The organism is Actinophytocola sp. NPDC049390, from assembly GCF_044466355.1.
In the GTDB taxonomy this organism is placed as follows: domain Bacteria; phylum Actinomycetota; class Actinomycetes; order Mycobacteriales; family Pseudonocardiaceae; genus Actinophytocola.
On the sequence record NZ_JBITMQ010000003.1, the window covers coordinates 263,605 to 320,572 of the forward strand.

Sequence of the window (56,968 nt, forward strand, 5' to 3'; positions counted from 1 at the left end):
CCCGCCCCGCCCCCCCCCCCTCTCCCGGGGGGGGGGGGGGGCGCCGCCCCCCCCCCCCGCGCCCCCCCCCCCCCCCCCCACAACTCGATGTGCCCGAGAACGCGACTCGCGGTGTCTGTGAGCGCGACTCGCGGGGTTAGCGGGTGGCTACCGCTGCTTCTGCTGCTGCCAGCCACTCGCGCCACTGGGCGGCCTGGGCCTCGGCCTGCTCGGCGCGGCGCTTGTCGCCTGCCGCGCGGGCCTTGGCGGCCTGGGCCTCGAACTGCTCGACCCGCTCGCGGAACTGCGCGGCGCGTGCCTCCGCCTCCGGGTCGGTGCGTCGCCACTGGGCGTCCGCGGCCTGCCGGACCTTCTCCTCGATCGAGCGCAGGCGGCCCTCCAGCTCACGGATTCGGTCGCGGGGGACCTTGCCGATCTCCTCCCACTTCTCCTGGATCCGGTGCAGCTGCGACCGGGCGGCGTCGAGGTCGGCGGACGGGTTGATCTTCTCCGCCTCGACCAGCAGCGCCTCCTTGCGCTTGCCGTTCTCCACCAGCTCGGCGTCGCGCTCGTCGAAGACCGCCGACCGCCGGGAGAAGAACCTGTCCTGCGCGGCGCGGAACTGCTGCCACAGCGAGTCGTCGGCTTCCTTGGGCGCGCGGCCCGCGGCCTTCCACTCGGTCATCAGCTCGCGGTAGCGCGCCGCCGTGCCGCCCCAGTCGTCGGAGTCGGACAGCTCCTCGGCGAGCTTCACCAGCTCCTGCTTGCGCTCCTTGGCCCCCGCCCGCTGCCGGTCCAGCTCGGCGAAGTGCGACCCGCGCCTGCGGTTGAACGTGTCGCGTGCCTTCGAGAACCGCTTCCACAGCGTGTCGTCGGTCTTGCGGTCGACGCCCTTGACCGTCTTCCACTCGTCGAGGATCGCGCGCAGCCGGTCGCCCGCGGCCTTCCACTGCGTGGACGACTCGGCGATCTTCTCGACCTCCTCGACCAGCGCCTGCTTGCGGGCGACCGCGGCCTGCCGGGCCTCGTCGCGCGCGTGCTTGACCGACTCGACGGCCTCCTGCGCCTTGGCCAGCACGTAGTCGACCCGCGCGGTCAGGGCGTTCAGGTCACCGACGAGCGCCGCGTCCTTCAGGCTGTCCTTGATGTGCTTGGCGCTGGTCAGGCTGTGCTTGGGGTCGCCGGAACCCGCCTTCAGCCGTGCCTCGAGCAGCTCCACCTCGGTGCGCACGTCGTCGAACCGGCGCGCGTAGTGCGCGAGGCCCTCGGCGGGCTCACCCGCCTGCCACGAGCCGATCGCGCGGTCGCCGTCCTCGGTCTTCACGTACACCGTGCCGTCGGCGTCCACCCGGCCCCACTTCTCCGGGTGCGCCGACGCGGCGGCGACCGTCGGCGCCGAGGGAGCGGGTGCGGAGGGCGCTGGTGCGGCAGGCGCCGCGGCCGGCTCCTCGGTGCTCGTGGTGGTGCTCGTGTCCGCGCTGATGTCCCTGTCCGTCATGGCCCGTTCCTCCCGCTCGCGTGCCCGCTGACGGTCTTCCCGTCGCGGACGCCCCGCTTTCGCGGGGCCTGGCAGTGTTCGGTGCCGGACGCGTCGAATCGCACAGCACCCGCGCGCATTCAAACAGGTCACGCCGCGCCTCGGTACTCCACGGCCGACACAGAGTGCGACGGACAGCGCAGGGTGACGTCGTGAGCCCGGAGAGTTCACCTTCCTCACCCGATAGGTAGCCTCGGTTCCCGTGATCGTCCGTGCCGCCGTCGTCCCGCACCCGCCGCTCCTCGTGCCGGAGCTCGTCGCGGGCACCGACGCCGACGTGACCGCCGTCCGCGCCGCCTGTCTGGCGGTCGCGACCCGGCTGACCAGCGCCGCACCGCGCTGGCTCGCGGTGGGCTCCGGCCCGGTCGGGGTGCTCGGCCCGGACGCGGTCGGTACGTTCGCCGGTTTCGGCGTGGACGTGGTGGCACGCATGAGCGACGCCGCCGCGCGCCCACCGGACCCCGCGATGCCGCTGTCCGCGCTGGTCACGGCCTGGCTGCGGGCACAGGTGGGTGCACGGGACGTCACCGTGCACCTCGTGCCCCCCGATCTGTCCCCGGACGACTGCCACGCGCTGGGCGAACAACTCGCGGCCACGGCCGAACCGGTCGGCCTGCTGATCGCGGGCGATGGTTCCCACCGGCACGGCGACCGCGCCCCCGGCCGACCGGACGACCGGGCGGGACCGTTCGACGACGCCGTCCACGACGCCCTCGCGAGCGCCGACGCGAAGGCCCTCATGGCGCTCGATCCCGTCGTCGCCGACGAACTGGGCGCGGCGGGACGCGCGCCGTGGCAGGTCCTCGCCGGTGCCATGGGCCAGGCCGAGTGGACCTCGGACGCGCGGATGACGATCCCGTTCGGGGTCGCCTACCACTTCGCGGTGCTGGACCCGGTCTCATGAGGGCGGTGGCGATCGTCGGCCCGACCGCGACCGGCAAGTCCGCACTCGCGATCGCGCTCGCCCAGGAGCTGGGCGGGGAGGTGGTCAACGCCGACGCCATGCAGCTCTACCGCGGTATGGACATCGGCACCGCGAAGGTCACCGAGGAGGAACGCGAGGGCGTCCCGCACCACCTGCTCGACGTCCTCGACGTCACCGACACCGCGTCCGTCGCCGCCTACCAGCGCGATGCCCGCGCGATCGTCGAGGACCTCCTCGACGCGGGCCGCGTGCCGATCCTCACCGGTGGCTCCGGCCTGTACGTGCGCGCGGTCCTCGACGACCTGGACTTCCCCGGCACCGACCCGGACATCCGCGCCCGCCTCGAACAGGAGCTGACCGAGACCGGCACCCACCACCTGCACGCCCGGCTGGCGAAGCTCGACCCGGTCGCCGCGGCCGCGATCCTGCCCAGCAACGGCCGCCGCGTGGTCCGCGCGCTGGAGGTCATCGAGCTGACGGGCCGCCCGTTCTCCGCGACCATGCCGCGCCCCGGCCCGGCCCGCTACGACACGCTGCAGCTCGGCCTCGACCTCGCCACCGGCGAGCTCGACCGCCGCGTCGACCGGCGCGTGGACCTGATGTTCGCCCACGGCCTGGTCGACGAGGTCCGTGAGCTGGAGAAACAGGGGTTGCGGGTCGGTCGCACCGCGTCCCGGGCGCTGGGCTACCAGCAGGTCCTCGACCAGTTCGACGCCGACCACGACATGGCCGCGGCCGCCGCGGCGACCGCGCAGGCCACCCGCCGCTTCGTCCGCCGCCAGCGCTCGTGGTTCCGCCGCGACCAGCGCATCCACTGGCTCGACGCGGGCGAGGAGAACCTGCCAGGCGCCGCGCTCGCCCGGTGTCTAGCCTGACCACGTGGGCATTTCCTTCCTGAAGGGCCACGGCACCGAGAACGACTTCGTGCTGTTGCCCGACCCCGGCGGCACGCTCGACCTGACCACGGCGCGGGTCCGCGTGCTCTGTGACCGCCGTGCGGGCGTCGGCGCGGACGGCGTGCTGCGGGTGGTGCCCGCCAAGTCGGTCGACGACCGGCCCTCGGACGTGCCCGACGACGTGTGGTTCATGGACTACCGCAACGGCGACGGCTCGATCGCCGAGATGTGCGGCAACGGGGTGCGCGTGTTCGCCCGCTACCTCGTCGACGCGGGCCTGGTCAGCGAACGCGAGTTCGCCATCGGCACCCGCGCCGGTGTCCGGACGGTCACCGTCGACGAGCAGGTCACCGTCGGCATGGGGCGGGCCCGGGTGACGGGATCGTCGCTGGCCACGGTGGGGGGCGCGTCGGTCGCCGGGGTCGCCGTGAACGTCGGCAACCCGCACCTGGTGTGCGTGCTGGAGGACGCCGACAAGCTCGCGTCACTGGACCTCAGCGTGCCGCCCGTGTACGACCCGGACGTGTTCCCGGATGGGGTGAACATCGAGTTCGTGGTGGTCGAGGCCCCGGACCGGCTCCGCATGCGAGTCCACGAACGCGGGGTCGGAGAAACCCGATCGTGTGGCACCGGAACCGTCGCGGCGGTCACCGGAGTGCTTTACGGACGCGGTGAACACAGCGGCGCGGCCACGGTCGACATTCCGGGTGGCCGTGTGCGGGTGACCGTCGACCCCGAGCGGTCGACCCTGTCCGGACCAGCGGTTTTCGTGGCTCGCGGCGAGCTGGACCAGGCCTGGTGGGACGGTATCGGGGAATAACCCGGTCGATCCGGACGCTGAAACATGGGACTATTCATGGGACAGCGAAACCGGAAAGACGGAGGCGTTCACCACGTGACAGAGAATCTCAATCATCAGCAAGCCGACGACGGGTTGACTGACCTGGCTGAGTTCTCTGTCGGTGAACTCGAGCTCTCCGACCGCGCCGCGCTGCGGCGTGTGGCCGGGCTGTCGACCGAACTCTCGGACATCACCGAGGTCGAGTACCGGCAGCTGCGGCTGGAACGGGTCATCCTCGTCGGCGTCTGGACCGAGGGCAGTGCCGCTCAGTCCGACGCGTCGCTGGCGGAACTCGCCCGGCTCGCGGAGACCGCCGGTTCCGAGGTCCTCGAAGGGCTCGTGCAGCGGCGGGACCGGCCCGACCCGGCCACCTACATCGGCTCCGGCAAGGTCAACGAGCTGTCCGGCGTGGTCGCGGCGACCGGCGCCGACACGGTGATCTGCGACGGTGAGCTCTCGCCGTCCCAGCTGCGCCAGCTGGAGGCGAAGCTCAAGGTCAAGGTCATTGACCGCACCGCGCTGATCCTGGACATCTTCGCGCAGCACGCGCGGTCCAGGGAGGGCAAGGCGCAGGTCGAGCTGGCACAGCTGCAGTACTTCCTGCCACGCCTGCGTGGCTGGGGTGACGCGCTGTCCCGCCAGGCCGGTGGTCGTGCCGGCGGCGGCAACGGCGGCGTGGGTCTGCGCGGTCCCGGTGAGACCAAGCTCGAGACCGACCGGCGCCGCATCCGGCACAAGATCTCCAAGCTGCGCAAGGACATCGCCGCGATGGGCACCGTGCGTGACACGATGCGCAGCCAGCGGCGGGCCAACCTCGTGCCGAGCGTCGCGATCGCCGGGTACACCAACGCGGGCAAGTCGAGCCTGCTCAACGCGCTGACCGGCGCGGGCGCTCTGGTGGAGGACGCGCTGTTCGCCACCCTGGACGCCACCACGCGCCGGACCACCACGCCGGAGGGGCACGTCTACACGCTGACCGACACCGTCGGGTTCGTGCGGCATCTGCCGCACCAGCTGGTCGAGGCGTTCCGCTCCACGCTCGACGAGGTCGCCGACTCCGACCTCATCCTGCACGTGGTGGACGGCTCCGACCCGAACCCGGAGTGGCAGGTCGAGGCCGTGCGCGAGGTGCTCGGCGAGATCTCCGACCGGCGCGACGAGGCGCTGCCCACCGAGCTGGTCGTGGTCAACAAGACCGACGCGATGGACCAGCTGTCGCTCACCAGGCTGCGACACCTGCTGCCCGGCGCGGTGTTCGTGTCCGCGCACTCCGGGATCGGGATCCCGGAGCTGCGGGAGCGGGTCGCCGAGCTGCTGCCGCGGCCGCACATCGAGGTCGACGTGCTCGTGCCGTACACGCGGGGTGAGCTCGTGGCCCGCGTGCACCGCGAGGGCGAGGTGCTCTCCGAGCGCCACACCGAGCACGGCACCGAGCTGTCCGCCAAGGTCAAGCCCGACCTGGCGGGGGCACTGGAGTCCTATCTCGTCAACGGCACGTCCGCCTGACGGGCGCCCCCTGGGCCGCTACCGTGGGTTTCGTCCACGGGGCCAGGGGGAGGAGTGCCGGTGCGGTCGGTGACGCTTGCGTTCTTGGTGCCGCTGGGGTTGCTCGTGGCGACCCCGGCGGCACTCGCGGCACAGGTGCCCACGCCCGTCGCGGCGTGCACCGTCACCGATCCCGAGCTGGGTGAACTGTCCGGGTTGGCGGCCGACGACGGCCACTGGTACGCGACCAACGACGGCGGCACCGCGGCCACCGTGTTCGTGCTGGGCAAGGACTGCCAGGTCGAGGACGTGGTCACCGGCGCGATCGATCCGTACGACGTCGAGGACATGGCCCGCGCGAAGGACGGCACGTTCTGGCTGTCCGACACCGGCGACAACGACAACGACCGCGAGACCGTCGCCCTCATCTCCCTCACCCCCGGCGGCGAGTCGACGCTGTACCGGCTCACGTACCCGGACGGCAAGCACGACGCCGAGGCGCTGCTGCTCGACCCGGCGGGCACCCCGTTCATCGTCACGAAGAGCGCGCTCGGTACCGCGGACGTCTACCGACCCGCCGGCCCGCTCACCTCACCCGGCCCGACACCGCTTCGGCATGTTCTGGCGGTACGGCTGAACAGCACCGACACGCCGGGCGGCCCGGTGCCGGGCGTTGTCGGTTCGGTGACCGTGACCGGCGCGGCGACCAGCCCCGACGGTACGGCGATCGCGTTGCGGACCTACACCGACGCGTACCTGTTCCCGATGGAGGACGGCGACGTCGTGGGTGCCCTGTCCGCGAAGCCGGTGCGGATACCGCTGCCGAACGAGGTGCAGGGCGAGGCGATCGCGTTCCAGCCGGACGGGTCGCTGCTGTCGGCGTCGGAAGGCGTCGGCGAGCCGGTCAACGTGGTCGCGGGCGCGGCGCGGTTGGTCGCACCGGAACCGGCGCCGGAAAAGCCGGAACCGGCGTCGGCATCGGACAGTACGGAATCGTCACCCGCCACGGAGGGGCTACCGGCAATACCGGCGACCGTTGTGACGGTAGTCGTGGTCGCGGGTGTGTATTTGCTGTTCCGTGCGCTGCGTCGCCGTAAGGCGTATTGACGAAAAAACCGCGGCGATCGTGCGGGAGGCTGCTGCCACGATCGCCGCGGGTTGGTGCTTTTCGTTCGTCGGCGTGCGGCGCGCCGACGACCCTTTTCTCTTTCTAGAGCCTGCGCATCACGGCGACGACCTTGCCGAGAATGGTGGCGTCGTCACCGGGAATGGGTTCGTAGGCCTCGTTGTGCGGCAACAGCCAGGCGTGCCCGTCCTTGCGCTTGAACGTCTTGACCGTCGCCTCGCCCTCGATCATCGCGGCGACGATCTCCCCGTTGTCGGCGGTGGGCTGCTGGCGCACCACCACCCAGTCCCCGTCGGTGATCGCCGCGTCGACCATCGAGTCACCGGCGACCCGCAGCAGGAACAGCGAACCCTCGCCGACGATCTCCTTGGGCAGCGGGAACACGTCCTCGACGGCCTCTTCGGCGAGGATGGGTCCACCAGCGGCGATACGCCCCAGCACGGGCACGTACGCGGCGGTCGGCGTGGCGATCGCGACCTCCGCGGTGGTCGCCTCGGTGGGCGTCGCCTCGGCCGTGGCCGCGCGCACGGTGGCCGGGTCGACGTCCGCCGGGAGGACCCCGATCGCACGCGGCCGGTTCGGGTCCCGCCGCAGGTAGCCCTTCTGTTCCAGCGCCCGCAGCTGGTAGGCGACGGACGAGGTCGAGGTCAGCCCCACCGCCTCGCCGATCTCGCGGACGCTCGGGGGGTAACCGAACCGCTCCACCCACGTCCGGATGACGTCGAGGACCTCTCGCTGCCGGACGGGAAGCTCCTCACCGTCGGCCTGGTCCACGTCGGGGAAACTGCGTAGGTTGCCCCGCAACGGCTTCCTCTTCGGGACGCCCTTCGGTATTCCTCCTGGTTTGCGTGGCACTGCATGCCTCCCTGCGCGCCGGGTGCCCACGTGGCGCCCGGAATGTTCGTGTGCGTCTTCGACGTTATCCGTAGGCCACCTGGAGATCAAACACCTGTTCGACGACACGCCGGGCGGGTCTCGTTTTTTGCCGGTGCCCCGTGGTACAAAATCGCACGAAGGTTCGATCGAACGACTGTTCGAGCTTCGAGCAGGTGTTCGAGAGTGGTCAGGAGACGGTCATGAGGGTGACGGCGCACAGGTCGAAGGTGGAAGCGCAGGTCCCGGCCCCGCGGGTGGAGCGGCCGACGCCCGTGCGCGTCGTGCGGCGCGCACCGGTTCACCGGCCGCCGACCCGTCGGCGCGCACCCGCGGCGGGTGCGCCCAGGGTGGTCGCCTCGTGCGCGCCGCGCAGGCCCCGGTTGTCCGCCGTCTGGGTGACGGCGGTGGCCTCGATGGCGGCCGCCGCCGTCTACGGGCTGGGGGCGCTGTCGAGTGCCGTCGAGCCGTCGGTCCCCTCGGAGACGACCGTCGTCCGGGTCAAGCCGGGGGAGAACCTGTGGGAGCTCGCCGGGCGGGTCGCGCCCGGCTCGGACGCCTCGGCTGTCGTGGACCGGATCCGCGAGTTGAACGGCGTGGACGGTGCCGTGCGGCCCGGTCAGCCGTTGACCGTGCCGTTCGAGGGCTGAGGCCGGCTCTTCGAACGTTCTCCCCGCGTCGTCTGTTCGCGGACCGCCGGATTCGGCGGTCGCGCTTAGCGCACCCGCCTTCGTTCGCTGCCCAGTACCCCTCCTCCGTGTCGCCTCCGCGCTGTGGCAATCTCGCGCCCCGACGAGGCCCTCGACACGCGACGCTCCGGGCGTCTCCGTCGTGGCGTCACCCTCCCGGTGACCGCTTCGAACCGGACAGCTACCCGCGGTGGCATTCCTCACGGCATGTCCCCGGACCGCGTGTCGCCCCTCGTGTCGACTTGCATCATGTGGCGTCTAGGCATACCGTCGACCCCAACATCTAGTAGTTACAACGCTGTAGTTAGTCCACAGGTTGGGGTGGACTTGCCCACAGGTTGTCCACATGTCGATCACCAGATGGGGGTGACCCATGCGTTGTCCGTTCTGCAGACACTCGGACTCCCGGGTGGTCGACTCACGTGAGGTGGACGAGGGACAGGTCATCCGGCGCAGGCGGTCCTGCGCCAAGTGCAGCCGACGGTTCACCACCGTCGAGGAGGCCGTCCTGGCCGTGGTGAAGCGCTCGGGCGTCACCGAGCCCTTCAGCCGCGAGAAGGTGGTCAACGGGGTGCGGCGCGCCTGCCAGGGTCGCCCGGTCGACGAGGACGCCCTGCAGCAGATGGCGCAGAAGGTCGAGGAGTCGATCCGGTCGACCGGCGCCGCCGAGGTGCCGAGCAACGAGGTCGGCCTCGCGATCCTCGGCCCGCTCCGGGAGCTCGACGAGGTCGCCTACCTGCGCTTCGCCAGCGTCTACCGCAGTTTTTCGTCCATTGAGGACTTCGAGAAGGAGATCGCCGGGCTGCGGCGTGCGGTCGAGCCGGGCGATGTGCTCGACGGTTCGCTCCGCAAGCTCCGCGAACAAAGCAAATGAGCAAGAGCCGTACACGACGGCGTAACGGGGTTGGCAAACGATCACGGCGGACGGTGGGTCCGTACACGGGAGCGAACGTGCCCACGCCACAACGTGCGAGTAACGAGGGAGAGGTCATGACGGAGACGGTGGGGACCGACAAGGAGGCCGCGACACCGCAGCGGCTGACCGTGCGGCGCGTGTACACGACCGAGGGCGTGCACCCGTACGACGAGGTCACCTGGGAGCACCGCGACGTGGTGATGACCAACTGGCGCGACGGCACGGTGAACTTCGAGCAGCGCGGCGTCGAGTTCCCCGAGTTCTGGTCGGTCAACGCCACGAACATCGTCACCAGCAAGTACTTCCGCGGCGCGGTCGGCACCCCGCAGCGCGAGCACTCCCTGCGCCAGCTCATCGACCGGGTCGTGAAGACCTACGTGGACGCCGGCATCGAGCACGGCTACTTCGCCACGCAGGACGACGCCACGATCTTCGAGCACGAGCTGGTCTGGATGCTGCTGCACCAGGTGTTCAGCTTCAACTCGCCGGTCTGGTTCAACGTCGGCACGTCGTCGCCGCAGCAGGTGTCCGCCTGTTTCATCCTCGCGGTCGACGACACCATGGACTCGATCCTGAACTGGTACCGCGAGGAAGGCCTGATCTTCAAGGGTGGTTCCGGCGCGGGCCTCAACCTCTCCCGCATCCGCTCCTCCAAGGAGCTGCTGTCCTCCGGCGGCACCGCCTCCGGCCCGGTCTCCTTCATGCGCGGCGCCGACGCGTCCGCGGGCACCATCAAGTCCGGTGGCGCCACCCGCCGCGCCGCGAAGATGGTCGTGCTCGACGTCGACCACCCCGACGTCGAGGAGTTCATCGAGACCAAGGCCAAGGAAGAGGAGAAGATCCGCGTCCTGCGCGACGCGGGCTTCGACATGGACCTCGGCGGCGCCGACATCACCTCGGTGCAGTACCAGAACGCCAACAACTCGATCCGCGTGTCCGACGAGTTCATGCACGCCGTCGAGTCGAACGGCCAGTTCGGCCTGCGTTCCCGCACGACCGGTGAGGTCATCGAGGAGGTCGACGGCAAGGCGCTGTTCCGCAAGATGGCGCAGGCCGCGTGGGAGTGCGCCGACCCGGGCATCCAGTACGACAGCACGATCAACGACTGGCACACGTGCCCTGAGTCGGGCCGCATCACCGCGTCGAACCCGTGCAGCGAGTACATGCACCTGGACAACTCCAGCTGCAACCTCGCGTCGCTGAACCTGATGAAGTTCCTGCGCGAGGACGGCACGTTCGACGCGGAGCGCTTCGCCCAGTCGGTCGAGCTGATCATCACCGCGATGGACATCTCGATCTGCTTCGCGGACTTCCCGACCGAGCCGATCGCCGACACCACCCGCAAGTTCCGCCAGCTGGGCATCGGCTACGCCAACCTGGGCGCGCTGCTCATGGCGACCGGCCACGCGTACGACTCCGAGGGCGGCCGCGCCCTGGCGGCGAGCATCACGTCGCTGATGACCGGCACCGCCTACCGTCGCTCGGCGGAGCTGGCCGGCGTGGTCGGCCCGTACGAGGGCTACGCCCGCAACGCCGAGGCGCACCAGAAGGTCATGCGCAAGCACGCCGCGGCCAACGACCTGATCCGCACCTACCACCACAACGACGTGACCGTGCAGCGGCTGGCGACGCAGGAGTGGCAGCGCGGCATGCAGATCGGCGCCGCCAACGGGTGGCGCAACGCGCAGGCCTCGGTGCTGGCGCCCACGGGCACGATCGGCCTGATGATGGACTGCGACACCACCGGCATCGAGCCGGACCTGGCGCTCGTCAAGTTCAAGAAGCTGGTCGGCGGCGGCTCCATGCAGATCGTCAACCAGACCGTGCCGCGTGCGCTGAAGGCCCTGGGCTACCAGGACGAGCAGATCGAGGCGGTCGTCGAGTACGTCGCCGAGCACGGCCACGTCATCGACGCCCCCGGCCTGCGCAGGGAGCACTACGAGGTGTTCGACTGCGCCATGGGTGAGCGGTCCATCGCCCCCATGGGTCACGTGCGCATGATGGCCGCGGTCCAGCCGTTCATCTCGGGCGCCATCTCCAAGACGGTCAACATGCCGGAGGCGGCGACCGTCGAGGACGTCGAGGAGATCTACTTCCAGGGCTGGAAGCTGGGCCTGAAGGCCCTGGCCATCTACCGCGACAACTGCAAGGTCGGCCAGCCGCTGTCCGCGGGCAAGGGCGCCAAGGCGGACGCCGAGCCGGAGAAGGTCGTCGAGTACCGCCCCGTCCGCAAGCGCCTGCCGAAGAAGCGCCCGTCCCAGACGGTGTCGTTCACGGTCGGTGGCGCCGAGGGCTACCTGCACGCGGGCAGCTACCCCGACGACGGCCTCGGCGAGATCTTCGTCAAGCTGGGCAAGCAGGGCTCCACGCTCGCGGGTGTCATGGACGCGTTCAGCATGTCGATCTCGGTCGGCCTCCAGTACGGCATCCCGCTGGAGTTCTACGTCTCGAAGTTCCAGAACCTGCGCTTCGAGCCGGCCGGCATGACCGACGACCCGGACGTCCGCATCGCCACGAGCGTCCTGGACTACCTGTTCCGCAGGCTCGCGCTGGACTACCTGCCGTACGAGAAGCGCGCGCAGCTGGGCATCTTCACGGCGGACGAGCGCTCGGCCCAGCTGAACAACGACTACAGCCCGTCGGGCGACATGGACATCGAGGCCATGCGCAGCACGGTCGACGCCAGCCCGGCCCGCCCGGCCGTGGAGGCGTCGAAGCCGGAGGTCAAGGAAGCCCACAGCTCCACCGAGCTGCTGGAACTCCACCTCGGCAAGGCCGCCGACGCCCCGCTGTGCATGACGTGCGGCACGAAGATGCGCCCCGCGGGTTCGTGCTACGTCTGCGAAGGCTGCGGTTCGACGTCCGGCTGCAGCTGACCTGACGAACGGAAGCGGGGGAGTCGCCATCCGGCGGCTCCCCCGCTTCCGTGTGAACCGGTTGCTACGACCGCGTCGACGCCGTCGTGATCTGCCTGCGCCGCGCGACCAGTGCCACTCCCGCCAGCACGGCGAGGGCCAGCAGCAGCCACGCGTCCGACCCACGACCACCCTCGGCGCGATCGAGGTAGTGGTTCGCGGCGTGGAAGAGGTTCGTGAAGCCGAACCCGACGAGCGCCACCGTCAGCACGTCACGTGACCACAGCGCGGCCAGCATCATGAGCCCGATGGCGATCTGGAACACGCCCGCGTCGTGCAGGAAGTGGTCGTGGTCCGGCCAGTTCGCCCACTCCGCGAAGCCGGCCGGATCGAGCCGGCACCACAACCCGATACCGACCATCATCGCGGCGCCCAGCAGTGTCACGCCCCAGACCAGGTGTTTCATGCCGGTAGGACGGGGACACGGCCGGGAACGTGACAGTCCATTACCCAACCAGAACCTTGTTCTAGAACTTTGTTCTGGTTAAGCTTCGTCGTCATGCGGACCGCGGTGGTGACGGGTGGCAATCGGGGCATCGGTTACGCCGTGTGCGAAGCCTTGGTGGGCAAGGGTTTCCGCACTGTCGCGGTGGTCCGGAACGGCGGCGCGCCACCCGGTGTCGAGGTCGTGCGCGGTGACCTGGCGAACAGGCGCACGGTCGACACGCTGGCATCGGCGCTGCGTGACACGTGCGACGCCATCGACGTCCTCGTGCACAACGCGGGCATCTGGCCGACCCGCCTGCGGCACAACGACGACGGCATCGAGGAGTCCTTCGCCGTCAACCACCTGGCGCCGTTCCAGCTGAACCTGGCGCTGGCGGACCGTGTCCGTCGCGTCGTGCAGGTCAGCGCGGGCCTGTACGTGAAAGGCCGCGTCGACCTCGAACGCACCCCGTACGGCAGGGACTTCCACCGCATGCGCACGTACTGCGACACGAAACGCGCGAACCTGCTGCTCGTGCCGCTGTTCGCGCGGCGGTGGCAGGATGCGGGCGTGACCATCGACGCCGTGCACCCCGGCGTGATCCGCACCGACCTCGGCGACCCGGGCGGCGTGCTGGGCGCCGTGCTGCGCGTGGTGAAACGCCGCTGGGCGTCCCCTGCCGAGGGTGCCGTGCCGATCGTCCGCCTCGCCGACGACACGGGCAGTGGCCGCTACTTCGACGTCGACACCGAGGGCGCGCTGCCGGACGGCCCCGCGCAGGCCCTGTGGGACCAGGCTCGGGAACTGACCGGTGCCGGTTAAGCAGCGGCGCGGTGAGGAGACGAAGCAACGTCTCCTGGACGCGGCGCTGGCCGTCCACGCGTCCGGTGGCGTGGAAGGCTTCACCGTGCACGCGGTCGTCGCGGAAAGCGGGTGCAGCCTCGGCAGCCTGTACCACCACTTCGGCAGCTTCGACGGTCTCGCCGCCGCCCTCTACAGCCGCTGCATGGCGGGGCTGCTCGACGACATCGTCGCCGCGCTGACCAGGGCACGCACGCCACGATCCGGAGTCCGTGCGGTGGTCACGGCGTACCTGGGGCACGTCGCCGAGCACGCGGACGGCGCGCGGTTCATCCACGCCTCGGCGTACGCGGCCTACCTGCCCGCGCACGCCGAGATGATCGCCGCGATGAAGGCGCCCCGCATGGCCCGCATGGCGGAGTGGCTCGCGCCTCACATCGCGGCGGGCGCGGTGGTCGACCTGCCGGACCCGCTCATCGAGATGCTGCTCATCGGCCCGGTCGCGGAGCTGTCCCGCCGCTGGCTGAACGGCGCCGACGTCGACCTGGCCCGTGCGGCGAAGCTCCTGCCGGACCGGATCTGGGCGTCGCTTCAGGCGTAGATCCCGGCGCGTGCCGCGTGCGCGACGGCCGCCGCCGACTGGTCCGCCAGCTCCGTCGTCGCCAGTTCGCCCGCGATCACCACCCGGAAGAAGAACGGTGCGACGGCTGCCTTCACCACCGCGCCCGCGTCCGTTCCGGCGGGTACCTCGCCGCGGGCGACCGCCCGCGTGACCACCTCCTCGGCCCGCCTGTGCCGCTCGGCGTAGAAGGCGTGCAGGGCGGCCGCCGCGCGCTCCGACTGGAACGCCGCCGCGACGAACGCCGTCTGCGCGGCCGCGAAGGTCCGCACCACCTCCCGGGCCAGTTCCCGCAGGTCGCCGTCGAGTGAGCCGGTGTCCGGCGGTGCCCAGTCGTCCTCGTCCGCGAGTGCCAGTGCGTCGACGACCAGCCCGTCCACGCCGCCCCAGCGCCGGTACACGGTCGTCTTGTGCACGCCCGACCGCGTCGCGACCGCCTCCACGGTCAGCCCGGCGTAGCCGTGTTCGGCCAGCTCGGCGAGGGTCGCGTCCCGCACCGCCGCCCGGTTCCGGGCGGTCCGGCCGCCCGGCCGGGAACTCGGTTGCACCCCTGAAGCGTTCATGGCACGATACTAATGCAACTGAAGTCGCATTAAGGAGCGAGCGCCATGGACTTTCTGAGGTCTGTCCACCACCCGGCACGAACCTCAGGAGGCCTGTTTGTCCACCCAGTTGACCCTGCGCGAGGTCCGCAAGTCCTTCGGTGAGCGCCTGCTCCTCGACGCCGCCACCCTGACGGTCCGCCCCGGCGAACGCGTCGGCGTCGTCGGCGAGAACGGCGCGGGCAAGTCCACGTTGCTCCGCCTGCTGGCCGGACGGGAGACCGTCGACGACGGCGAGGTCATCGTCACGGCCGAGAGCATCGGCTACGTCGGGCAGACGCCCGAGCTGCCACCCGACCGCACGGTCGGCGACGCCATCGACGCCGCGCTGCGCGACCTGCGGGACATGGAGCGCCGTCTCCGCGAGCTGGAGTCCGGCCTGGACGAGTCGACGCTGCGCGAGTACGGCGACCTGCTCACCCGGTTCGAGCTGCGAGACGGCTACCAGGCGGACGCCCGCGTCGACAAGGCACGCCACGCCCTCGGCCTGGCCGACATCGACAGAGACCGCCGTCTCGGCACCCTGTCCGGTGGTGAACAGGCGCGGCTCGGGCTCGCCTGTCTGATCGCGGCCGCGCCGGAGGTGGTGCTGCTCGACGAGCCGACCAACCACCTCGACGCCGCCGCGCTCACCTGGCTGGAGGACCACCTGCGCACGCACCGCGGCACCGTCGTGGCCGTCTCACACGACCGGGTGTTCCTCGAACGGGTCGCGACGGCGATCGTGGAGGTCGACGGTGACCGCCGGACCGTCTCCCGTTACGGCGACGGCTACGCCGGCTACCTGGCGGCCAAACAGAACGCGCGCCGCAGGTGGGAGCTGGCGTACGAACGGTGGACCACCGAGATCGCGGAGCTGACCGAGTTCGCGGCCACGACCGCGCACCAGGTCGCGCCCGGCCGCGTGATGAAGGACCGCAACAAGGTGAGCTACGACCGGCACGGCGGCCGCGTGCAGGCGTCGGAGTCGAGCCGGGTGCGCAACGCACGCGAACGTCTCCGCAGGTTGCGGGAGGACCCCGTGCCGCGCCCACCGGATCCGCTGCGGTTCACCGGCCGCCTGACCGCGGGCGAGCGGCCGGACACGGTCGTCACGCTGCACGGCGTGCGGGTCGCGGACCGGCTGCGCGTACCCGACCTGACGATCACGGGTCGGCAGCGGCTCCTCGTCCACGGCCCCAACGGCGCGGGCAAGACGACGTTGTTGCGTGTTCTTGCCGGCGCCGTGAACCCGGACGAGGGCACCGTCGTACGGCACGGCCGCGTGGGTTACCTGGCGCAGGAGATCCCGGTGGACCACCCGCGCCGCAGCCTGTTCGCCGCGTACGCCGAGGGCAGGCCGGGGCCGCCGGAGGAACAGGCGGAGCAACTGCTGTCGCTCGGCCTGTTCCGTCCGGCGGACCTGCGGGTGCCCGTCGGCGCGCTGTCGGCGGGGCAGCGCCGCAGGCTCGCTCTCGCCCGGCTGCTCACCGGCGAGGTCGACCTGCTGCTGCTCGACGAACCGTCCAACCACCTGTCGCTCACGCTGGTGGAGGAACTGGAGGAGGCCATGTCCGCGTTCACCGGCGCACTGGTCGTGGTGTCCCACGACCGCGCACTGCGCCGCCGCTTCTCGGGCGACGAGGTGGCGCTAGCCGACGGAAGGCTCGTCGCCTAGCGTCCGCCACAGGAACTCGTATTCGAGTCCTCGTTTGAACGCCAGCTGCTCGTTGTCCGCGGCGCCGCCGTGCCCGCCCTCGATGTTCTCGTAGTACCGGACGTCGTAGCCCAGCTCCGCGAGCCGCGCCACCATCTTGCGTGCGTGGCCGGGGTGGACGCGATCGTCCCGGGTGGACGTGAGGATGATCGTGGGCGGGTACGGGCGCTCCGCGGCGATGTTCTGGTACGGCGAGTACTCCTTGAGGTACTCCCATTCCTCGGGCTCGTCGGGGTCGCCGTACTCGGCCATCCAGGACGCGCCCGCCAGCAGCTTGTGGTAGCGCCGCATGTCCAGCAACGGCACCTGGCACACGACCGCGCCGAACAGCTCCGGGTACCGGGTCAGCATGACACCCATCAGCAGGCCGCCGTTCGACCCGCCCTGGATGCCGAGCCGCTCCCTGGTGGTGATGCCGCGCGCCACCAGGTCCTTGGCGACGGCCGCGAAGTCCTCGTACACGCGCAGCCGGTTCTCCTTGAGCACGGACTGGTGCCATTCCGGTCCGTACTCGCCACCGCCGCGGATGTTCGCGACGACGTAGGTGCCGCCGCGTGCCAGCCAGCCACGGCCGATCACGCCGCTGTAGCCGGGGGTGAGCGACACCTCGAACCCGCCGTAGCCGTACAGGAGCGTCGGTCCGTCGTTCTCGTGCCCCACCACGAAGTACGGGATCCGCGTGCCGTCGTCGGAGGTCGCGAAGTACTGCCGCGTCGACAGCCCGTCGGCGGGGAAGAACGCGGGTGCCCGCTTCAGGACCTCGGGGGCGCCACCGATCTCACCGCGGTACAGCGTGGCCGGTTGCGTGTACCCGCTCGCGTTGAGGAAGTACTCGTCGTCGACGTCCGGGTTCGTGTCGATGACATCGGCCGAACCGGCTTCCGGTGCCCCGGCGAGGGGAGCACGTGCCCATCCGTCTGCCGGGGTGAGCACCTCGAAGCGGCTCTTCACGTCCGCCAGAGAAGCCACGATCAGGTGGTTCTTCGTCCACAGGAAGTACTGCAGCGACGTGTGTTCATCCGGCTCGAACAGAACGGTGAGATCTCGTCCCCCTGCCAGGTAGTCGTCGAAGCGGGCGGCGAGCAGGGCGCCCGCCGGGTAGGTGGTGCCTTCGACGGTCCACGGCGTCCTGGTGCTGATCAGCAGCCACTCGCGGTGCGCGGAGGTTTCGGCGTCCTCCGGCACGTCCACCTTCACCAGGTCGCCGTCCGGCTGCCGCAGGTACTTCTCCATGCGGTAGAAGTCCAGGTTGCGGTAGACGAAGTCGCGTTCGAAACCCTCGGTCGGGTCGTGGTAGGCGCCCGCCGACACGTCCTCCGGCTTGCCCTCGTACACCGTGACCGCCTCGGACAGCGGCGTGCCGCGCCGCCACACCTTCGCGATCCTCGGGTAGCCGGACGTGGTCAGGGAGCCCTCACCGAAGTCGGTGCCGACGTAGATGCGGTCCTCGTCGATCCACCCGACGCGGGTCTTGGCCTCGGGCAGCGTGAACCCGTCGACGACGAACGTCCTGGTGTCCAGGTCGAACTCCCGCACCACGGTCGCGTCGGCCCCGCCGCGGGACAGCTCGACGAGCGCACGCCGGTAGCCGGGGCGGAGCACGGCGGCGCCCTGCCAGACCCAGCTCTCGTCCTCGGCCTTGGCGAGTGCGTCGACGTCGAGCACCAGCTCCCACTCGGGGTTCGCCGTCCGGTAGCTCTCGAGCGTGGTGCGCCGCCACAGGCCACGCGGGTTCGCGGCGTCCTGCCAGAAGTTGTAGAGGTACTCGGCGCGCCTGCGCACGTAGGGGATCCGGTCGTCGGCGTCGAGCACTTCGCGGGTCTCGTCCCGCAGCGCGGTGAACCGCTCGCCGCCGGTCAGCTCCGCGACGGTCTCGGCGTTGCGTGCCCGCACCCAGTCCAGGGCGGTGTCGCCGGTGACCTCTTCGAGCCAGAGGTACGGGTCGTCTGTCATGCCACGAGTCTGCCCGTCAACCGCCCCACCGCGTCGAGGAGGTCGTCAGCCGAGCACCTCGTCGTCGGCGTGCGCGGCGTACTCGGCCGACCGGACCTCGGCGGCCTCCCGGTAGCGGGTGACCCGGTCGGTCCACGCGGTGCGCACACCGAACGCGGCGTCGGCGAAGCCCACACCCGCGATCGCCGCGGCCAGCTCGTCGGGCCGGTCCGGCCCGAACACCTCGACCGGGTCCCCGACCGCCGTCGTGTGCGGCGGCACGAAGAACTCGCCCGGCAGTACCGTCCGCGCGTGCACGAGCGCGCCGACCGCGACACACGCACCGGCACCGATCGCCGCCCGACTGCAGCACGGTCGCGTTGGCCGCGAGGTATGCGCAGCGGTCCACCCGCGCCCCGAGCACTGTCGCGTGGGGACCGACGAACACGTGGTCCGCGAGCACGACGGGTGCGTCGGTGACCGCTGTCGCCCGCAGCACGGCGTGTTCGGACACGATCGTGTGCGCCCCGATCTCAACCCGCGACCCCTCGGCGTCCAGGACCGCGCCGTACATCACGCGCGCGTGCGCCCCCACCCGGACGTGCCCGACGAGCGTGGCGTTGGGCGCCACATACGCAGTCGGGTCCACCTGCGGTTCCGCGCCGCGATGCCGTATCAACATGTCGTCGATGTTCGTCCGGAAGCCGCGAGATCGCTGGCCGGAATCGGACCTGGCGTTACACTGTGAGCGCTTCTTCGTCGTCGATGGCCCGGGCGTGCCGCGAAACGCCCTTCCTCATGGCCGAAAGGACCTCCCAGGGCGCCCGATGAGCGCCCGTCCGATGTGGGTGCGCACCAGGGCGGAGCTGCGCGGACAGCGGCACCGGCGCGCCCATTCCTGTTGGGACCACCTGATCGTCGCGCCGCTCTGGCCCAAGTACGGCGTCAACCTGGGCACCCTGTTGCGAACCTGCGACGCGGTCGGCGCCTGCATGGCCGTGCCGCACCGGCCGTGGATTCGTGAGGCGCTCGCCAAGGGCAACACCCTGCGCAGGCCGTCGTGCGTGCACTGGGTGAACGACCCACTCGGGTGGCTGGCGGCACAGCGCGGGGACAGCGACGTGGTCGGCGTGGAGCTGACCGACGAGTCGATCCGCCTCGTCGAACTACGCCCGGCCCGCCGCCGCACGGTCGTCGTGCTGGGCCACGAATCCGACGGCATCCCGGAGGACGCGACCACGTTGCTGGACACGGCCGTCGAGATCCCCATGCTCGGCACCGGCCTGTCGCTCAACGTGGCCGTAGCCGGTTCACTGGTCGCCTACCGACTCGCCGGGCTCGTGTAGTCCTGTTCCGCCTCGTCGATCTCGGCCAGCAGCGCCGCCTTCCGGTCGTACGCTATGCGAACACGTGCATAGAGCTTGCTGCGCCTGTGGTCTTGCCCGAGTCTGTACCCATGCGACTACTCAGGGTCTCAGGCTGCGACAACGGGACGTGTCCGGCCGTGTACATCTCGGACCGGGGAACGGCCGTGGTTCAGGGGACTCCGGTAGGGGCGCATGTTGAAGGGTTGGCACTCGGAAAGGGTGAAGCGGCTGTCGAGTTGCCCTCTGAGGTCGTACTCGGCGCGGTTGCCGCACTTGTGCGGTCGGACATCTCACGGGCCGCGGTGCAGCGACTCTACGCGGAACTCGGGGAGGTTCTGACGTGCTCCTAGATGGTGAGCAGTTCGCCAGGCACCTCACCGGATACGAACGGTCCGCGTGGCGGTTCGAGACCCAGCCGAGCTACACCATGGCCGGAGAACAGGAAAGTCTCAGCCGTTGGCGCTCCGGGGAGCGCAAACCAGACGAGCACAACGCGGGGTGGCACGAGACGGTTCGCGCCGCCATATCGGCGGGCAAGGACATCGGACGCGTTCGCGTGGTCAGGTATCCGCTGACGGAATACCAGCGGTACCAGTTCGATTGGGGGATCCCCGGCAACATAGAAGCGGGGGAGGACATCCGAGTCCTTGACCTGACCGATGTGGAACTGGACCTTCCTGTGTATGACTTCTGGTTGTTCGACGATTCGCTGGTAGTCGATCTGAACTTCAATCCCGACGGCACACTTCTCAACGTGGATCAGCGAGAGAATGCCGATCTTGAGATGTACCGACGTTGGCAATGCACAGCATTGGCGCATGCGGTGCCGTTCGGCGAATATGATCGAACCTGACGATCGGCAGGACCGGAGAAATCTCGCTGAGACCCTGCGAGACCTGCGCAAGGCGGCTGGCCTGTCCGGGGAAAGGCTGGCCGCCCGCGTCGCCATGTCCCAATCCAAGATCAGTCGTATCGAGTCCGGCCGGGTCCTTCCCTCGGTCGCGGACGTGGAGCGGATGCTGAGGGGACTTGAGTCCGTCTCTTCGGACGTGGCTGAGCGCGTGCTGTCGTTGGCGCGCGTGGCCAACGTCGAACACGCCTCCTGGCGCTCCGTCGCCCGCTCCGGCATGTGGCGGAAGCAAGTCGAAATCAAGGCGCTGACGGAGTCGTCGGCTGAGGTCCGACACTTCCTGCCCATTGTTCCGTCGGGACTGCTGCAAACGCCGGAGTATGCGCGGTATGCCCTCACGCCGGTGATCGAGGGAAACCCTGCCCGTGATGTCGATCGTGCGGTCAGGGCGCGTCTGGACAGCCAGGACGCTCTGAACGACACGTCTCGCCGGTTCCATTTCCTGCTCACAGAACAGGCTGTCAGGCTGAAGCGGGCGCCATCCCCTGTGATGGCTGGGCAGTTGCGGCACATGGTCGAGGTGGCCGAACGATCGAACGTCGAGTTTGCGGTCCTACCTGGTTCGGTTCAGGTCGGTGCCAGCCCACTGAATGTCTTCGTTGCCTATGACGACCGGCTGGTGATCGTGGAACTGTTCTCCGGTGAGGTAGCCCTCCGGGATTATCGAGACGTGTCGTATCACCTCCGTGTGTTCGAGTACTTTCGTCGAAGGGCGGTGATCGGGGAAGATGCTCGGGGTATCCTCGAATCGGTCGCCGATGATTTCATGCGCGTTCGCGACTGAAATTAGAAAATGTTGCGGTTGCGACGTACCGTTCATTTATGGCGACGCTGGTTGACGGCGATTCGGGACGGCGGGGTGTCCATGTGGACGGACACGACGGAAACTGGCTGGTCTGCCCTGCCGGAGGTCGCGAGTGCGCCAAGGTCAGTGTGGATCAGGTCGGCGAAGAATGGGCTCGTGACACGATCATCCGCCATGTCGAGCTACGTCATCGGCCGTGGACAGGCTCCGGACTGGGTTAGTCCTGTTCCGCCTCGTCGATCTCGGCCAGCAGCGCCGCCTTCCGGTCGTCGTCGCAGAACGCGGCGCGTGCTCCTGCTCGTGCGAGGTCGGCGAGGTCGCCCCGGCTCAGCCCGAAGTGCTCGTGCACCAGCAGGTACTCGCGGTTGAGGTCGGTGTGGAACATGCCGGGGTCGTCCGTGGCCAGCGTGACCGCGACCCCCGCGTCGAGCAGCCGCGGGAACGGGTGCTCGGCGAGGGTGGTGACGGCACGGGTGCGGAGGTTGGAACTGGGGCACACCTCGACGGGGATGCCTTCACCGGCCAGGTGTGCCAGCAGGTTCGGGTCGCGGACCGCGCTCGTGCCGTGCCCGATCCGTTCCGCGCGCAGGTGAGTGAGTGCGGACCAGATCGTCTCCGGCCCGGTGGTCTCACCAGCGTGCGGTACCAGGTGCAGCCCGCCGTCGAGGGCCAGGTCGAACGGCACCCGGTACCGCTCGCGGGGCACACCGACCTCGTGTCCGCCGAGGCCGAAGCCGACCGTGCCCGCCGGCCGGTGCCGCAGGGCCCACTCGGCGGTCGCCATGCCCGCGTCGATGCCGAGCGAGCCCGCGATGTCGAACACCCAGGCGAGCGCGACACCGTGCTGTCGCAGCGCGAGCGCACGGCCCTCCGTGAGCGCTTCGGCGAGTTCGTCGGGTTCGATGCCCATCATGATGTGCGGCACCGGCGTCACCGTGACCTCGGCGTAGCGCACCTGGTTCGCGGCGAGGTCACGCGCGAGCCCGACGACGAGCGCGGTCACGTCCACACCGGTGACCACGAGCTGGTTGACCTTCACGTACACGTCGATGAAGTGCGCGAAGTCGGTGAACTCGTAGAAGGCGCGCAACCGCTCCCGGTCCGTCGGCACCGCCTTGCCCGGGTGGCGCCGCGCCAGTTCGAGGACGGTGTCCAGCGAGGCGGAACCCACGAGGTGGACGTGAAGTTCCGCCTTGGGCAGGCGGTCGATGAAGTCACGCACGCCGCCATGATGCCCGAGGGCGTCGCCAGTTTCGCGCGAACGACCAGCCGCCGCCTACCACACCGCACCGACAGTTGCGGTCCGCCACCTCCCGTTTCCACCCGAGCTGTCCACAGCCCACCCACTTGTCCACATTCGAGGCGCCTCGCACCCCGCTTCGTCGCCCGCGGCCGCACAGTGGACGCATGACGACTTCGCTCCCACACACCGACATCACCCGCCGTGACCTGTCAGCTCTGACCGCTGGCATCCCGTACGTGATCGGCTTCCCGCCGAGGGACTCACTGGTCCTGTTCACGTTCAACCGCGTTCCGGCGCTCACGCTCGGCACGACGATGAGAGCCGACCTTCCCGCACCGGAGCACGCAGAGGCGGCCGCCGAACACCTGGTGGCCGCCGCGAAGAGGAACGGAGCGGTCGCGGCGCTGGCCGTGGTCGTGGGTGGCACCGTGGACGCGCACCGCCGCCTGGTGAACGCACTCCGGCAAGGCTTCGACGACAACGACATCCTGCTCGTGCACGCCAGCTGGGTGGCCGCCATCCGCCCCGGCGAACGGTGGCGGTGCTATCTGGATCCACAGTGCACGGGCGAGGTCCCCGACCCGCAGACGACCACCTGGGCGGCGGCCATCGCGCTCGCAGGCGACCCGACGTACCGCAGCCGTGAGGAAATGGCGGAACAACTGGCGCCGGATCCGGCGGAAACCCTTGTGAGAAGGGAAGAACTGCTGGACGCCCACCTGCGCACACCGCAAAACCCGTACACAGAAGACGATCTGGCCGCGGACCTGTCCCTGATCACCAGAACCCTGGCCGACGCGGAGAAAACTCCGGACCTGCCGGTCCTCAACGATCGCCACCTGGTGCGCCTGGCACGAGCACTGTCCCACCAGGAAGTGAAGGACGAGTGCCTCGCGGCGGCGCTGACCCCGAACCCTCAGGCGGCGGAACGCCTGTGGACGGTGCTCGTGCGCGCACTACCGGCGCCGGAACGCGCGGAACCGGCCACGCTGCTGGCGATGTCGGCCTACCTGCGGGGAGCGGGCACGCTGGCGGTGCTGGCGGTGAGAACCGCGCTCGACGCCAACCCGGCCCACTCACTGGCGCAACTGCTGTACATCGCCCTGACCCAGGCCGTGCTGCCCCCGGACCACCTGCGAACCCTGCTGATGAGAAGCATCCTCAAGAACGAAGGGTTCCCGGACGACCTCCTGCCCGCAGCGCAGCCCTGCACTCCACACACACGCCCCGTTGTCGACGTCGTCAACGGCGAACTGAACACACGCACGGCAGCCACCCTGGGCCTGCTCACCCCGGCTCGCGCCACTCTGGACCCACTGACGTCGTTCCTGCCTCCACACGCGGGAACGGAGATCAGAGCGCGGAACGGCCCCGGGTGAACTCCCAGGCGTCCCGAACGATGACGTCCAGGTCCACGTGCTCGGGCTTCCAGCCCAGCTCCTCGCGCGCACGTTCACTGGACGCGACCAGAGCGGGCGGGTCCCCGGCGCGGCGATCCTTGACCTCGGCGGGAATCGGGTGCCCGGTGACCGTGCGGCAGGTCTCGACGACCTCACGCACGGAGAACCCGGTGCCGCTGCCCAGGTTGTAGATGTCGTGCCGGCCGGGTGTGGCGTGGTCGAGCGCCAGCAGGTGCGCCTCGGCGAGGTCGGCGACGTGGATGTAGTCGCGGACGCAGGTGCCGTCGGCCGTCGGGTAGTCCTCGCCGTAGACGTGGATCGCCTCGCGTTGGCCGAGGGCCACCTGCAGGACCAGCGGGATGAGGTGGGTTTCCGTGGTGTGGCGTTCGCCGTAGCCGCCCCACGCGCCCGCGACGTTGAAGTACCGCAGGCTCACGGCACCGAGCCCGTGCGCCTGCGCGTAGGAGGTGATGGCGTGGTCGATGGCGAGCTTGGTGGCGCCGTAGGTGTTGGTGGGGCGCGTCGGCGCGGTCTCGACGATCGGGATCACCTCGGCCTGCCCGTAGACCGCGGCCGTGGACGAGAACACCAGCCGTGGCGTCCCCGAGACGCGTACGGCTTCGAGCAGACGAAGAGAGGTGAGCACGTTGCCGTCCCAGTACTTCTTGGGATCCTGCATCGACTCGGCGACCAGTGACTTGGCGGCGAAGTGGAGGACACCGTCGAAGCCCTCGGCGAGCAGGTCGTCCGCGGCCTCGGCCAGGTCCGCCTGGACGAACCGGCAGCCCGCCGGCACCGCGTCAGCGTGGCCGGTCGACAGGTCGTCCAGCACGACGACCTCGTGGCCCGCCTTCAGCAGGCGTGCCGCGCACACGCTTCCGACGTACCCCGCCCCGCCCGTCACGAGCAGCTTCACCACGATCTCCGTTTCGTCTACGAGAAGTTGTCGCGACCGGCGCCCGGGGAGGGCGCCGCCGTGAACAGGCCCGGCGCGGTCAGGTCGCGCTCGGCGAACGCCGCGAGCACCTGCTTGCCGACCGACTCCACGGCGTCGGCGGCGACCAGGGCGATCGCCGACCCGCCGAAACCGCCGCCGGTCATCCTGGCACCCAGCGCGTCCGCCGCGAGCGCGGTGTCCACCGCGAGGTCCAGTTCGAGGCAGGAGATGCGGTAGTCGTCGCGCATGCTGGTGTGGGACGCGGTCAGCAGGTCGCCTATGTCGGCGATCCGGCCCGCGCGCAGGTGCTCGACCGTCCGTTCCACGCGGGCGTTCTCGGTGACCACGTGGCGGACGAGCGGGCGCAGTTCTTCGGGCAGCCGGGCGAGCGCCTCGTCGAGGCCGGCCTCGGTGACGTCCCGCAGGGCGGGAATGCCCAGTAGTTCCGCGGCGCGCTCACAGCCCGTGCGGCGTTCGCGGTACCCCGAGTCGTTGTGCGAGTGCTTCGCCTTGGTGTCGATCACGAGCACGGCAAGACCAGCAGAGGAGGCATCGAACGGAACCTGCTCCATCTCCCCGGAGCGCACGTCGAGGAACAGCACGTGGTCCGCGACACACGAGAGGGACGCGGTCTGGTCGAGCAGGCCGGTCGGGACGCCGACGTAGTCGTTCTCCGACCGCTGCACCCACCTGGCGATCGTCGCGCGGCTCGGTGCGTCCGGTTCGTCCAGTTCCACACCGGCCAGGCCGAGTAGGGCCAGCGCGGTCGCGCACTGCAACGCATGAGAGGAGGACAGCCCGGCACCGGCAGGGACGTCGCCCGCGATGACGAGGTCGGCGCCGCCGCCGAAGCCCTCGTCGCGCAGCACCCACGTGACACCCGACGGGTACGCCGCCCAGCCATCGACCGACCCGGGCGCCAGGTCGGCGACGGGCACGGGCGGGGCCTGCTGGGGGCGGCCGTCGTCACCGACGGTGGTGACGGCGAGGACGCCGTCGTCGCGGGGGGACGCGGCCACCGCGATGCGGTACGGCAACGCGAACGGCAGCACGAAACCGTCGTTGTAGTCGGTGTGCTCGCCGATCAGGTTGACCCGGCCCGGCGCGGACCACACGCCCGTGGGCGGACGGCCGAGCAGGTCTCGGAAGTGCGCGGCGGCGCGGGCTGGCACGGTGTGGGTGGCCGCGCCGAGCACGGACGCGCCGGAGCCGGTGCGGGTGCCGGAGGGGTGCCTGGGCGTGTTGTCCTGCGCGTCGGCGGTGCCGCGCTCGTTGGTGGTGGTCACGTGGCCGGGGTCGCCTACTTCGCGCGGGCGAGCACGGCGTGCAGGACGGTGGGCGCGACCTGCGCCGAGCTGTGCTCGCCGCTGACCTCGATCGTGTTGCCGTCCCCCTTCGACGGGCCGACCTGCACGGTCTGGCCGGGCACGACGCCGACCTCCTTGAGCTCCGCCATGAGGTCGGGGTCGAGCTGGACGTGTTCGGCGATGCGGCGGACCTCGACCTTGCCGCCACCGCGGCGCGCGACGTCGTCCATGCGGACCAGGTCGGCCTCGACCGGCGGCGCGGGCTCACCGGAGCCCAGCTTGTCCAGGCCGGGGATCGGGTTGCCGTAGGGCGACGTGGTGGGGTTGCCGAGCAGCTTCACCAGCTTGCGCTCGACGGCCTCGCTCATCACGTGCTCCCAGCGGCACGCCTCGGAGTGGACGTGCTCCCACTCCAGGCCGATCACGTCGACCAGGAGGCGCTCGGCGAGGCGGTGCTTGCGCATGACCGTGACGGCGAGCGCGCGACCGTGGTCGGTCAGCTCGAGGTGCCGGTCACCCGCGACGACGACCAGACCGTCCCGTTCCATGCGGCCGACGGTCTGACTCACGGTCGGACCGCTCTGGCCGAGACGCTCGGCGAGCCTGGCGCGCAGCGGGACGACGCCCTCCTCCTCGAGCTCGTAGATCGTCTTGAGGTACATCTCGGTGGTGTCGATGAGCTCGTTCACGCCGTTCCCCTTCGTCGTCATCCATGCTAGTCGCTCCGCCAGGTGGAGCAGTGAGGCGGTCACGGGCAGTGAGCGGGCGCCCGCTGCGGGACACGGCACGGCAGGTCGGGTGAGTGGAGAATAGCCCGGTGACTTCTCCACTCGTGTCGTGCACCGACCTCGCCGTGTCGTTGACCACCGCCGCGCCGCCGACGCTCATCGACGTGCGCTGGCGCCTCGGCGGGCCGCCCGGGCGCGCGGACTACGACCGCGGGCACGTGCCTGGCGCGGTGTACCTCGACCTCGATGCCGACCTCGCGGCCTCGCCGGGGCCGGGCGGTCGGCACCCGCTGCCCGTGCCCGAGGACCTCCAGCGGGTGCTGCGGGCCGCCGGGGTGCGCGCCGGGCACCCGGTGGTGGTCTACGACGCGGACAACGGGTCGATCGCGGCGCGCCTGTGGTGGCTGCTGCGCTGGGTGGGCCACGACCAGGTCCGGGTGCTCGACGGCGGGTTCGCCGCGTGGGAGTCGGAGGGGCGACCCGTGACGGCCGACGTGCCCGCGCCGGAGCCGGGCGACATCACCGTCCGGCCGGGGCAGCGGCCGGTGGTCGACGCCGGCGGGGCGGCCGAGCTGGCGCGGGCGGGTCTGCTGCTCGACGCCCGCGCGCCGGAGCGCTACCGGGGTGACGTCGAACCGATCGACCCCAGGGCCGGGCACGTGCCGGGGGCGGTCAACGCGCCGTTCGCCGCCCACGTCGGGGCGGACGGGCGCTGGCGCGCGCCCGGGGAACTGGCCGGGCACTTCGCCGAGCTGGGCGTCGACGGGAACCGTCCGGTCGGGGCCTACTGCGGGTCCGGGGTGACCGCCGCTTCGGTGCTGCTCGCGCTCGAGGTGGCCGGGGTGACGGACCGGGCCGCGCTGTACGCGGGGTCGTGGTCTAACTGGAGCGCGGACCCGGAGCGGCCGGTGGCCACCGGCGACGCGCCAGGCTGACCAACCTGTATACAGAATACAGTGGGCTCTGGCGACGGGCTGGGGCCACCTCGTCTCGATTAGGGTTGCGTCGTGAGCGGAGCTCGCGGAGCGAACCAGAAAACACAGGGCGACCGCGAGCGGCCGCTCGGAGCCTGCGAGGAGCGGTAGTGAGTGTGCCTGGTTCGGTCGTGTGGGACTCCGCCTTGCTCGGGTACGACCTGGGCGGTGAGCATCCGCTGCACCCGGTGAGGCTCGAGCTGACCATGCGGCTGGCCAGTGCGCTCGGCGTGCTCGACGGGGTCGACCTGCTCGTCCCGCAGGAGGCCACCGACGAGGAGATCGAGCGGATCCACGACGCCGGGTACCTCGCCGCCGTGCGGGAGGCGCCGATGGCCGGATGGGACGTCGGGCACGGGCTGGGCACCCCGGACAACCCCGTGTTCGACAACATGCACGAGGCGTCCGCCCGGGTCGTCGGGTCCTCGCTGCTCGCGGCTCGGCAGATCGCGAACGGGACCACCAAGCGGGCGGTCGGCATCGCGGGTGGGCTGCACCACGCCATGCGCGACCACGCGCACGGCTTCTGCGTCTACAACGACCTCGCCGTCGCCATCTCGTGGTTGCTGGACAACGGGTACGAGCGCATCGCGTACGTCGACACCGACGTCCACCACGGCGACGGGGTGCAGGCCGCCTTCTACGACGACCCCCGCGTGCTCACGATCTCCCTGCACCAGAACCCGCTCACGCTCTTCCCCGGCACCGGGTTCGCCGACGAGACCGGCGGGCCCAACGCGCCCGGCAGCGCGGTCAACGTCCCGTTGCCGCCGAACACCGGTGACCGTGCGTGGCTGCGGGCGTTCCACGCGATCGTGCCGTCGCTGCTGGCCGAGTTCCAGCCGCAGCTGCTGGTCAGCCAGTGCGGTGTGGACACCCACCACGAGGACCCGCTCGCCTCGCTGTCACTGTCCGTCGACGGGCACCGCACGATCTACCGGACCGTCCGCGCGCTCGCGGACCAGTACGCGGACGGCAACTGGCTTGCCGCGGGCGGTGGCGGCTACGCGCTGCTGCGGGTCGTGCCGCGGTCCTGGACCCACCTGATCGCGACCGTGCTCGACCGGGACGTCTCCGCCGACACGATGCTGCCCAGCGAGTGGACCCGCTTCGTCGACAAGATCGCGCCCACCGCCGAGCTGCCGCTGACCATGAGCGACGGCAAGAGCACCGACTTCGAGCCGTGGGACGGCGAGGACGGCGAACGGGTCGACAGCATCATCAAGGAGGTCCGGCGCGCCGTCTTCCCGCTACACGGCCTCGACCCCGACGATCCGAGAGACTGATCCCATGCCCGCCGAGGAGCAGGACCCGTTCGACTATCCCAGGGACTGGGAGGCCGACGTGGTGCTGTCCGACGGCGGCACCGTGCACCTGCGGCCCATCGTGCCCAGCGACGCCGACGCGTTGCTCGCCTTCCACGGCCGCATGTCCGAACGCACTCGCTACCTGCGCTACTTCGGCGCCTACCCGCAGATCCCGCCGAAGGACCTGAAACGGTTCACGACCGTCGACCACCACGACCGGGTCGCGTTCGTCGCCCTGCTCGGCGACGACATCGTCGCGGTCGCCCGGTACGAGCGGATCGACGGCGGGCCGTCCGCCGAGGTCGCGTTCGTCGTCGAGGACCGGCACCAGAGCCGCGGCCTCGGGCCGATCTTCCTCGAGCACCTCGCCGCCGCGGCCCGCGAGGTCGGCATCGAGCGGTTCACCGCCGAGGTGCTCGCCGAGAACTCCGCCATGCTGGGCGTGTTCCGCGCGGCCGGCTACCAGGTCGCCCGCGAGATGGAGGAGGGCGTCTTCCACCTGGAGTTCGCCATCGACCCGACCGAGGAGTCCGTCGCCGTCGCGCGGTCGCGGGAGCAGGCGGCCGAGGCCCGCAGCGTGCACAACCTGCTCCACCCGCGCTCGGTCGCGTTGATCGGTGCCTCCACCGACCCGGACAAGATCGGCTACGCGGTGCTCGGGAACCTGCTGCGCGCGGGCTTCGCCGGGCCCGTCTTCCCGGTGAACGCCGAGCACCGGTCGGTGCGGGGCGTGCGTGCCTACGCGAGCGTGCTGGACATCCCCGACCCCGTCGACCTCGCGGTGGTCGCCGTGCCCGCCGAGCACATGGACGACGTCATGGACGCCTGTCTCGCCAAGGGCGTCAAGGCGCTCGTGGTGATCTCGTCCGGCTTCAGCGACGCCGGGCCCGACGGCGAGGGCGCCGAACGCAGGCTGGTCGCCGAGGCCAGGGCACATGGCATGCGCGTGGTCGGCCCCAACGCGCTCGGCGTGGTCAACACCGACCCGGCCGTGCGCCTCAACGCGACGCTCGCGCCGAAGCTGCCCGGCCGGGGCCGCACCGGGTTCTTCAGCCAGTCCGGCGCCCTCGGCACCGCGATCCTGGCCGACGCGGCCGCCCGCGGGCTCGGGCTGTCGACGTTCGTGTCCGCGGGCAACCGCGCCGACGTGTCCGGCAACGACCTGCTGCAGTACTGGGAGACCGACCCGGCGACCGACGTCGTGCTGCTGTACCTGGAGTCGTTCGGCAACCCACGCAAGTTCGCGCGGCTCGCGCGCAGGCTCGGCCGGGTCAAGCCGATCGTCGCGGTGAAGTCCGGGCGCAACGCGGTGCTGCCCGCGTTGGCCGCGACGTCGGTGGACGTCGACGAGGCCAGCGTGGCCGCCCTGTTCGAGCAGGCCGGTGTCATCCGCGTCGAGTCGATCGCACAGCTCTTCGACACCGCGTTGCTGCTCGCGCACCAGCCGCTGCCGCGCGGCGGGCGGGTCGCGGTCGTCGGCAACTCGTCCGCGATCGGGGTGCTGGCCGCGGACGCCGCGCTGGGCCAGGGCCTAGAACTCGCGGGCGCCCCGGTGGACGTTGGCGTGTCGGCAGGGCCCGGCGCGCTCGCCGCGGCGGTCCGCGAGCAGTTGCGCGGCGACCACGTCGACGCGCTGGTCGTGGTGTTCGTGCCGCCGCTGTCGACGCCCGGCGCCGAGTACGCGCGGGCGTTGCGCGACGCGGCCGACGAGGAGGGCGGCGCCAAACCGATCGTGTCGACCTTCCTCGCCACGGAAGGGATTCCGGCCGAGCTGGCGGTGCGGAGCGGGGACGGCGCACCCGCCCGCGGTTCCATCCCGTCGTACCCGAGCCCGGAACGTGCCGTGCTCGCGCTGGCCCGCGCGACCAGGTACGCGGCGTGGCGGTCCGCGCCGCAGGGGCAGCTGGTGCGGCCCGACGACGTGGACGTCGACACCGCCCGCGACCTGGTCCAGACCCGCCTGTCCGATGTGGACGAGGACCTGGTCGAGCTGACCGACGCCGAGGCCGTTCACCTGCTTTCCTGCTACGGCATCGAGATCGCCCCGCACCAGGCGGTCACGTCGGGCGACGAGGCGGTGGCCGCGGCCGACGAACTCGGTTACCCGGTGGCGGTGAAGGCCACCGGTGAGCGGTGGTGGCGGCGCCCCGACCTGGAGGGCGTGCGCCTCGACCTGGCGACGGCCGAGGCCGTGCGCGCCGCGTACGCCGACCTCGTGGCACTGACCGAGGTCGCCGACATATATGTGCAACGCATGGCACGCAAGGGGATCGGCTGCTCCATCGGGCTGCGCGACGACCCGTCGTTCGGCACGCTCGTCTCGTTCGGACTGTCCGGTGTGGTCTCCGACCTGCTCGGCGACCGGGCGTACCGCGCCGTCCCGCTCACCGACGTGGACGCCGCCGCGCTGGTCCGCGCCCCGAAGGCGGCGCCGCTGCTGACCGGCTACCGCGGCACCGAACCGGCCGACCTGGACGCGCTGGCGGACCTGGTGTTGCGGGTCGCGGCACTCGCCGAGGACGTGCCGCAGGTGCGGTGGCTCGCGCTGGAGCCGATCCTGGCGGCTCCCACGGGCGCGCAGGCCGTCGGGGCACGGGTGAAGGTCGGGCCGCCGCCGTCGCGGCAGGACAGCGGCCCGCGCAGGCTGCGGTCGCTCACTTTCCGCCGAACGGAGCTTGCGGAGTGAGCATTCGCACGAACGGAGCTTGCGGAGTGAGCATTCGCACGAACGGAGCTTGCGGAGTGAGCTTTCCTACGAAAGTAGGGTTTGCCGGCCGGTGTGCAACCGGCCGTGCGGCGCGGTTCGTCCTTCGGACATGAAACGCCTAGGAACCGTTGTTGGCGCCGGCGTTCTGCTCTTGCTCGCGAGCGCGTGCGCCAACCCGCAGGAGAGCCAGGAGCCGGGCACCGGCTCGACCACGACGGCGGAGTCGACGGCGGAGTCGACGGCGCCATCGACCACACCCGATCGTCAGCCCGCGCGGACGCCGCCCAGCGGCGGCGCCAAGGTGCCCACGGCCCAGATCGACGACTCTTCGTTGCCGAAGGGTTACCCACAGTTGGTGTGGACCGAGGACGAGGGCACGTCGATCGGCGTGGTCGCCCAGGAGGGCGGCTGCGGGAAGGCCAGTGTCGAGATCCCGGAACAGAGCGACAAGCAGGTCGTGGTGCTCATGGTGGAGACCATCCCCGCCAAGCCGCAGGCATGCACGATGGACCTGCGTTACCCGAAGATCACCTCCGAGCTGGACGCGCCGCTGGGGGACCGCACGGTGGTGCTGAAGTCCGAGCAACGCAAGGCCTGACAGTCCCTCACCCCCTGATGCCCGGCCGCGTGCGCCCCCACGCGGCCGGGCATCGTCTCGTGCAACCGTCGCGGGTGCGGCTACCGTCCTTTCCCCATGAGGGCATTGCTGACCACCGCCACCGCCGCGCTCGCACTGGGTGTGCTGGCCGGGTGCGGGGACGCGTCCACCCCTGCCGCGTCCGACCAGACCACCACCACGACGACGACCTCGACGACCTCGGCGCCGCCGTCGAAGACACCGCCCGAGACGCCGACCCCGTCCGATGTGCCGCCGACACAGCCGGAGCCGTCGGCGGGCAAGCCGCAGAACCCGTCGAGTGGCACACCGCGGATCACCATCGACCAGGGCGAGATCGTGGTCCCACCCGGCCTGACCCAGGTGCCCGCTGCGCAGGTCGACGCGTCGGCCGTGCCCGACTACTACGGCGAGCACCGCGGCAAGGTCTGGCTGCACGCGGACGGGTTCACGCTGGAGACGATCGCCTACGCGAGCAGCGGCTGCACCAGTGCGGAGGCCGTGGTCGTCGACCAGGCCGCCAACGCGGTGAAGATCATCCTGCGGCCGCTGGACCAGCCGCCGGGCGGCAAGCCGGACGACTCGATCTGCGCGACAGTCATGACGCCGCTGCCGGTGACGGTCACCCTCGACCAGCCGTTGCAGGACCGGAAGATCCTGCTGTCGGCCGGTCGCTGATCAGCGGCGGAACGCGATCTGCAGGGTCGGCTGCGAGGTGCCGGCGAAGAAGTCGTTGCCCTTGTCGTCGACCACGATGAACGCCGGGAAGTCCTCGACCTCGATCTTCCACACGGCTTCCATGCCGAGCTCGGGGTACTCGAGGACGTCGACCTTCTTGATGCAGTCCTGTGCGAGCCGGGCCGCGGGCCCACCGATGGAGCCGAGGTAGAAGCCGCCGTGTGCCTGGCAGGCGTCCGTGACCTGCCGGGACCGGTTGCCCTTGGCGAGCATGACGAGTGACCCGCCCGCGGCCTGGAACTGCTCGACGTAGGAGTCCATGCGCCCGGCCGTGGTGGGCCCGAAGGAGCCGGAGGCGTAACCGTCCGGGGTCTTGGCGGGTCCCGCGTAGTAGACGGGGTGGTTGCGCATGTACTCCGGCATCGGCTCGCCCGCGTCGAGACGCTCCTTGATCTTGGCGTGCGCGATGTCACGGGCCACGACCAGCGGGCCGGTCAACGACAGCCGCGTCTTCACCGGCAGCGACGACAGGGTGGCGCGGATCTCGTCCATGGGCCGGGTGAGGTCGATCTTCACGACCTCGTCGGTCAGCTCGTCGTCGGTGGTGTCGGGCAGGAACCGGGCGGGGTCGCGCTCGAGCTGCTCGATGAACACACCGTCGGCGGTGATCTTCGCCTTGGCCTGCCGGTCCGCGGAGCAGGACACGGCGATGCCGACCGGGCAGGACGCGCCGTGCCGGGGGAGGCGGATGACGCGGACGTCGTGGCAGAAGTACTTGCCGCCGAACTGCGCGCCGATGCCGAACTGGCGGGTCATCTCGAGGACCTGCTGTTCGAGGTCGGTGTCCCGGAACGCGTGCCCGCCCATGGAGCCTTCGCGGGGGAGGTTGTCGAGGTAGCGCGCGGAGGCGAGCTTGGCGACCTTGAGCGTGTTCTCGGCGGAGGTGCCGCCGACGACGATCGCGAGGTGGTAGGGCGGGCAGGCGGCGGTGCCGAGGCTGCGGAGCTTCTCGTCGAGGAAGCTCGCGAGGCGCTTCGGGTTCAGCAGGGCCTTCGTTTCCTGGTAGAGGAAGGTCTTGTTGGCGCTGCCGCCGCCCTTGGCCATGAAGAGGAACTCGTACTCGGGCTTGTCGGTGCCGTTGTGGTAGTCCTTGTGGTACAGCTCCAGCTGGGCGGGGAGGTTGGTGCCGGTGTTCTTCTCGTCCCAGAAGGTCAGCGGGGCGAGCTGCGAGTAGCGCAGGTTCAGCTCCTGGTAGGCCTCGAAGACGCCCTTGGAGAGGGCCGCTTCGTCGGCGCCGCCGGTGAGGACGTTTTCCGTGCGCTTGCCGATGACGATCGCGGTGCCGGTGTCCTGGCACATGGGGAGGACCCCGCCCGCGGAGATGCACGCGTTGCGCAACAGGTCCATGGCGACGAACCGGTCGTTGCCGCTGGCTTCGGGGTCGTCGACGATGGCGCGCAGCTGGGCGAGGTGGCCCGACCGCAGCAGGTGCTGGATGTCCCGGACGGCTTCTTTGGCGAGTGCGGTGAGCGCTTCTGGGGCGACTTCGAGGAACGTGCGGCCCGCGGCTTCGATGACCTTGACCCCGTCGGCGGTGACCAGCCGGTATTCGGTGGTGGTGTCGGGGGCGAGCGGGAGGGCTTCGCTGTACTCGAAGGACGCGGTCACCTTGGGGACTCCTGTGTCAGTGGCGGGATTCCCTGACGTTACCGCGCTGGCTGCGTGGGGCGGAGTGTGGTGTTCCTCGCTGCGTGGGGGCTGAGGGGCTGTCCGGTTCGGGCGTGTTGTGGTTTGGCATGGATGGGGTGCCCTCCGGGGGTCCTCGCCGGACGGGCAAGTCTCGGGGAGGGGGCCTCACGATTTGGGCGTGTTGTGGTTTGGCATGGATGGGGTCTGCCCTCCGGGGGGTCCTCGCCGGACGGGCTGATCTCGGGGAGGGGGCCTCACGATTCGGGCTTGTTGAGATTTGGCATGGATGGGTCTGCCTGCCCTCCCGTCGACCTCCCTCCGGGCTATCACACCGCGTCAAGGGGCCGGTGTTTCGTGTACGGGGTGTTTCGGGTTGGCCCCTTGACACGGTGTGATCGGGCTTCGCCAGGTCGACGGGAGGGCAGGCAGGCCGTCTTTGTGGGCTGCGCCCGGCTTGTGCACGGGGTGCTGGCCCGCGCAGCGGGCCGCCTTGTGCATGGCCGAGCTTGATCAAAGCGTCCTTCGGGCGCTGGGGTGGGCGTAACCACGCTGGGTCGGGAACCGTCCGCACCGTGGGGGGTTTGGGGGGCTCGGCCCCCCAGCATTACACCTCGAGGCCACCGGGAAGCGCGGCCCCGCGCGCGAACAGGGGGGCCTAGCCGAGAGGCCGCGGCAGCCCCCGGCTGCCGCGACCTCCCGTTGGTAGGCGATCACGGATGGTGATGAAGCATCCGCATCGCGTAGTCCAGTGCCTAGACCGTGCCGTGGTGTGCGTCACGTGTCAATGGGTTCTCGCTTGCTGGACGTACTCGATGCGGAATTGGTTGCTCAGCTTGCGTAGGCCCGTAGCTTCTCGGCGCGTTCGCCCTGGCGGAGCTTGCTCATGACCTCGCGTTCGATCTGGCGGACGCGTTCGCGGGAGAGGCCGAAGCGCTTGCCGATCTGGTCGAGCGTGTGGGGCTGTCCGTCGTCGAGGCCGTAGCGGAGGCGGATCACCGACTGCTCGCGGTCGTCGAGGGTGGCCAGGACCCTGCGGAGGTCGTCCTGCAGGAGGCCGGAGATGACCGCGCTCTCGGCGTCCGTGGCCTCGCCGTCCTCGATGAAGTCGCCGAGGGGGGCGTCTTCCTCGGAGCCGACGGGCATGTCGAGGCTCACCGGGTCGCGGGCGTGGTCGAGGAGGTCCGCCACCTTCTCCGGGGTGAGGCCCACCTCGTTCGCCAGTTCCTCGTTGGTGGCCTCGCGGCCCAGCTGCTGGTGCAGGTCACGCTTGATGCGGGCCAGCTTGTTGACCTGCTCCACCAGGTGGACGGGGAGCCGGATGGTGCGGCTCTGGTCGGCCATGCCCCTGGTGATCGCCTGGCGGATCCACCACGTGGCGTACGTGGAGAACTTGAAACCCTTGGTGTAGTCGAACTTCTCGACCGCGCGGATGAGGCCGAGGTTGCCTTCCTGGATGAGGTCCAGGAGCGGCATGCCACGCCCGGTGTAGCGCTTGGCGAGCGACACGACCAGCCGGAGGTTCGCCTCCAGCAGGTGGTTCTTCGCCAGGTGCCCGTCGTTGACGAGCTGGCGCAGTTCGGCGCGGCGGGTACTGTCGAGCTTGTCAGCGCTGTCGAGCATGTGTTGCGCGAACACACCCGCCTCGATGCGCTTGGCGAGCTCGACCTCCTGAGCCGCGGTCAACAGCGCGGTCCGGCCGATGCCGTTGAGGTACACGCGGACCAGGTCGGCCGCGGGGCCCTGGGCATCGAGGTCGATCTCGCTGGGCTCCGGCTCGCGTTGCTGTGGGACCGTCATGCTCTCCCTCCCCCTTTCGCGGGCTGGTGTGTCCTGTGTCACACACCGGCCGTGTGTCCGGTGAGCCGCCTGGCGGTGGGTCGCCCTCGGTGGCTGGACACTCTGGAAAACGCCGTTGGGTCTCGATTCGTTCCCGAGATCTCAACTGGATGACGTCAGCCCCGCCACACCGGTTGCTCTACCAACCCTGAGGTTTTCCTGAGAGGCCGACGGGCTCAAACCTCGACGATGACGGTGAAAGGTCCGTCGTTCTCCGAGGCGACCGTCATCGCCGCGCGGAAACGGCCGGTCTCCACGTGTGCGCCGCGCGTGCGCAGCGCCGCGACGACCGCGTCGACGAGTGGCTCGGCGATCTCCGGGCGGGCGGCTTGTGTCCACGAGGGACGGCGGCCCTTGCGGGTGTCGCCGTACAACGTGAACTGGCTCACGACGAGCAAGGGGGCGCCCGTCGTGGCGCACGACTGTTCGTCGCGAAGTATGCGCAGTTCGTGCAGTTTGCGTGCCATCGTGTCGGCCTGGGCGATCGTGTCGGTGCCGGTGATGCCCAGCAGCACCAGCAGACCCGGCTCCTTGATCTCGCCGACCACGGAACCGTCGACCGTCACGCTCGCCGACAACACCCTCGCCACCACAGCACGCACGCCGGTGATGGTGTCAGGCTCACTCGCGCTCGTGGATCTCGACCCGGCTGACTCGGAGGGCGTGCCCTCGGTCCGCAGCCGTTCGATGCGTGACCGTCAGCGGCGGGCGATCAGGTGGTAGTAGCGCGCGGTGAGCAGGTGCGGCATGCGGTCGGCCAGCGCCAGCTCGAGCCGTTCCAGGTCGGCCATGAACGCCGGGTCGGCCGCGTCCTCCGCCGGGACCAGGTCGCTGACGCACCGCACGCCGTAACGCACGATCTCCGTCATACCCAGCTCGGCGAGCGTCGCCACGACCTCGCCGACCGTGCCCGGCGTGGACCACTCGTCGTCCACGCCGTCCAGGCCGCGCAGGGCCCGTGCGGGTGAGCGGTCCCGCAGCACGGCCTGAGCCGGGCCGAAGTCCTCGTTCGGGCCGAGCACCGACAGCAGACCCTCCGGGCGCAGCGGTGTGGTGATCGCCGCCAGCACGGCCTTCCGCTCCTCCGGCGACTCCGCGTAGTGCAGGAGGTTGTGGCACAGCACGAGGTCGAAGTCGTGGCCGGTGAACACCTCGGGCGCGTCGTGTGCGGCGGCCTGGACGACGTGCAGCCGGTCGGCCACCTCGTGTGCCTCGGCGGCGTGGATCGCGGCGTGCAGCATGGCGCCCGCCGGGTCCAGGACGGTGACCTCGTGGCCCTGTGCCGCGAGGCGGACCGCGGCCATGCCGTTGCCACCGGCCACGTCGAGGATCCGCACGGGCTCCGGATACAGGTGCCGCGCGAGGTTGGCCTCGGTGATCGTGTGCCGCAGGCGTTCCAGCGGGCTCTGGGGCCAATGCTGGAGGTGATCCAGTTGGGTCGCCAACCCGCTCAAGGTCATGAAACCTTCTTACCTGCTCGGGCCCCGCCGACCACGGACTTGTACCCGGATGGCGCAATCCCGGGCCAAAGGTGCGACCATAGAGAAGGAGGTGGTGTCGTGAAGTCCGAGCGGGACGACACCCCGGTTCTCATCACCGAGGCAGCGCCGTCGTACGAAGACGAGTACGCCGCGCGCAAACGCAAGTACCTGACGATGATGCTGCTGCGCCTGCCGTGTCTGATACTGGCGGGCGTCTTCTACCAGACGTGGTGGCTCGCGCTGGGGTTCGTGGTCCTGTCGATCCCGCTGCCGTGGATCGCGGTGCTGATCGCCAACGACCGGCCACCGCGCAAGGCGGAGCAGGTCAACCGCTACGAGCAGACACCGAGGACGCTGGAGAACCGGGACCACCCGGTCATCGACGGCTGACGGGGGCGGGCTGCGCGCCCACTCTGCCCACCGCCATGGCGCCCAGGCGCACGCCTGCCCGCAGACACTCCTGCGGCGTCCTGCCGTCGAGCAGCGCCGCCAGCAGTCCCGCGTCGAACGCGTCGCCCGCACCCGTGGAGTCCACGCAGTCGCCGGGCGCCGCGGGCACCGACACGATGCCCTCCTTGTCCACCCAGCTCGCCCCCGCCGGGCCGGTGGTGACCGCGACCGCGCCGACCCGGTCCAGCAGCGCCGTCGCGCTCGCCGGGTCCCGGGAACCGGTGAGCACCGCCAGCTCGTCCATGTTCGGCAGCAGCACGTCCACGTTCCGCAGTTCCTCCAGGAACAGCTCCGGGTCGGTGATCAGCGCCGCCGCCTGCGGGTCCACGGACGTGGTCAGGCCCGCCCCGTGCGCGGCCGCCAGCATCGCGAGGCCCGCCTCGCGGGTCTCCTCGTCGAGCAGCACGTAGCCGGACAGGTGCAGGTGCCGCGCGTCCTTCAGGAGCGCGGGGTCGAGGTCGGTCGCGGCCAGGTTCTTGCCCGCGCCGCGGTCGGGCAGCATGCTGCGCTGCCCGTCGTCGTCGACCAGGACAACCACACAGCAGGTCGCGGCGTCAGGATCAATTGTGAATGCGCACCGCACCCCGGTGGTGGTTAGCTCCTCGGATGCGCGCCGCCCTGCCACGTCGTCGCCCACCCGAGCCACCAGCGCCGTGTCGACCCCGCTGTACGCGAGCCACGCGGCCGTGTTCGCGCCGGCCCCACCGGTCGTGAGCGCGATCTTCGCCCTGGCGTCGCCGCCGTGCACGATCGAACCGGAATGAGAGGCGACCACGTCCAACGCGACGTCGCCAACGACCACGATGCCCACGCCGCTCCCATCACCACGTACCAGGACGACAAACGAGACGATCCCGATGCTCACTCCGCAAGCTCCGTTCGGAGGCTAACCCGCGTGCCGTCGACCAGTGGCGTCCGGGTACTCGCCGCGCTCGCGGGAGCCGAGTTCCGGCGTTACGCCACCTACCGCCAGGCGACCTTCGCCGGCGCGTTCACCAACACCGTCTTCGGCTTCGTCCGCTGCTACACGCTGCTGTCGGTGGCGGCCGTGACCGGGACGATGGCGGGCTACGACGCGGCCCAGCTGGTCACGTTCGTGTGGGTGGGGCAGGGGCTGCTCGCGGTCGTCAACTACTGGGGTCAGCAGGAGCTGCCGGAGCGGGTGCGGACCGGGCAGGTGGTGACCGACCTGCTGCGGCCGGTGGACCTGATGGCCGCGTTCGTCGCCGCCGACGTCGGCCGCGCCTGCCACGCGATGCTGACCCGGTTCGTGGTCCCCGTGGTGGTCGGGCTGCTGGCGTTCGACTTCTACCTGCCGGCGCACGCGTGGACGTACCTGCTGTTCGCGGTGTCGGTGCTGCTGGCGGTGCTGTTGTGTTCCGCGTGCCGGTACCTGGTGGCGCTGACGGGCTTCTGGCTCCTCGACGTGCGTGGCGCGCACATGGTGTGGGTCGTCGCGTCCGGCGCGGGCAGCGGGCTGTACTTCCCGATCACCGTGCTGCCGGACTGGCTCGCGGTGACGCTGTGGGTGGGCACCCCGTTGCCGTCACTGCTGCAGGCGCCACTGGACGTGCTAGTCGAGCGGGGCGGCACCGGCCACGGGCTGCTGCTGGTCGCTGGGCAGGCGGCGTGGTTGCTGGTCGTGGTGGCGCTGGGCCGGGTCGTGCAGGCGCGGGCGGTGCGCCGGCTGGTGGTGCAGGGTGGCTGAGCGTCCGTACACAAGCCTCCTGACCGCGCAGATCCGGAGCCAGACGCAGTACCGGTTCTCGTTCGGGGTCGACCTGTTCTTCTCGACCGTGCTGACCTCGCTGGACCTGGTCACCATCCTGGTGCTGTTCTCGGTCAACGACAGCCTCGGCGGGTTCGGCGGTCGCGAGGTGCTGCTGATGGTGGGGATCGCCGCGCTCGCGTTCCCGCTCGCCGACCTCGCGGTGGGCAACGTGGAGCGGCTGCGGGTGTTCGTGCGGTCGGGGCTGTTCGACGCGGTGCTGCTGCGGCCGTTGTCGCCGCTCGTGCAGTTGGTCGCGATGGACTTCGCGCCGCGGCGGGTGGGCCGGGTCGTGCAGGGCACGGTGATCTACGTGGTCGCGTTGCTGCACGCGCCCGTCCAGTGGTCGCCGGGGGTGTGGCTGCTGGTCGTGCTGGCACCGCTCGCGGGTGCGGTGTTCTTCGGGGCCGTGTTCGTGTTCTTCGCGACGGTCGCGTTCTGGTGGATCGACGTGGGCGAGATCGCCAACGCCTTCACCTACGGCGGCAAGGACGTTTCGGCGTATCCCATGACCGTGTTCGGCGGGTGGTTCCGTCGGTTCTTCGCCTACGGCTTGGGGTTCGCGTTCGTCGCGTACCTGCCGGCACTCGCCATGCTCGGCCGGTCCGACCCGCTCGGGGTGCCGGACTGGCTGCGCTGGTGCTCGCCGTTGACCGCGTCGCTCGTCGCCGTGCTCGCCGGGTTGTTCTGGCGTACCGGTGTCCGTCACTACCGGAGTACAGGGTCGTGATCATCCAGACTTCCGCGCTGCGCAAGGACTTCACCGTATGGAAGAAGGCGGGCCGGTTCCGCCGCGAGAGGACCACGGTGTCCGCTGTGGACGGTGTGACCCTGTCGGTCGACGAGGGGGAGATGCTCGGCTATATCGGGCCGAACGGTGCGGGCAAGTCGACCACACTCAAGATGATGACCGGGGTGCTCAGCCCGTCCGGCGGCAATGTGTCGGTGTGCGGGCTGACGCCGGTGCCGCAGCGCGTGCGACTGGCACGGCAGATCGGGGTGGTGTTCGGGCAGCGGTCGCAGCTGTGGTGGGACCTGCCGCTCACGGAGTCCTTTTCCTTGCTGCGCCACGTCTACGGCGTGCCACCGGCCGACCACGCGGCCCGGCTGAGGTACTGCCGTGCGCTGCTGGACCTGGACTCCTTCATGGACACTCCCGTGCGGCAACTCTCGCTGGGGCAACGGATGCGTGGCGAGCTGACCGCCGCGTTGCTGCACGGCCCGAAGGTGCTGTTCCTCGACGAGCCGACGATCGGGCTGGACGTGCTGAGCAAGCAGGCCGTGCGCGCGTTCCTGTCCGAGGTCGCCGACCGCGGCGACACGACGGTCGTGCTCACCACCCACGACCTCGCCGACATCGAGAAGCTGTGCAAGCGGCTCGTGGTGATCGACCACGGCCGCGTCGTGCACGACGGGACGCTCGAGGAACTGCATGCCGCGTACCGGTCGAAGCGTCGGATCGTGGCGGACCTGGACGCGCCGTGGCCGGACGGGCTGACGCTGCCGGGTGCGGTCGTGGAGAGCGTGGCAGGGCAGCGGGTGACGTTGACGCTGGAGGGCACGACCGCGGGCGAGGTCGTGGCACGGCTCGCGCAGGCGGTGCCGCTGCGTGACCTGTCGGTGCTGGAGCCGGAGATCGAGGACGTCGTCGCGAGGCTGTACGCACAGGCCCGCGAGTAGTTAGGGTGGGCGCGTGACGGAGTTCAAGCTGCCGCTGTACGGCAGCGACACGGAACGCGGCGACCTCGCTCCCTGAGTCGTTCCGCGCCACCGCCATGTCACCTTTCTCTTACAGGGAGCCCTTTTCATGCTGCGTGCGTACATCCATGCCCTGCCCAAGGTCGAGCTGCACGTCCACCTCGTCGGCTCGGCGAGCGTCGACACCGTCCTGGCGCTCGCCGAGCGCCACCCGGAGGCCGGGGTGCCGACGGACCGTGCCGAGCTCGCCGCGTTCTACGAGTTCCGGGACTTCGACCACTTCCTGAAGGTCTACTGGGCCGTGCAGTCGATGCTGCGCGACCGCGGCGACATCGACGTGCTCGTGACCGGTCTCGCGGCCGAGCTGGCCGCGCAGAACGTGCGGTACGCCGAGGTCACGGTCACCCCGTACAACCACCTGCTCGACGGCATGCGCGGCGACGAGCTGCTGGCGGGGCTGGAGTCCGGCCGCGCCACCGCCCACGACGTGCACGGCGTCGAGCTGGCCTGGGTGTTCGACATCCCCGGCGAGAAGGGTGTCGTGGCCGGACGCGAGACGCTCACGTTCGCGTTGCGGGAACGGCCGGACGGGCTCGTCGCGTTCGGGCTCGGCGGGCCGGAGGTCGGGGTGGGCCGCGCCCAGTTCGCGCCGTTCTTCACCGCGGCACGCGAGGCGGGCCTGCACAGCGTGCCGCACGCCGGCGAGACCACCAGCCCGGCGACGGTGTGGTCGGCGATCCACGACCTCGGGGCGGAACGGATCGGGCACGGCACGTCGTCGGCGGCCGACCCGGCGCTGCTCGCCCACCTGGCCGAGCACGGCATCCCGCTGGAGGTGTGCCCGACGTCGAACGTGCGCACCCGCCAGGTGGCGTCGGTCGACGCGCACCCGGTGCGGCGGATGCTGGACCACGGCGTGGTGGTCACCCTCAACACCGACGACCCGCCGATGTTCGGTGCCACGCTGGAAGGCGAGTACCTGGCGGTCGCGACATCCCTTGGCCTGCGACGGAACGAGGTGGCCGCACTGGCGGCGAACGGGGTCCGATCGGCGTTCCTGCCGGACACCCGCAAGGCCGCACTGCTGGCGGAGATCGCCGCCGTCAGCTGAGGTTCGTCAGCGCGACCGCGACCTCGGCGGCCAGGGCGACGTTCGACAGCACCAGTGCCTCGTTCGCGTCGAGGCTCACGCCGTCGCTCGCCGTGTGGAAGTGCTCCAGCAGCACGGGCGTGACGTCGCCGCCGCGGACGTCGCCCGCCGCCACCTTCGCCATGCCCTCCGCGAGAAGGCGGTCGTGCAGTCCGCGGTCCATCTCGCTGGCCTCGGGGATCGGGTTCGTCAGCAGCACCCCCGAACCCGGTCCCTGGGCGCGGTGGGCCGCGACCACGGCCGCCGCCTCCTGCGGGTTGTTCACGCGCCACGGCACCGGGAAGCGGGACTCGCGGCGGTAGAACGCGGGGAACGAGTTCGTGCGGTAGCCGATCACCGGTACGGAACGGGTCTCCAGCACCTCGATCGTGGCGCCGATGTCCAGCACCGACTTGACCCCGGAGCAGACGACGGTGACCGGGGTGGTCGCCAGCACCTCGAGGTCCGCGGACACGTCCCACGACTTCGCCTCACCCGGCGGGGGCAGGTGCACGCCGCCGAGCCCGCCGGTGCCGAACACCGGGATACCGGCCGCGTACGCGATCACCGACGTGCTCGCGATCGTGGTCGCGCCGTCGCGGCTCAGCGCCACGGCCGGGCCGAGGTCGCGGGCAGACAGCTTCGCGAGCTCCGCGTCCGCCGCGCACACCCGGTCCAGCTCGGCCTCGGTGAGACCGACGCGGATCTGCCCGTCCAGCACGGCGATCGTCGCGGGCACCGCGCCGGCGGCGCGGACCGCGTCCTCGATCGCGGTCGCCACCTTGCGGTTGCGGCCCGGCGGCAGCCCGTGCGCCAGGATCGTGCTCTCCAGCGCCACCACGGCACGTCCGTCGGCCTGGGCGGCCGTCACTTCCTCGGTGACTCGCATGTGGTCCTTTCCCGTCACGACGCGACCCGCTCCGGTCGCGCGTCGGCCAGCGGCGGCAGCGGGCAGTGGAGGAGCGCGCACACGGTGCGCAGCAGCTCGTCATCACGCCGTCGTACCCGATGACCGCGCGACCAACACGACGACGGCGACGAGGAAGAGCACGGCCAGGACTCCCCGCCACTACCAACGTACAGCGCACCCCTGGGCTTGCGGCAAGACCCCCGGGATGGCCCACAATTCGCCGGCCAACGCCATTACCAGGGAAAACAGAGGAATCTTCCGTGACTGACGTGATCATCGCGGGCGGTGGGCCGACCGGCATGGTGCTGGCCGCCGAGCTGCGGTTGCACGGCGTGCGCGTGGTCGTGGTGGAGCGGGACGCGAAGCCGACCGAGGTGGTCCGGTCGCTCGGGCTGCACGTGCGCGGCATCGAGCTGATGGATCAGCGCGGGCTGCTGGAGCGGTTCCTCGCGCACGGCAGGAAGCGCCCGCTCGGCGGGTTCTTCGCAGGCATCGCGAAGAAGTCGCCGGAGCGGCTGGACACCGCGCACGGCTACGTCCTCGGCATCCCGCAGACGATCACCGACCGGCTGCTGACCGAGCACGCCGAGGCGCTCGGGGCCGAGATCCGGCGCGGGTGCGCACTGACCGGGCTGACCCAGGACGACGACGGGGTGACCGCGGAACTGGCCGACGGCACGCGGATGCGCGCGCGGTGGCTCGTCGGCTGCGACGGCGGCCGTGGCACCGTGCGCGGGCTGCTCGGTGTCGGGTTCCCCGGCGAGCCGTCGCGGGCCGACACCCTGCTCGGTGCGATGGCGGCGGACATGCCCGCCGAGCAGCTGATGGCGAGGATGACCGAGGTCCGCGAGACGCAGAAGCGGTTCGGCTTCATGCCGCTGCCGGAAGGGGGATACCGCGTCGCCGTGCCCGCAGACGGCGTGGCGGCGGACCGCACCGTCCCGCCGACGTTCGACGAGTTCCGGCGACGGCTGGTGGCCGTGGCGGGCACCGACTTCGGGGTGCACTCGCCGCGCTGGCTGTCCCGTTTCGGCGACGGCACCCGGCAGGCCGAGCGGTACCGGGTGGGCAGGGTGTTCCTGGCGGGCGACGCGGCGCACGTCCACCCGCCCGCCGGTGGGCAGGGCCTCAACCTCGGTGTCCAGGACGCGTTCAACCTCGGCTGGAAGCTCGCCGCGGCGGTCACGGGTTGGGCACCCGCCGGCCTGCTGGACACCTACGAGACCGAACGGCACCCGGTGGCGGCCGACGTGCTGAACCACACCCGCGCGCAGATGGAGCTGATGTCGACCGAGCCGGGCCCGCGGGCGGTGCGCGGGCTGCTCGCGGAACTGATGGACTTCGACGAGGTCAACCGGTACCTGGTCGAGAAGCTCACCGCGATCGGCATCCGCTACGACCTCGGCGACGGGCACGACCTGCTCGGCAGGCGCCTGCGGGACGTGCGCCTGAAACGGGGCCGCCTGTACGAGCTGATGCGCGGTGGCCGCGGACTGCTGCTCGACCAGACCGGCGCGCTGTCGGTCGACGGCTGGGCGGACCGGGTCGACCACGTCGCGGAGGTCAGCGAGGAGCTGACCGTGCCGGCGGTGCTGCTCCGGCCCGACGGCCACGCCGCGTGGGTCGGCGAGGACCAGCGGGCACTGGTGGCCGCGCTGACCAGGTGGTTCGGCGCGTCAGTCGCCCAGTGAGATCCGTGGTGCCGCGCGTTTGACCGGGTCGTCCAGCTCCAGGTGGGCGGCCGGGCCGACGACCACGACCACGACGACGGGGTCAGTCGAAGATGGCCCTCGGCTTGGCCGCCTCGCGCAGCCAGCCCTCGAGCTGCTGTTCCCAGTTGGTGCGGCCCATCGCGGCGTACTCGACGACGAACGAGGCCAGCCGGGACTGCGTGCGGCCACCGAGCCCGCCGCCCTTGAGCACGCGGACCCGCTTGTGCACGTCCAGCACGACCTGCACGTCCCTCGGCCGGGCCAGGAACGACACCGCCACCTCGTCGAACACGTTCGCGAACGCGGGTGACGGCTGGAAGTTGATCTCCTGGAAGAACGGCAGCTGCTGGTCGACGCCGTCGATGCGGTTCTTCTCCAGGTTCGCGTCGCGGAACTTGAAGCCGATGCGGGTCAGCGCGTCGAGGATGCGGTGCTGGGCGGGCAGCGGCTCGATCGGGATCGCGTCCACGTCCTGCGGGTCGACGACCGTGCGGGCGAGGTTCAGGTTCGTCTGGAGCCCGACCGCCATGCCGGTCAGGTACTTGCCCAGCACGGTGGTCACCGGGGTCTCCCACGGCATCTGCACCTCGAAGGGCACCTTGATCTGCGCGCCCGCGCGGACGAGTTCCTTGCCCGCGAGCTGCACGTTCTGGAACGGCAGGTCGACGGTCTGGCCTTCTTCCCCCTCCTCGACCCTGGCCAGCAGGGTCACTGCCAGCGACTCGACCTCCTGGTCGACCTGGCCGCCGATGAGGATGACCTCGCCGTGCAGCGTGCCGCCGGGGCGGACGTGGCGGTCGAGGATGCGGGCGTCCACCGTCGCGCCGCCCTGGCCGAAGCTGGCCATCACCTTCTGGAACATGGGCGCATCCTGCCAGCAGGTGAGCCGGTTCGCGGTCATTTCGCGGAGCTTGCGGAGCGAGTCATCGATTCGATCCGGCATCATTGCACCGTGAGTACCGAAACACTGACGAAGCCGGATGCCGACACCCGGGACACCACGGGTGACGACACCCCGAAGATGTTCCACTACGTCCGCAAGGACAAGATCGCCGAGAGCGCGGTCACCGGTTCGCTGGTGGTGGCGCTGTGCGGAGAGGTCTTCCCGGTGACACGTTCGCCCAAGCCCGGCTCGCCGGTGTGCCCCGAGTGCCAGAAGATCTTCAACAACCTGCCGCCCGGCGGCGACGACTGAGCGGTCAGAGGTCCTGCTGCTGAGGCGCCGACCTCGGCTGGCCGACCTGCCCGTTCGGGCTCGACGACGGGTGGTCCGCCGCCGGTTGCTTCGGCTCCCGCGGTGCACGCGGCTCCGACTTGGCGGCCCTGGTCATCTCCAGCCGCCGCCAGCGGCGTCGCTGGCGGCGGGTCATGCGGGCGGGCCACATCTCCTGGATCGCCGCGTTGAAGTAGGCCCCGATGACGATCGCGAGGCCGATGAAGAACGTGAACAGCAGGAACGCGATCGGTGTGGCCAGCGCGCCGTAGGTGTAGCCGGTCGTGGTGATCCACGAGATGTAGAGCCGCAGCCCGATGCTCGCGAGCAGGAACACGACCATGGCGAGCACCGCGCCGGGCAGGCCGCGGTGCCACGGCAGCTTCCTCGGCAGCGCGAGCTTGTAGAGCGTCGCGAGCGCCAGGACGAGCATCACACCGATCGCCGGGTAGTAGAACGCGTCCACCCAGACCGAGATGTCGGGCCGCCACGCGACGGGGAACAGCTTCGGCAGCAGGTCGGGGCCGAGCGCGAGGATCGGCAGCCCGATCACCAGCAGCACCAGCGCGCCGAGGTAGAGCAGCAGCGCGAAGATCCGCTGCCACACCTCGTTGCGCACCCCGTACTGGTCGTGCGCGACGGTGATCGCGTCCACGAACGACGACATGGCCGACGAGCCGGCCCACAGGGAGATCAGGAAACCGACGGTCAGGATCTCGCCGCGGCCGTGGCGCAGGATGTCGTCCACAGTGGGCTGGATGATGTCGTCGACCACGTTGTTGCTGAACGCCGTGTGCGACCACTCGATGATCGAGTCGTGGACGGAGTCGATCACGTCCTGGCCGAACCACTGCGCGACGTAGCCGAGGCTGCCCAGCAGCCCGAGCAGCAGCGGCGGCAGCGACAGGACCTGCCAGAACGCGGCCTCGGCCGCCTCGGAGAACAGGTTGCCGTCCCACGCCTTGATCCACGTCCGCTTCAGCAGGCGCAGCGGCCCGCGCCGCGACGGTGCGTCGGTGGACGGCGTCGCGTGGTGCGGCGGCTGGTGCGGCTGGGGGCTCATCTCAGGGTCAAGCATGGTCCATCGCCTGCCGCTTGGCGCGGCAGTCCCCGAGATCGTGACCCACGTGTCGCGCCTCGCGGGTCGCGCCGCGCTCCCGCGAAGTGCCAGAGGTAAAGTCATCCCCGCCCTCAACGTCGCCCGCTGAGGGCTTCGTTGTGCCAGGAGTGCGTCCAGGAGGGGAGCTGCCGGACGAATGACATCGGTGCAGGGGACGGAACAGGCGGCGGAGCAGACGGTCCGGCCGGGGGGCTCACGGCCACTGCGTGCGTGGCAGCGCCGGGCGATCACCAAGTACCTCACGTCCAAGCCGCAGGACTTCCTCGCCGTGGCGACGCCCGGCGCGGGGAAAACGGTGTTCGGGCTGCGCGTGGCGGCCGAGCTGCTCGCGGACCGGGTGGTCGAACGCGTCACGATCGTGACGCCGACGGAGCACCTCAAGTACCAGTGGGCCGCCGCCGCGGCGGCGGCGGGCATCCCGATCGACCCGAACTTCCGCAACTCCGCGGGTGCCACCGCGAGCGACTTCACGGGCGTCGCGGTGACGTACGCGCAGGTCGCGGCGCACCCGATGCTGCACAGGGTGCGGACCGAGCAACGCAAGACCCTCGTCATCCTCGACGAGATCCACCACGGCGGCGACGCCAAGTCGTGGGGTGACGGCATCCGGGAGGCGTTCACGCCCGCCGTGCGCAGGCTGGCGCTGACCGGGACACCCTTCCGCAGCGACGACTCGCCGATCCCGTTCGTCTCGTACGAGCCGGACGCGGGCGGGTTCATGCGCAGCAAGGCCGACCACACCTACGGCTACTCCGACGCGCTGGCCGACGGCGTGGTCCGGCCGGTGATCTTCCTGGCGTACTCGGGTGAGGCGAGCTGGCGGACCAGCGCGGGCGAGGAGTTCACGGCCCGCCTCGGCGAGCCGATGACGAACGAGCAGACCGCGAGGGCGTGGCGGACCGCGCTGGACCCGGAGGGCGAGTGGGTGCCCGCGGTGCTGCAGGCCGCCGACCTGCGGCTCGCGCAGCTGCGGCAGAGCGTGCCGGACGCGGGTGGCCTGGTGATCGCGTCGGACCACCTCTCGGCGAAGGCGTACGCGAAGATCCTCACCCAGCAGACCGGCCGCGAACCGGTGGTGGTGCTCTCCGACGACCCGAAGGCGTCCAGCAGGATCGCGGAGTTCGCCGAGTCGGACGACCGCTGGCTCGTCGCGGTGCGGATGGTGTCGGAGGGCGTCGACGTGCCGCGCCTCGCGGTGGGCGTGTACGCGACCAGTGCGTCCACCCCGCTGTTCTTCGCGCAGGCGGTGGGCCGGTTCGTCCGTGCCCGGCGCCCGGGGGAGACGGCGAGCGTGTTCCTGCCGAGCGTGCCGGTGCTGCTGGAGCTGGCGGCGCAGCTGGAGGCTCAGCGCGACCACGTGCTCGGCAAGCCCCACCGCGAGAAGGACGGCTGGGACGACGAGCTGCTGGCGGACGCCAACCGGCAGAAGGACGAGCCGGGCGAGGAGGAGAAGGCGTTCACCGCGCTGTCCGCCTCGGCCGAGCTGGACCAGGTGATCTACGACGGCTCGTCGTTCGGCACGGCGGCCTTCGCCGGGACGGAGGAGGAGCAGGAGTACCTGGGCCTGCCGGGTCTGCTGGAACCGGACCAGGTGCGGGCACTGCTGCGGCAGCGGCAGGCCAAGCAGTTGGAGAACCGCACGAAGCAGGCGGCGAACACCGAACCGGAGGCGGCGCCGACGCCACGTCCGCAGTCGGTGGCCGAGCGGTTGACCGGGCTGCGCAAGGAGCTGAACACCCTGGTCGCGATGTACCACCACCGCACGGGCAAGCCACACGGCATGATCCACAGCGAGCTGCGCCGCGTGTGCGCGGGCCCGCCGACCGCGATGGCGACGGTGGAGCAGCTGGAGGAGCGGATCGCGACACTGCGCTCCTGGTGACCCCATGCACTGAAGGACCCCTTCGGCACGTGCCCGGCACACCGAAGGGGTCCTTCAGTGCATCGAGCACCTGACGCCCAACCCGCGCCCCAGCGCCACGCACCACTGAGCCCCCAGCGCAAGCCCCCGTTTCCGCAACTTTCGGTAATCGGCTTCCCGATAGGGTGACGTCCCTCCCGCCATCCGTGCCTGCGTCCACCCCGACAAGCATCCACCCTGGTAAAGAGCTTGCCGACACGCGCCACGATCCGGTGAATGCCTCCCGCGGGACCAAAGGCCTCTCGCGATCGAGGGCGCGTCTGGCTACGCTTCGTGCCCGGTGCGCATGCCAGCGCAGTTCTCAAGGTCGATGACCGCCATATGGCCGGTTCGTTGCCAAACTGTGTCGTGAGAGGGCCTTTCCGTGGCTTCCCTCACAAGCCTCGCAGGCATATGTTGTGCACCGCAACATTTCGGCTGGGGTTGGCGCGACGCCACCAGACCGACCGTGAAGGGACCGATGAATGCGCAGTAAAAGGCTTGCTCTCCTCGCCGCGGGGCTGGGTCTGACCCTTGCCGTGTCGGCGTGTGGTGCCAACCAGGAGTCACCGCAGAGCAACGACGACCAGGGAACCGGCGGCAACTCGTCCGGCGAAGGCATCCCGGTCGGCGTCATTCTGCCCGAGACCGCCACCTCGGCGCGGTGGGAGGGCTTCGACAAGCCCTACCTGGAGGCCGCGCTGAAGGCCGAGGGTCTCGACCCCCACATCGAGAACGCCCAGGGTGACGTGCAGAAGTTCGCCACGCTGGCCGACGGCATGATCAACGACGGCGTCAAGGTCCTGATCATCGCCTCGATCAACAGCGAGCTGGGCGGCACCGTCGCGCAGAAGGCCAACGCCCAGGGCATCCCCACCATCGACTACGACCGCCTGAACCTCGGCGGCAGCTCCGACTACTACGTGTCGTTCGACAACGTGAAGGTCGGCGAGCTGCAGGGCCAGGGCATGGCCGACGCGCTCAAGGACGCCCCGGACGGCGCCCAGATCATCGAGATCGAGGGCGCGCCGACGGACAACAACGCGACCCTCTTCTACAACGGCCAGCAGAAGGTGCTCAAGCCGCTGTACGACTCCGGCAAGTTCAAGCTGGTCCGCTCGCAGCCGATCGACAACTGGGACAACCAGGTCGGCGGCACGACCTTCGAGCAGATCTTCACCAGCAACGGCAGCAAGGTCGACGGCGTGGTCGCCGCCAACGACGGCCTCGCGGGCGCGGTGATCACCGTGCTGAAGAAGTACAAGCTGAACGGCAAGGTCCCCGTGACCGGCCAGGACGCCACCGCCGACGGCCTGAAGGCCATCCTCGCCGGTGACCAGTACATGACCGTCTTCAAGCCGATCAAGGAAGAGGCCGAGGCGACGGCCAAGCTGGCCGCCGCGCTCGCCAAGGGCGACAAGGCCGCCGCGGACAAGATCGCGACCGACGAGAGCGACGACCCGACCGGCAAGCGCAAGGTCAAGTCCGTCCTGCTCGAGCCGTTCCTGATCACCAAGGCGGACGTCAAGCGCGTCATCGACGAGGGCTACGTCAAGGCCGAAGAGGTGTGCACCGGCGACCTGCAGGCCGCCTGCACCGAAGCCGGCATCTCCTGATCCCTGTTTCAGCCAGGGCCGGCCGCACCCCCCCGAGCCACCGGGTGCGGCCGGCCCTGGCAGGAGGAAGTCCCAGACATGAGTGAACCCCTTCTCGAGCTGATCGGGATCAACAAGAGCTTCGGCCCCGTGCACGTCCTGCACGACGTCGACTTCACGGTCCGGGCCGGTGAGGTCACCGCGCTCGTCGGCGACAACGGGGCCGGTAAGTCCACGCTCATCAAGTGCGTGGCCGGGATCTACCCGATGGACTCCGGCGAGGTCCGCTTCCGCGGCAGTCCGGTCACGATCCACAGCCCGAAGGAAGCCGCGAACCTCGGCATCGAGGTCGTGTACCAGGACCTCGCGCTCGCCGACAACCTCGACGTCGTGCAGAACATGTTCCTCGGCAGGGAGCGCGGCTCCCGGTGGCTGATGGACGAGTCGAGCATGGAGAGGGCCGCCCGCGAGACGCTCGCGTCGCTGTCGGTGCGCACGGTGAAGTCGGTGCGCACGCCGGTCGCCGCGCTCTCCGGCGGGCAGCGGCAGACCGTCGCCATCGCCAAGGCCGTGCTGTGGGACTCGAAGGTCGTGCTGCTCGACGAGCCGACCGCGGCGCTGGGCGTCGCGCAGACCCGCCAGGTCCTCGACCTGGTGCGCAGGCTTGCCGAGCAGGGCCTCGGGGTCGTGCTGATCAGCCACAACATGGCCGACGTGTTCGAGGTCGCCGACCGGATCTCGACGCTCTACCTCGGCCGCATGGTCGCCGACCTGCCGGTCAAGGAGACGACGCACAGCCAGGTGGTCGAGCTGATCACCGCGGGCCGCTCCGGCGATCTCGGCCTCGCCCGCCCAGAGCAAGTCACCCTCTAGCTCTTCTCACCCGAGGACCCCTCTCTCATGACCGAAACCCCCGCCAAGGCCGAGTCGCACTCCGGCAACGCGATCTCCGACTTCGGCATCGACACCACCTCCCAGTCCACCGGCGAGGCGATCCGGGACTACTTCGCCAAGCTGCGTGGCGGTGAGCTGGGCTCGCTGCCCGCCCTGCTGGGCCTCGCGGTACTGGTGATCATCTTCTCCACGCTGTCGGAGAACTTCCTGACGTTGAACAACACGTCGAACCTGATCGCGCAGGGCGCGGGCCAGATCATCATCGCGATGGGGCTGGTCTTCGTCCTGCTCCTCGGTGAGATCGACCTGTCCGCCGGCACTGCGTCCGGCGTCTGCGCCTCGGTGATGGCCATGCACTACGTCGAGGCGGGCAACCTGCTCGGCGGCATGGGCACGACCGTGTTCTGGGTGTTCGAGCTCGGCATGCTGCTCGCCGCGTTCCTCGCGTTCGTCATGCGGATCTGGGCCGGTGCGGTGTTCGCCCTCATCGCGTTCGCCATGGCGCTGCTCGGCGTCGAGCCCAACGCGTGGCTCGAGATGCTGCTCGCGGTGTGCGTCGGTGCGGCGATCGGCTGCATCTCCGGCTTCATGGTCTCCAAGATCGGCATGCCGTCGTTCGTGGTGACCCTCGCGCTGTTCATCACCTGGCAGGGCGTGATCCTGCAGTTCATCGGGCAGGGTGGCGTGCTCGGCATCCGCACCTCGCAGGTGCTGTTCAACGTGGCCAACGGCAACCTGTCGGTGCTCGGCAGCTGGGTGCTCTGCCTGATCGCGGGCGGTGGCTACGCGATCGTGGTGCTCGGCGAGCACTTCTCGCGCCTGCGCAAGGGCCTCGTCACCAAGCCGACGCCGATCGTGGTCGGCCGGGTCGCGGTCGTCGGCGCCATCGCGGTCATCGCGACCGTCCTGTTCACGCTGAACCGCTCGCCCAACCCGGACCTGGTGACCATCCAGGGCGTGCCGTACGTGGTGCCGATCATCCTGGGCCTGCTGGTCATCGGGACGTTCGCGCTCAACCGCACCCGTTACGGCAGGCACATCTACGCGGTCGGCGGAAACGCCGAGGCCGCGCGACGCGCCGGCATCAACGTGAGCAAGATCAGGGCGAGTGTCTTCGTGGTGTCGTCCGCGGCGGCCGCGATCGGTGCGATCGTGTACTCGTCCAAGGCGGGCTCGGTCGACCCGCAGGCCGGTGGCCTGAACACACTGCTGTTCGCGGTCGGCGCCGCGGTCATCGGTGGCACGTCGCTGTTCGGTGGCCGCGGCAAGGTGGCCCACGCGGTGATCGGTGGCCTGGTGCTCGCGACCGTGAACAACGGTCTCGGGTTGCTCGACCAGCCCGCCGCGGTGGTCAACATCATCACCGGTCTGGTGCTGCTGCTGGCGGCCACGGTCGACGCGCTGTCCCGCCGGAGGGCTGCCGTAGCATCAAGGTAACCGGACAGGAGCGAGGGGTTTGACCAGCACACAGTCGGGCACGCCGCTGGGCGCCCGGCCCGACGAAGTGCGCAGGCACAACCGCACCGTCCTGTTGAGGAGGCTCCACGTCGGCGGCCCGTGCACGAGGGCGTCGCTCGCGGCAGAGCTCGGGCTCAACCGCAGCACGATCAAGGCCCTCGTGGACGGGCTCGCCGAGGCCGGTGTGGTCCAGGAGCGGGTGCCCCGCCAGCGCAGCGGCGCGGGGCGCCCGTCGCTCCTGGTCCTGCCGCAACCGCACGCGGCCGTGGTGCTCGCGGTCGACGTGCGGGTCGACCAGGTCTCGATCGCGCTGGTCGGGCTCGGTGGCGAGATCCTCGGCCGCAACAGCTGGAACCTGCGGGTGCGGACCCGTGAGCCGGAGGAAGTGGTCACGCACGTCTACGACTCGGCCGTCGTGCTGGCGGCCGACCTCGGCGTGACGATGGTCGCGGGCGGGGTGTCGGTGCCGGGCGTGGTCCGCCGGTCGGACGGGCTGGTGCACGAGGCGCCCAACCTGCACTGGACGGACGTGCCGCTCGGCGAGCGGCTGGCGACGGTGCTCGACGTGCCGGTCGTGGTCGGCAACGACGCGGAGCTGGGCGCGCTGGCCGAGCACCTGCGCGGTACGGCCCGCGGTGCCTCCGACGCGGTGTACGTGTCGGCGGACGTCGGTGTCGGTGGTGGGGTGATCTCCGACGGGTCGGCGCTGCGCGGCACCGCGGGGTACGTGGGCGAACTCGGCCACATGATGGTGAACCCGGCCGGCCGCGCCTGTTACTGCGGCAGCAAGGGCTGCTGGGAGACCGAGGTCGGGGAGCCAGCCCTGTGCCGTGCGCTCGGCCTGCGCGAGAGCGCGCCGCGCGGGGCGGTGGTCGCCGAGCTGCGGGCGCTCGCGGCGTCGCCGGACCAGGTCCGCGAGCAGCTGGCGGAGTTCACGGAGTGGCTCACGGTCGGTCTGGTCAACGTCGTGAACGTGCTCGGCCCGGAGCTGGTCGTGCTGGGTGACCTGTTCACCGCGCTTCCCGCGACGCTGATTTCCGATGTGGCACAAGAGGTTCGACGGCGCAGCCTCGTCAGCCGGGCGGTGGGTGGTACGCGGATCGAGGTGTCGACGCTGGGCGCGGACTGCACGTTGCTCGGCGCGGCCGAGCTGGCGTTCGAACCGGTCCTCGACGCGGTATGACAGTGCTTATATAAGTGCTGTTACATTCGGTGGGTGACCGATCCCACCGAAGAAGGTCTCTGGCGTCCACTGCGGCTGCTGCTGGCGCGCATGGACGACGACATCGCCCGTCTGTACGCCGGTACGGACATCAAGCCGACCTACGTCATGGAGCTGCTGCGCCTGCACCACCGCGGCCCGATGACCATCCGTGAGCTGGCCGAATCCGTGCAGCGAACGCACTCGGCACTGAGCCAGAAGGTGGCGGCCATGAAGGCGGCCGGGCTCGTCGAGGTCACCAGGGGCCCGGACGCGCGGAGCAAGCGCGTGTCCCTCACCCCGGCCGCGACGGCGTTGGCCGGCAAGCTGGCCGCGGAGTGGCGCGCCACGGAGGCGGCGTCCGCCGAGCTGGAGGCGGAGCTGCCGTACCCGCTCAGCCAGGTCGTCCGCGACATCGAGGAGGCGCTGTCCCGCAGGAGCTTCCACGACCGGATCGCGGCGCGGCTCGCCGACGATCCGGGGTGGCGGTGACATGGCGCTGAAGCACGCCTTCGTCGACCTCGGGCCACTGCGGCGGGTTCCGGTCTACCGGCGGCTGTGGTTCGGGCAGACGGCGTCCGGCTTCGGCAGCCAGATGACGATCGTCGCGGTGCTGTTCCAGGTGTGGGACATGACGGGGAGCGTGGTCTGGACCGGCGCGGTCGGTATGGCGCAGGCCCTCCCGCTGCTCGTGTTCGGCCTGTTCGCGGGCTCGCTCGTGGACAGGCACGACCGGCGGCGGCTCTACCTGCTCGCCATGATCGGGCAGGCGGCGTGTTCCGTCCTGCTCGCACTGCAGGCGTTCTTCCTGCACCTACCGGTCCTGACGCTGCTGGGCCTCGTGGCGGTGCAGGCGTGTTTCAGCGCGGCAGGCGCGCCGGCGGCACGCACGTTCCTGCCGTTGCTGCTGGCGCGCGACGAGCTGGCCGCGGGTCTCGCCCTGACCCGCATCGGGTTCCAGAGCGCGATGCTCGCCGGACCCGCGCTCGGCGGGCTGGTGCTGGGGGTGTGGGGTGTCGGCGCGTGCTACGTGGTGGACGCGCTCACGTTCTGCGCCGCGTTGTGGGGCGCGTTCGGGCTGCCCGCGGCGACCCCGTCCGGCGCCCGGCCCGGCCTGCGTGGCGTCGTGGACGGGCTGGCGTTCCTGATCCGCGCGCCGATGGTGCGGGGCGCGCTGCTGACCGACCTGGCCGCGACCGTCCTGTCGATGCCGATCAGCCTGTTCCCGCTGGTCAACGCCGAACGGTTCGGTGGCGACCCGCGCACGTTCGGGTTGTTCATGTCCGCGGTGGCCGTGGGCGGGGTGGTGGCGTCGGCGCTGTCGGGGACGTTCACCCGGCGGGCGCGACAGGGCGTGGTGATGCTCGTGGGGGCGACCGCGTGGGGCGTCGCGCTGGCGGCCTTCGCCCTCGCGACGGACCCGTGGCTGGGCCTGGCGTGGCTCGTGGTCGCGGGCGCCGCCGACACGGTGTCGGTCGTCGCACGGAGCACGATCGTCCAGCTCCACACCCCGGACGCGATGATGGGCCGGGTCACGGCCGCGGAACAGCTCGTCGGCCGGGGCGGTCCCGAACTCGGCAACCTGCGCGGCGGCCTGGTGGCCGCGGCCACCAGTGGCACCTTCGCCCTGATCAGCGGCGGCGTGGCATGTGTGGCGGCCGTCATGCTGATCGCCG

General features: G+C 70.5%; 52 protein-coding genes (1 of these 52 cut by a window edge). 34 read left to right on the forward strand and 18 right to left on the reverse strand.

Going from position 1 to position 56,968, the window contains the following annotated elements; all coding sequences use genetic code 11:
• Positions 1–136: 136 nt before the first annotated feature.
• Entirely contained in the window at positions 137–1,477 is a 1,341-nt protein-coding gene (locus tag ACIBVP_RS12245; protein ID WP_396106132.1) for a DUF349 domain-containing protein, read from the reverse strand.
• Between the two features lie 241 nt (positions 1,478–1,718).
• Between ACIBVP_RS12245 and ACIBVP_RS12250 the strand changes: the two genes are divergently transcribed.
• The 5 genes from ACIBVP_RS12250 (at position 1,719) to ACIBVP_RS12270 (ending at position 6,770) form a co-directional block, all read left to right on the forward strand.
• The gene (locus ACIBVP_RS12250) at positions 1,719–2,420 is read left to right on the forward strand and encodes a class III extradiol dioxygenase subunit B-like domain-containing protein (protein WP_396106133.1); all 702 of its coding nucleotides are present in this window, start codon (positions 1,719–1,721) and stop codon (positions 2,418–2,420) included.
• On the forward strand, positions 2,417–3,316 hold the full coding sequence (gene miaA, locus ACIBVP_RS12255) for a tRNA (adenosine(37)-N6)-dimethylallyltransferase MiaA (RefSeq protein ID WP_396106134.1): 900 nt from the start codon (positions 2,417–2,419) through the stop codon (positions 3,314–3,316). The genes ACIBVP_RS12250 and miaA overlap by 4 nt, the downstream gene beginning before the upstream one ends.
• Before the next feature lie 4 nt (positions 3,317–3,320).
• Complete coding sequence (gene dapF / locus ACIBVP_RS12260; RefSeq protein ID WP_396106135.1) at positions 3,321–4,157, forward strand: diaminopimelate epimerase; 837 nt, start codon at positions 3,321–3,323, stop codon at positions 4,155–4,157.
• Positions 4,158–4,232: 75 nt separating this feature from the next.
• Entirely contained in the window at positions 4,233–5,684 is a 1,452-nt protein-coding gene (gene hflX, locus ACIBVP_RS12265) for a GTPase HflX (protein ID WP_396106136.1), read from the forward strand.
• Between the two features lie 60 nt (positions 5,685–5,744).
• A complete protein-coding gene (locus ACIBVP_RS12270) occupies positions 5,745–6,770 on the forward strand; it encodes a hypothetical protein (protein WP_396106137.1) in 1,026 nt (341 codons plus the stop codon).
• Between the two features lie 103 nt (positions 6,771–6,873).
• Here the strand turns inward: ACIBVP_RS12270 and lexA are convergent, their stop codons facing one another.
• Positions 6,874–7,563: a transcriptional repressor LexA gene (lexA, locus tag ACIBVP_RS12275; protein ID WP_396106138.1), complete on the reverse strand. Its 690-nt coding sequence runs from the start codon at positions 7,561–7,563 to the stop codon at positions 6,874–6,876.
• Positions 7,564–7,865: 302 nt separating this feature from the next.
• Between lexA and ACIBVP_RS12280 the strand changes: the two genes are divergently transcribed.
• From ACIBVP_RS12280 to ACIBVP_RS12290, 3 genes are all read left to right on the forward strand, one after another.
• Positions 7,866–8,312: a LysM peptidoglycan-binding domain-containing protein gene (locus ACIBVP_RS12280; RefSeq protein ID WP_396106139.1), complete on the forward strand. Its 447-nt coding sequence runs from the start codon at positions 7,866–7,868 to the stop codon at positions 8,310–8,312.
• A gap of 412 nt (positions 8,313–8,724) precedes the next feature.
• Positions 8,725–9,225 carry a transcriptional regulator NrdR gene (nrdR, locus tag ACIBVP_RS12285; protein ID WP_396106140.1) on the forward strand — a complete coding sequence of 167 codons (501 nt, stop codon included), beginning with the start codon at positions 8,725–8,727 and terminating at the stop codon, positions 9,223–9,225.
• A 116-nt stretch (positions 9,226–9,341) separates the two neighbouring features.
• Positions 9,342–12,143: a vitamin B12-dependent ribonucleotide reductase gene (locus ACIBVP_RS12290; RefSeq protein ID WP_396106141.1), complete on the forward strand. Its 2,802-nt coding sequence runs from the start codon at positions 9,342–9,344 to the stop codon at positions 12,141–12,143.
• A 64-nt stretch (positions 12,144–12,207) separates the two neighbouring features.
• On the opposite strand, the gene ACIBVP_RS12295 is transcribed toward ACIBVP_RS12290, so the two are convergent.
• On the reverse strand, positions 12,208–12,588 hold the full coding sequence (locus ACIBVP_RS12295) for a hypothetical protein (RefSeq protein ID WP_396106142.1): 381 nt from the start codon (positions 12,586–12,588) through the stop codon (positions 12,208–12,210).
• 93 nt (positions 12,589–12,681) lie between these two features.
• Between ACIBVP_RS12295 and ACIBVP_RS12300 the strand changes: the two genes are divergently transcribed.
• Both ACIBVP_RS12300 and ACIBVP_RS12305 read left to right on the forward strand, forming a co-directional pair.
• On the forward strand, positions 12,682–13,431 hold the full coding sequence (locus ACIBVP_RS12300; protein ID WP_396106143.1) for an SDR family NAD(P)-dependent oxidoreductase: 750 nt from the start codon (positions 12,682–12,684) through the stop codon (positions 13,429–13,431).
• Positions 13,421–14,011, forward strand: a complete 591-nt coding sequence (locus ACIBVP_RS12305; protein WP_396106144.1) for a TetR/AcrR family transcriptional regulator — start codon at positions 13,421–13,423, stop codon at positions 14,009–14,011. The genes ACIBVP_RS12300 and ACIBVP_RS12305 overlap by 11 nt, the downstream gene beginning before the upstream one ends.
• On the opposite strand, the gene ACIBVP_RS12310 is transcribed toward ACIBVP_RS12305, so the two are convergent.
• Complete coding sequence (locus ACIBVP_RS12310) at positions 14,002–14,592, reverse strand: TetR/AcrR family transcriptional regulator (protein WP_396106145.1); 591 nt, start codon at positions 14,590–14,592, stop codon at positions 14,002–14,004. The two genes, ACIBVP_RS12305 and ACIBVP_RS12310, sit on opposite strands and share 10 nt — an antisense overlap.
• Before the next feature lie 97 nt (positions 14,593–14,689).
• Here ACIBVP_RS12310 and abc-f point away from each other — a divergent pair, with 97 nt between their 5' ends.
• On the forward strand, positions 14,690–16,288 hold the full coding sequence (gene abc-f, locus ACIBVP_RS12315) for a ribosomal protection-like ABC-F family protein (protein ID WP_396106146.1): 1,599 nt from the start codon (positions 14,690–14,692) through the stop codon (positions 16,286–16,288).
• Here abc-f and ACIBVP_RS12320 read toward each other — a convergent pair.
• A complete protein-coding gene (locus tag ACIBVP_RS12320) occupies positions 16,262–18,280 on the reverse strand; it encodes a prolyl oligopeptidase family protein (protein WP_396106147.1) in 2,019 nt (672 codons plus the stop codon). The genes abc-f and ACIBVP_RS12320 overlap by 27 nt on opposite strands.
• 45 nt (positions 18,281–18,325) lie before the next feature.
• A complete protein-coding gene (locus ACIBVP_RS12325) occupies positions 18,326–18,577 on the reverse strand; it encodes a hypothetical protein (RefSeq protein ID WP_396106148.1) in 252 nt (83 codons plus the stop codon).
• Positions 18,578–19,086: 509 nt separating this feature from the next.
• Between ACIBVP_RS12325 and ACIBVP_RS12330 the strand changes: the two genes are divergently transcribed.
• The 3 genes from ACIBVP_RS12330 to ACIBVP_RS12340 all read left to right on the forward strand — a co-directional run bounded on the left by ACIBVP_RS12330 (position 19,087) and on the right by ACIBVP_RS12340 (position 21,320).
• Complete coding sequence (locus ACIBVP_RS12330; protein WP_396106149.1) at positions 19,087–19,605, forward strand: TrmH family RNA methyltransferase; 519 nt, start codon at positions 19,087–19,089, stop codon at positions 19,603–19,605.
• A gap of 361 nt (positions 19,606–19,966) precedes the next feature.
• Positions 19,967–20,479, forward strand: coding sequence for a DUF6879 family protein (locus ACIBVP_RS12335; protein WP_396106150.1), 513 nt, complete (start codon positions 19,967–19,969; stop codon positions 20,477–20,479).
• Positions 20,466–21,320: a helix-turn-helix domain-containing protein gene (locus ACIBVP_RS12340; RefSeq protein WP_396106151.1), complete on the forward strand. Its 855-nt coding sequence runs from the start codon at positions 20,466–20,468 to the stop codon at positions 21,318–21,320. The genes ACIBVP_RS12335 and ACIBVP_RS12340 overlap by 14 nt, the downstream gene beginning before the upstream one ends.
• Positions 21,321–21,558: 238 nt before the next feature.
• Here the strand turns inward: ACIBVP_RS12340 and add (ACIBVP_RS12345) are convergent, their stop codons facing one another.
• Positions 21,559–22,563 (reverse strand): adenosine deaminase, encoded by a 1,005-nt coding sequence (gene add / locus ACIBVP_RS12345; protein ID WP_396106152.1) that lies wholly within the window; start codon positions 22,561–22,563, stop codon positions 21,559–21,561.
• 185 nt (positions 22,564–22,748) lie between these two features.
• Between add (ACIBVP_RS12345) and ACIBVP_RS12350 the strand changes: the two genes are divergently transcribed.
• Positions 22,749–23,963 (forward strand): DUF4192 domain-containing protein, encoded by a 1,215-nt coding sequence (locus ACIBVP_RS12350; protein ID WP_396106153.1) that lies wholly within the window; start codon positions 22,749–22,751, stop codon positions 23,961–23,963.
• Here the strand turns inward: ACIBVP_RS12350 and galE are convergent.
• The 3 genes from galE to ACIBVP_RS12365 form a co-directional block, all read right to left on the reverse strand.
• Positions 23,938–24,900, reverse strand: a complete 963-nt coding sequence (galE, locus tag ACIBVP_RS12355; RefSeq protein WP_396106154.1) for a UDP-glucose 4-epimerase GalE — start codon at positions 24,898–24,900, stop codon at positions 23,938–23,940. The genes ACIBVP_RS12350 and galE overlap by 26 nt on opposite strands.
• 17 nt (positions 24,901–24,917) lie before the next feature.
• Complete coding sequence (galK, locus tag ACIBVP_RS12360) at positions 24,918–26,093, reverse strand: galactokinase (RefSeq protein WP_396106417.1); 1,176 nt, start codon at positions 26,091–26,093, stop codon at positions 24,918–24,920.
• 128 nt (positions 26,094–26,221) lie between these two features.
• Complete coding sequence (locus ACIBVP_RS12365; protein WP_396106155.1) at positions 26,222–26,917, reverse strand: metal-dependent transcriptional regulator; 696 nt, start codon at positions 26,915–26,917, stop codon at positions 26,222–26,224.
• A 128-nt stretch (positions 26,918–27,045) separates the two neighbouring features.
• Here ACIBVP_RS12365 and ACIBVP_RS12370 point away from each other — a divergent pair, with 128 nt between their 5' ends.
• The 5 genes from ACIBVP_RS12370 to ACIBVP_RS12390 all read left to right on the forward strand — a co-directional run bounded on the left by ACIBVP_RS12370 (position 27,046) and on the right by ACIBVP_RS12390 (position 33,238).
• Complete coding sequence (locus ACIBVP_RS12370) at positions 27,046–27,891, forward strand: sulfurtransferase (RefSeq protein ID WP_396106156.1); 846 nt, start codon at positions 27,046–27,048, stop codon at positions 27,889–27,891.
• 155 nt (positions 27,892–28,046) lie between these two features.
• The gene (locus ACIBVP_RS12375; RefSeq protein ID WP_396106418.1) at positions 28,047–29,216 is read left to right on the forward strand and encodes an acetoin utilization protein AcuC; all 1,170 of its coding nucleotides are present in this window, start codon (positions 28,047–28,049) and stop codon (positions 29,214–29,216) included.
• 4 nt (positions 29,217–29,220) lie between these two features.
• Entirely contained in the window at positions 29,221–31,923 is a 2,703-nt protein-coding gene (locus tag ACIBVP_RS12380) for a GNAT family N-acetyltransferase (protein WP_396106157.1), read from the forward strand.
• A 130-nt stretch (positions 31,924–32,053) separates the two neighbouring features.
• Positions 32,054–32,542 carry a hypothetical protein gene (locus ACIBVP_RS12385; protein ID WP_396106158.1) on the forward strand — a complete coding sequence of 163 codons (489 nt, stop codon included), beginning with the start codon at positions 32,054–32,056 and terminating at the stop codon, positions 32,540–32,542.
• Positions 32,543–32,638: 96 nt separating this feature from the next.
• Positions 32,639–33,238 (forward strand): hypothetical protein, encoded by a 600-nt coding sequence (locus ACIBVP_RS12390; protein WP_396106159.1) that lies wholly within the window; start codon positions 32,639–32,641, stop codon positions 33,236–33,238.
• On the opposite strand, the gene ACIBVP_RS12395 is transcribed toward ACIBVP_RS12390, so the two are convergent.
• The 4 genes from ACIBVP_RS12395 to ACIBVP_RS12410 all read right to left on the reverse strand — a co-directional run bounded on the left by ACIBVP_RS12395 (position 33,239) and on the right by ACIBVP_RS12410 (position 38,223).
• Positions 33,239–34,906, reverse strand: a complete 1,668-nt coding sequence (locus tag ACIBVP_RS12395; protein ID WP_396106160.1) for a fumarate hydratase — start codon at positions 34,904–34,906, stop codon at positions 33,239–33,241. It lies immediately after the preceding gene.
• A gap of 849 nt (positions 34,907–35,755) precedes the next feature.
• A complete protein-coding gene (locus tag ACIBVP_RS12400) occupies positions 35,756–36,724 on the reverse strand; it encodes a sigma-70 family RNA polymerase sigma factor (protein ID WP_396106161.1) in 969 nt (322 codons plus the stop codon).
• 215 nt (positions 36,725–36,939) lie between these two features.
• Positions 36,940–37,365: a D-aminoacyl-tRNA deacylase gene (gene dtd / locus ACIBVP_RS12405; RefSeq protein ID WP_396106162.1), complete on the reverse strand. Its 426-nt coding sequence runs from the start codon at positions 37,363–37,365 to the stop codon at positions 36,940–36,942.
• Positions 37,366–37,461: 96 nt separating this feature from the next.
• Entirely contained in the window at positions 37,462–38,223 is a 762-nt protein-coding gene (locus tag ACIBVP_RS12410) for a class I SAM-dependent methyltransferase (protein ID WP_396106163.1), read from the reverse strand.
• A gap of 99 nt (positions 38,224–38,322) precedes the next feature.
• On the opposite strand from ACIBVP_RS12410, the gene ACIBVP_RS12415 reads away from it, so the two are divergent.
• A complete protein-coding gene (locus ACIBVP_RS12415; RefSeq protein WP_396106164.1) occupies positions 38,323–38,634 on the forward strand; it encodes a DUF3099 domain-containing protein in 312 nt (103 codons plus the stop codon).
• Here the strand turns inward: ACIBVP_RS12415 and ACIBVP_RS12420 are convergent.
• The gene (locus ACIBVP_RS12420; RefSeq protein ID WP_396106165.1) at positions 38,621–39,505 is read right to left on the reverse strand and encodes a carbohydrate kinase family protein; all 885 of its coding nucleotides are present in this window, start codon (positions 39,503–39,505) and stop codon (positions 38,621–38,623) included. The two genes, ACIBVP_RS12415 and ACIBVP_RS12420, sit on opposite strands and share 14 nt — an antisense overlap.
• Positions 39,506–39,589: 84 nt before the next feature.
• On the opposite strand from ACIBVP_RS12420, the gene ACIBVP_RS12425 reads away from it, so the two are divergent.
• From ACIBVP_RS12425 to add (ACIBVP_RS12440), 4 genes are all read left to right on the forward strand, one after another.
• Positions 39,590–40,402, forward strand: coding sequence for an ABC transporter permease (locus tag ACIBVP_RS12425; protein ID WP_396106166.1), 813 nt, complete (start codon positions 39,590–39,592; stop codon positions 40,400–40,402).
• Positions 40,395–41,192 carry an ABC transporter permease gene (locus tag ACIBVP_RS12430; protein ID WP_396106167.1) on the forward strand — a complete coding sequence of 266 codons (798 nt, stop codon included), beginning with the start codon at positions 40,395–40,397 and terminating at the stop codon, positions 41,190–41,192. The genes ACIBVP_RS12425 and ACIBVP_RS12430 overlap by 8 nt, the downstream gene beginning before the upstream one ends.
• A complete protein-coding gene (locus ACIBVP_RS12435) occupies positions 41,189–42,142 on the forward strand; it encodes an ATP-binding cassette domain-containing protein (RefSeq protein WP_396106168.1) in 954 nt (317 codons plus the stop codon). Before ACIBVP_RS12430 ends, ACIBVP_RS12435 begins: the two co-directional genes overlap by 4 nt.
• 127 nt (positions 42,143–42,269) lie before the next feature.
• Positions 42,270–43,271 (forward strand): adenosine deaminase, encoded by a 1,002-nt coding sequence (gene add / locus ACIBVP_RS12440; RefSeq protein WP_396106169.1) that lies wholly within the window; start codon positions 42,270–42,272, stop codon positions 43,269–43,271.
• Here add (ACIBVP_RS12440) and ACIBVP_RS12445 read toward each other — a convergent pair.
• Entirely contained in the window at positions 43,264–44,178 is a 915-nt protein-coding gene (locus tag ACIBVP_RS12445; RefSeq protein ID WP_396106170.1) for a pseudouridine-5'-phosphate glycosidase, read from the reverse strand. The two genes, add (ACIBVP_RS12440) and ACIBVP_RS12445, sit on opposite strands and share 8 nt — an antisense overlap.
• Positions 44,179–44,459: 281 nt before the next feature.
• On the opposite strand from ACIBVP_RS12445, the gene rox reads away from it, so the two are divergent.
• Positions 44,460–45,890, forward strand: a complete 1,431-nt coding sequence (gene rox, locus ACIBVP_RS12450; RefSeq protein ID WP_396106171.1) for a rifampin monooxygenase — start codon at positions 44,460–44,462, stop codon at positions 45,888–45,890.
• An 82-nt stretch (positions 45,891–45,972) separates the two neighbouring features.
• Here rox and ACIBVP_RS12455 read toward each other — a convergent pair whose 3' ends face one another.
• Positions 45,973–46,812, reverse strand: coding sequence for a sporulation protein (locus tag ACIBVP_RS12455; RefSeq protein WP_396106172.1), 840 nt, complete (start codon positions 46,810–46,812; stop codon positions 45,973–45,975).
• Positions 46,813–46,863: 51 nt separating this feature from the next.
• Between ACIBVP_RS12455 and ACIBVP_RS12460 the strand changes: the two genes are divergently transcribed.
• Positions 46,864–47,106: a DUF3039 domain-containing protein gene (locus ACIBVP_RS12460; protein WP_396106173.1), complete on the forward strand. Its 243-nt coding sequence runs from the start codon at positions 46,864–46,866 to the stop codon at positions 47,104–47,106.
• Positions 47,107–47,110: 4 nt separating this feature from the next.
• Here the strand turns inward: ACIBVP_RS12460 and ACIBVP_RS12465 are convergent, their stop codons facing one another.
• Positions 47,111–48,187 carry a YihY/virulence factor BrkB family protein gene (locus ACIBVP_RS12465; RefSeq protein WP_396106419.1) on the reverse strand — a complete coding sequence of 359 codons (1,077 nt, stop codon included), beginning with the start codon at positions 48,185–48,187 and terminating at the stop codon, positions 47,111–47,113.
• 193 nt (positions 48,188–48,380) lie between these two features.
• On the opposite strand from ACIBVP_RS12465, the gene ACIBVP_RS12470 reads away from it, so the two are divergent.
• From ACIBVP_RS12470 to ACIBVP_RS12500, 7 genes are all read left to right on the forward strand, one after another.
• Positions 48,381–50,126, forward strand: a complete 1,746-nt coding sequence (locus tag ACIBVP_RS12470) for a DEAD/DEAH box helicase (RefSeq protein WP_396106174.1) — start codon at positions 48,381–48,383, stop codon at positions 50,124–50,126.
• Between the two features lie 503 nt (positions 50,127–50,629).
• A complete protein-coding gene (locus ACIBVP_RS12475) occupies positions 50,630–51,760 on the forward strand; it encodes a sugar ABC transporter substrate-binding protein (RefSeq protein ID WP_396106175.1) in 1,131 nt (376 codons plus the stop codon).
• A gap of 78 nt (positions 51,761–51,838) precedes the next feature.
• Positions 51,839–52,612 (forward strand): ATP-binding cassette domain-containing protein, encoded by a 774-nt coding sequence (locus ACIBVP_RS12480; RefSeq protein WP_396106176.1) that lies wholly within the window; start codon positions 51,839–51,841, stop codon positions 52,610–52,612.
• 27 nt (positions 52,613–52,639) lie between these two features.
• Complete coding sequence (locus ACIBVP_RS12485; RefSeq protein ID WP_396106177.1) at positions 52,640–54,070, forward strand: sugar ABC transporter permease; 1,431 nt, start codon at positions 52,640–52,642, stop codon at positions 54,068–54,070.
• A gap of 67 nt (positions 54,071–54,137) precedes the next feature.
• Positions 54,138–55,274 (forward strand): ROK family protein, encoded by a 1,137-nt coding sequence (locus tag ACIBVP_RS12490; protein WP_396106420.1) that lies wholly within the window; start codon positions 54,138–54,140, stop codon positions 55,272–55,274.
• 33 nt (positions 55,275–55,307) lie between these two features.
• The gene (locus tag ACIBVP_RS12495) at positions 55,308–55,784 is read left to right on the forward strand and encodes a MarR family winged helix-turn-helix transcriptional regulator (RefSeq protein ID WP_396106178.1); all 477 of its coding nucleotides are present in this window, start codon (positions 55,308–55,310) and stop codon (positions 55,782–55,784) included.
• 1 nt (position 55,785) lies between these two features.
• On the forward strand, positions 55,786–56,968 hold the 5' portion of the coding sequence (locus tag ACIBVP_RS12500; RefSeq protein ID WP_396106179.1) for an MFS transporter. Its footprint extends 35 nt past the window's final position; only the first 1,183 of its 1,218 coding nucleotides appear in the window; the start codon lies at positions 55,786–55,788; its stop codon lies beyond the right edge, outside the window.

Bases quoted from the DNA above. Each gene is read 5' to 3' on its own strand.
- ACIBVP_RS12245 (WP_396106132.1), bottom strand. From the start codon at position 1,477: ATGACGGACAGGGACATCAGCGCGGACACGAGCACCACCACGAGCACC.
- miaA (WP_396106134.1), top strand. From the start codon at position 2,417: ATGAGGGCGGTGGCGATCGTCGGCCCGACCGCGACCGGCAAGTCCGCA.
- ACIBVP_RS12280 (WP_396106139.1), top strand. From the start codon at position 7,866: ATGAGGGTGACGGCGCACAGGTCGAAGGTGGAAGCGCAGGTCCCGGCC.
- nrdR (WP_396106140.1), top strand. From the start codon at position 8,725: ATGCGTTGTCCGTTCTGCAGACACTCGGACTCCCGGGTGGTCGACTCA.
- ACIBVP_RS12290 (WP_396106141.1), top strand. From the start codon at position 9,342: ATGACGGAGACGGTGGGGACCGACAAGGAGGCCGCGACACCGCAGCGG.
- ACIBVP_RS12295 (WP_396106142.1), bottom strand. From the start codon at position 12,588: ATGAAACACCTGGTCTGGGGCGTGACACTGCTGGGCGCCGCGATGATG.
- ACIBVP_RS12300 (WP_396106143.1), top strand. From the start codon at position 12,682: ATGCGGACCGCGGTGGTGACGGGTGGCAATCGGGGCATCGGTTACGCC.
- ACIBVP_RS12310 (WP_396106145.1), bottom strand. From the start codon at position 14,592: ATGAACGCTTCAGGGGTGCAACCGAGTTCCCGGCCGGGCGGCCGGACC.
- ACIBVP_RS12320 (WP_396106147.1), bottom strand. From the start codon at position 18,280: ATGACAGACGACCCGTACCTCTGGCTCGAAGAGGTCACCGGCGACACC.
- ACIBVP_RS12330 (WP_396106149.1), top strand. From the start codon at position 19,087: ATGAGCGCCCGTCCGATGTGGGTGCGCACCAGGGCGGAGCTGCGCGGA.
- ACIBVP_RS12340 (WP_396106151.1), top strand. From the start codon at position 20,466: ATGATCGAACCTGACGATCGGCAGGACCGGAGAAATCTCGCTGAGACC.
- ACIBVP_RS12350 (WP_396106153.1), top strand. From the start codon at position 22,749: ATGACGACTTCGCTCCCACACACCGACATCACCCGCCGTGACCTGTCA.
- ACIBVP_RS12380 (WP_396106157.1), top strand. From the start codon at position 29,221: ATGCCCGCCGAGGAGCAGGACCCGTTCGACTATCCCAGGGACTGGGAG.
- ACIBVP_RS12385 (WP_396106158.1), top strand. From the start codon at position 32,054: ATGAAACGCCTAGGAACCGTTGTTGGCGCCGGCGTTCTGCTCTTGCTC.
- ACIBVP_RS12390 (WP_396106159.1), top strand. From the start codon at position 32,639: ATGAGGGCATTGCTGACCACCGCCACCGCCGCGCTCGCACTGGGTGTG.
- ACIBVP_RS12400 (WP_396106161.1), bottom strand. From the start codon at position 36,724: ATGACGGTCCCACAGCAACGCGAGCCGGAGCCCAGCGAGATCGACCTC.
- ACIBVP_RS12410 (WP_396106163.1), bottom strand. From the start codon at position 38,223: ATGACCTTGAGCGGGTTGGCGACCCAACTGGATCACCTCCAGCATTGG.
- add (WP_396106169.1), top strand. From the start codon at position 42,270: ATGCTGCGTGCGTACATCCATGCCCTGCCCAAGGTCGAGCTGCACGTC.
- ACIBVP_RS12445 (WP_396106170.1), bottom strand. From the start codon at position 44,178: ATGCGAGTCACCGAGGAAGTGACGGCCGCCCAGGCCGACGGACGTGCC.
- ACIBVP_RS12455 (WP_396106172.1), bottom strand. From the start codon at position 46,812: ATGACCGCGAACCGGCTCACCTGCTGGCAGGATGCGCCCATGTTCCAG.
- ACIBVP_RS12465 (WP_396106419.1), bottom strand. From the start codon at position 48,187: ATGAGCCCCCAGCCGCACCAGCCGCCGCACCACGCGACGCCGTCCACC.
- ACIBVP_RS12470 (WP_396106174.1), top strand. From the start codon at position 48,381: ATGACATCGGTGCAGGGGACGGAACAGGCGGCGGAGCAGACGGTCCGG.
- ACIBVP_RS12475 (WP_396106175.1), top strand. From the start codon at position 50,630: ATGCGCAGTAAAAGGCTTGCTCTCCTCGCCGCGGGGCTGGGTCTGACC.
- ACIBVP_RS12480 (WP_396106176.1), top strand. From the start codon at position 51,839: ATGAGTGAACCCCTTCTCGAGCTGATCGGGATCAACAAGAGCTTCGGC.
- ACIBVP_RS12485 (WP_396106177.1), top strand. From the start codon at position 52,640: ATGACCGAAACCCCCGCCAAGGCCGAGTCGCACTCCGGCAACGCGATC.